Source organism: Sinosporangium album (assembly GCF_900100605.1).
Lineage (GTDB): Bacteria > Actinomycetota > Actinomycetes > Streptosporangiales > Streptosporangiaceae > Sinosporangium > Sinosporangium album.
Genome location: NZ_FNCN01000026.1, coordinates 1 through 56,250, shown reverse-complemented (window position 1 = coordinate 56,250; position 56,250 = coordinate 1). Strand labels below are relative to the sequence as shown.

Below are 56,250 nucleotides of genomic sequence, written 5' to 3'. Positions count from 1 at the left end.
CAATCCCGACGAGGACGCGCGGGGAAAGGCGTTCACCGCCCAGATTCCCGCGATGGTGAACCGGCTCGTGGCGCGTGGTCTGCGCGTGGAGTATGCGGACACGACCGGAATGGGACTGTCCGATCTCGGCCCCGACCCCATCCACCCCAATGACCAGGGCTACGAGAAGATCGGCAACGCGTTCGTGAGGGCGGCCGAGCAGGCCAACGGCAAGTCGTGGATCCGGACGGCGAACCCGCAGGCACCGAACGCGGGTTCCCATCCCTGCGGCATCAAGGACGAGGGCCCGGGCCTACCCGTGCCGACGCCGTTCAACCTGGGCCCGAACTGGCAGGACCGCGGCGTCATCCAGTCCCAGCAGTTCCCCTCCTCGTCCCGCTTCTGGATGGTCGACATCAATAAGGACCGCAAGGCCGAGTTCGTGGCGGTCGACAAGGACCAGAAGTTCCGGTTCTGGTGGAACGGCGGCCCTTCGGGGGCGAACTGGGTCCCCTTCGTCGAGGGGCAGAACTCGTATACGCCTGCGCCCGGGGCGGTCGGCAACATGCTGCGCTTCGGCGACATGGACGGTGACGGCTTCCCCGACTGCATGGTCGTCCATCTGGACGGCCGGGTGAATCTCTTTACCTGGAACGCCGACAACCCGTCCGGTTCACGCATGTGCAAGCAGGAGGTGGGAGTCCCCCCCGCCGACGTCAGATCCAGGGGTGACGAGGGAGACCGCCTGGTCATCAACCCGAGCACGAAGATCCGGTTCGCCGACGTCACCGGAGGAGGGCGGACCGACTACCTGCTGATCCAGCCGGACGGCACGACGACCGCCTGGTACAACCAGGGCCTCCAGTTCCAGGGCCCCACCATGCGCTACTGGAAATGGGACCTGCCCAAGAGGATCAGCGGCCCGCTGGTCCTGCCTCGGGAGATCCGGTACGCCGACATCAACGGCGACAGACGCGCCGACCGGATCCTCATCACCGCCAAGGGCGGCGCCCGGGCCTGGATCAACGAAGGGGCCACGGGAGCGGGCGGAACCTACCGCGACATCGGCAGGATCGCCGACGACAGCGGCCTTCCCCCCAAGGACATCCAGTTCGCCGACCTCGACGGCGACGGCAAGGACGACCTCGTGCGCATCGGCTGGACCGGCGTCACCCGGGCCTTCCTCAACAAGCTGCCGGCGAACTACTTCGACACCTTCCACCCCTAAGGCACGGTTCCGCCCGCGCGGCGGCGACCAGGTTCCTCCAGCGGTACTCGCGCAAACCTGCATAGAGGCCGACAAGAGCGCGGTTTCCCCGGCGGCTGGGAAGCAGCGGACCGGCGGGCACGTGCGTTCATGAAGCATGGACGGTGAGATTCTGCGGTTGGCGGAGCGGGCGCCCTCGGCGCCCGCTCCGCCAACCGCCTACTCCGATACCGAGCTGGTCGATTTTTATCGCGAACAGCGGCTCAACCTGGTGCGGCTGGCGGTGCTGCTGGTGGGCGACGGTGAGACCGCCGAGGACATCGTGCAGGACGTGTTCATCCGGCTGCACAAGGTGTGGCGGCCCCAGGTCACGACGCTGGCCTATGTCCGGACGGCTGTGCTGAACGCGGCCCGGTCGGTGTTGCGGCGGCGGGCGATGATGCTGCGCCGTACGGCGTGGGCCGCCGACTGGGTGGACTCGGCCGAGAGCACGGCACTGGTCGGCGAGGCGCGGCGGGAGGTGCTGGCTGCGCTCGGCCGACTGCCGCGACGGCAGCGGGAGACGCTGGTGCTGCGGTACTACCTTGACCTGCCGGATGCCGAGATCGCGGAGATCATGCGTGTCGGGCAGAGCACTGTCAGATCCACGGCAGCCCGTGCGCTGGGCCGGCTTTCGCGTGAATTGGGGGAAACGATATGAGTGGCGTGGAAGACAGGCTTCGCGATGCGATGTCGGCGCGTGCGGGAGCCGTACGCGACAACGGCCGCCCCTTTCCCGCACCGCCGGCCCGGCGCGGGAGGAGGACGATGGTCAAGGTCGTCGCCGTGGCCTCGGCCGCCGCGGCGACCGCGTGGGGGGTGAACTCCCTCACCGCGCTCTCCCCGGGCTCGCAGGAGAACGACATCATGGCGATGTCCTTCAGCAGCGCGGCGTCATCAGAGGGATATGACGTCTCTGTGTTCCTCTGCAAGGAGAGCGACCCTTGGTGCGACGGGCGCGGTGTCACGGAGGCCGAGCGCGCAGACGTCCTGCGCACGCTTGAGAGCCGACCTGAGGTGGAGAAGGTCGCCTACGAGGATCAGCAGCAGGCCTGGAAGAGGTTCCAGGAGATGTACAAGGACAATTCCATGCTCCGTGACGCGGCACGGCCCAGCGACATGCCCGAGTCCTTCCAGGTCCGCGTCAAACCGGAAGCGGACGCGCGGGCGGTGGCGGTGGCGGCGAGCCGGCTGCCGGGCGTGGCCACCGCCGTCGACCAGAGGTGCGGCAAGAGGCAGACCAGACTCCGCATCCTTATAGGCAGGATCTTCGGCGGGCAGGAGCAGTGCGGCTTCCCCCGAAAGGAGCGGTGAGGGACGGGGTGTGGAGGGCGTGCTTGATGCGCATGCGTGTCAGCCCGGCCGACCCAGCCTGACCGCCTGTTTGAGGAAGATGACGCCGTCGATCATGTCGAGCTGGGCCGGGTCCAGCGGAATATAGGCGAAATCACGGGAGGTGCGCGGGGCGGGCTTCATGATGGCTTCGGCAAGGCGGCGGGCGTCGATGAGCGAGTGGTCCCACGGGAGCGCGGACAGGGCGCCCTCGACAGTGTCCGGGGGCGGAGTGTCGTCGCCGACCGTGCCGAAGGCCGAGGCCAGGAAAGCGTACCGGTCGCTCAGGTGCGCTTCGATGATCGCTCCCGCGCTCCACCACTCCAGCACCTGGTCGCCGAACGGCATGAGGGTCTTGTTCCGCTGCAGATGGAGGTTGTGGGCGAAGACCAGGGCCGGGCCGTGCTCGGCGGCGGCACGCAGGTTGGCCGCCATCATCGCGTCCCTCAGGGCCGACAGGCGCGTCCACCGTTCCGGGGACGCGTCGGCCATCCAGTGGTGGTAGCGGAGCAGCCCGGTGGCGGTGCGCCCGTACAGGGCCGCCCGCTCCCTGTCCTCCGCGCTCAGCTGCGGCGCCTGTGTATCGAGCAGCGCCACCAGGTCGTCGGCGATCAGTCGCAGCCGCTGGGCGTCGGCGGATCGGCCGATCGACTGGGACGGGTCCATGACCGTGGCCTCGTTCGTCCAGCGGTCGTCCTGGCCGAGCAGCGCGTCGAGGGTTTCCCTGGCTACTGCGGTGCGGGAGAGCGGGCCGTCGAGGAGGGCGTAGAGAGAGGTGAGCGCCTGGCGCGGGCTGTCGGCCCAATACTCCAAAGGGGCGTCGAAGCCGAAGAACCTCAGCTTTTCATCATGCTCCTCGTTGTAGGCGCGCATCCAGCGCACGAGTTCGCGGTTGGCCGGAATGGTGCCGAAGTCATGGCTGAAGCCACGTTCCATGACGTCGTCGAGCGTGCCTGTGCCGGTCATGATGTAGTCGTCCACCAGGAGGCCTTTGAGGCAGTCGCTCTCGATGGTGAACGACCGGTAGCCCTCGTGCTCGACGAGGTGCTGGAACATCTCGTTGCGCAGTTCACCCAATTCCCCCACGAAGTGCCTGGGCTCGCCCAGGCCGAGCAGCAGGGGCCTGGCGGGAAGCGACCGGAGGAACGCTGAGACGCCCGCGCCATCGAACGGCCGGGCCGTGGCCTTGATGTCCATGCCTTCAACGGTATCGTTGAACCCCCGGTGTAAACTTTTCCCTGGAATCACCCCTTCTCACCGCGACGGACCTTCAATCGGTGATGCATCCATGAGGCCGGTGGACCTGGCACGCGAGCACGGCCTGTCCACCCAGGCGATCAGGAACTATGAGGACGCCGGCATCCTGCCGGCCGCCGAGCGCACCGTCCACGGCTACCGCACCTACACGCCGCTGCACGCGCGAGCCCTGCGCGCGTTCCTCGCCCTGCTGGCCGGGCACGGTCACCAGACGGCCACGTCGATCATGCAGGCGGTCAACCAGGGGGCCACCGAGGACGCGCTGCGGCTCATCGACGAAAGCCACGGCCAACTCCTCGACGACCGCCGCACCCTCCAGGCCGTCGAAGCCGCGCTCCGCGATCTGACGCCCGTGCCGCAGGAGCGTGGCGGCACGTTCATCGGCCCCCTGGCCAGGAGGCTCGGCCTCCGCCCTGCCACCCTGCGCAAGTGGGAGAAGGCCGGGCTGGTCCGGCCGCGCCGCGATCCGCAGACGGGCTACCGGATCTACAGCGCGGCCGATGTGCGTGACGCCCGGCTGGCCCGCCAACTCAGGCGCGGCGGCTACCCGCTGGAGCAGATCGCCCCGCTGATCGCTCAGGTCCGCTCCGCCGGAGGCGTCGCCCCGCTGGAGTCGACCCTGCGCGACTGGCAGGCCCGCCTGTCCGCCCGGGGCCGCGCCATGCTCAAGGGCGCCGCCGACCTGGACGCGTACCTCCACGCCCGCGAACTCTGAGGGCGAGTCACGTCCGCCACAGGAAACGGCACGGCCACGGAGCAGCCACGGAAGCAGCCACGCAATGAGTGGCGGGGTGCTCATCGAAGCGGTGGGCGTACGGCACGGCCTGTCCGCATACGGCTGAGCTCGGCAGCGTTTTCGGCGACGGCGGCCAGCGCCTCTTCCCCCGAAGGGAACGGTGAGGCCCGCGGGGGTGCCTCCGGGGGCGGGAGGCCGCCGGAGGCACCCCCGCGGATCACGGCCTGCCGACGTAGTCGCGCAGGTGGCGGCCGGTGAGGGTGGTGCCGTCGGCGACGAGCTCGGCCGGGGTGCCAGTGAACACGACCTGGCCGCCGTCGTGGCCGGCGCCGGGACCGAGGTCGATGATCCAGTCGGCGTGGGCCATGACGGCCTGGTGGTGCTCGATGACGATGACGCTGTTGCCGTCGTCGACCAGCCGGTCGAGCAGGGTGAGCAGGTGGTCGACGTCGGCCAGGTGGAGGCCGGTGGTGGGTTCGTCGAGCACGTAGACGGTGCCGTTCTTGGCCATGTTGATGGCGAGTTTGAGCCGCTGCCGTTCGCCGCCGGACAGGGTGGTGAGCGGCTGGCCGAGCCCGATGTAGCCGAGGCCGACGGCGACGAGGCGTTCGAGGATGGCCCTCGGCTGGCCGGTCTTGAAGAAGTCGCCGGCCTCGGCCACGGTCATGTCGAGGACCTCGCCGATGTGTTTGCCGTGCAGCCGGTAGGTCAGCACCTCCGGCTTGAAGCGCTTGCCCTCGCACTCCTCGCACACCGACGCCACCCCCGCCATCATGGCGAGATCGGTGTAGATCAGGCCGACGCCCTTGCAGTTGGGGCAGGCGCCTTCGGAGTTGGCGCTGAACAGGCCGGGCTTGACGCCGTTGGCCTTGGCGAAAGCCGTACGGATCGGGTCGAGCAGGCCGGTGTAGGTCGCGGGGTTGCTGCGGCGGGACCCGCGGATCGCCGACTGGTCGGCGACGACCACGCCGTCCTCCTCCGCGATGTAGCCGTGGATGAGGGAGCTTTTGCCGGATCCGGCGACGCCGGTGACGACCGTGAGGACACCGAGGGGAATGTCGACGTTGACGTCGCGCAGGTTGTGCAGCGACGCGTCCTTGATCGTGAGCTGGCCGGTGGGGCGGCGGACGGCGTCGCGCAGCGTCACCCGGTGGTCCAGGTAGCGGCCGGTCAGGGTGTCGGACTTGCGCAGCCCGCCGAGGTCGCCGGCGTAGCAGATCCGCCCGCCGCCCGTGCCGGCCCCCGGGCCGAGGTCGACGACATGGTCGGCGATCTCGATGGTCTCCGGCTTGTGCTCGACGACGAGCACCGTGTTGCCCTTGTCACGCAGCTGCAGCAGCAGACCGTTCATCCGCTGGATGTCGTGCGGGTGCAGCCCGACGGTCGGCTCGTCGAAGACGTAGGTGATGTCGGTGAGCGGCGAGCTGAGGTGCCGGACCATCCTCACGCGCTGGGACTCCCCGCCCGACAGCGTGGAGGACTCGCGGTCGAGGCTGAGATAGCCGAGTCCGATCTCGACGAGCGAGTCGAGCGTTTCGCGGAGGGAGTCGAGCATCGGGCCGACGGCGGGATTCCGGATGCCGCCGACGAACTCCGCGAGGTCGCTGATCTGCATGGACGAGCATTCCACGATCGTGCGCCCCTCGACCGTGGCCGACCGCGCGGCCTCGTTGAGCCGGGAGCCGCCGCAGGCGGAGCAGGCGGTGAGCTTGACGGCCCGGTCGGCGAACGCCCGCATGCCCGGCTGCATCGACTCGCGGTCTTTGGCGAGGTATTGCCGCCGCACCTTGACGATGAGGCCCTCGTAGGTGAAGTTGTTCGACCCCACCTTGACCTTGGTGGTGGGCTTGTGGAGGAAGTCCTCCCACTGCTCGGGGGTGTAGTCCTTGAGCTTCACATCGGGGTCGAAGAAACCCGAGGCGGCCATGATCTGCCAATACCACGTGCCCACGGCGAACCCGGGGACGGTGATGGCGCCCTCGTTCAGCGACAGCTCGGCGTTCACCAACTCGTTGACGTCGATGTCGGAGACCTTGCCCAGCCCCTCGCACTCCGGGCACATGCCTTCGGCCCTGTTGAAGCTGAAGGCGGTGGCGGGCCCGACGTACGGCGTGCTGATGCGGCTGAACATGATCCGCAGCATCGTGTAGGTGTCGGTCACCGTGCCCACCGTGGAACGGGCGTTGACCCCCATCCGCTCCTGGTCGACGATGATCGCCGGGCTCAGGTTGCGCAGCGAGTCGACGTCCGGGCGGCTCTGGCTCGGCATGAAACCCTGGATGAACGCGGTATACGTCTCATTGATCAGCCGCCGCGACTCCGCCGCGATCGTGTCGAAGACCAGCGACGACTTGCCCGAGCCGGAGACCCCCGTGAAGACGGTGAGACGGCGTTTGGGAATGTCGAGGGAGACGCCCGTCAGGTTGTTCTCCCTGGCCCCCCGGACCTGGATCTGATCGTGACTGTCCGCGGCGGAGTGGTCGGCTCTGCGAACGTCGTCGTGAATTCGGGCACTGTCGGCTGGGTCGCTGAAGACCACGGAGAAACCTTCTCACTTCGATTGACTGTTGATCGGAAGGGGAACGCGCCTACAGCGGCCGGGGTACGGCTACCGCCGACGAGCCGCCGCACATGAGCCGGACTCGCGCCGCGCCGTCCGCCACACAATAAGCGCAGGTAAAGAACCCGGCCAAACCTCTACATCGTGGTGCGGTGCGCGTGTCGCCGCTCATCGCGGGCGACGGGCTCGGCCGTCATGAGGACATGGCTGTCCCCGTGAAAATGGGGTGGTTGTGGTCTGCTGTCGTTCGGGACGACATCCATGCCTTCAAGTTTCTCATTGAAGTTGCTAGTTACGACTTTCCATTAATCTGGACCCCATCGGCTGGGATCAAGCCCTCCCAACCCTCAACCATTACGTAACCCCTGTGCATGAAGGGCGGCATCGTGAGCCGGGAACGGACGACCCTGCGTCCCGTCGACCTCGCCCGCCTGGTGGGCGTCTCCACCCAGCAGATCCGCAACTACGTCGACGAGAGCGTGCTCCCCCCGACCGCGCGCACCGCCGCCGGCTATCGCGTCTTCCACGCCAGGCACCGCCAGGCGCTGCTGACCTACCGCACCCTCGCCAAGGGCTACGGCTGGGACCCCGCCAAGGCGATCATGCAGGCGGTGCACGCCGGCGACCTCGCCGAAGCGCTCACACTCGTCGACACCGCCCACGCCGCGCTCCACGAGCAGCGGCTGTCCCTTCGGGCGGCGGGCACGGCGCTGGAGGCGGTCGCCGAGCAGAACCCCGACGCCTCGGCCCTCCCGAGGTACGACATGCGCATCGGCGACGCCGCCGCCCACCTGGGTGTGCGCACCTCCGCCCTGCGGGTGTGGGAGGCGGTGGGGCTGCTCTCCCCCGCCCGCGACCCGGCCACCCGCTACCGCAGCTACAACGCCACCGACATCCGGGACGCACGGATGATCAGCATGCTCCGCCAGGGGCGCTACGCCTTTCCGCAGATCCAGGTCATCCTCGACGGCCTCCGGCGCACCGGCAGCAGCGACGCGCTGCGCGCGGCCATCGCCCAGCGCCAGGCCGAGCTGACGCAGCGGGCGACCGCCATGCTCGAAGGCGCCAGCCACCTCCACCACTACACCACCGCCGACCACACGCCCTAGAGGCCCCGGTGGCGATGGAGAGCCGGGCGACGCGTAGGCATCCCCCGGCCCGCTGGTCTTCCCCGTCGTCGACATGCCCGCGACCGTACACTCCCCCACCGACAATTCCCCGGTGAGAGCGCGGCCCGTGCCCACAGCTCCACCTCCAGGGCGGCGCCCAGGTAGTCGCCCAGGGAGGCGCCGAGATGTTTCCGGCGCCTCCGCTCACCGGGACGTTCCGCCCTGCGAGGCACAGGTATTGATCAGCGATCGGCCGGGTGACTAGACCAGCGCGAGGCGGCGCACGCCCGTCATGGTCGGAGCAGGCAGGAAGAGCACGGGGTCATCCGGATCGGTGCGCAGACGGCCGAACCGGTCGAGCAGGATGTTCAGCGCGACCCGCCCCTCCAGCCGGGCCAAGGGGGCGCCCAGACAGAAGTGGATGCCGCGGCCGAAACCGAGATGCGGGTTGGGGTCGCGGCCGGGGTCGAAGACCTCGGGCGCGGTGAACTGCCGGGGGTCCCTGTTGGCCGTCCCCAGCCAGCCCATGACGAGCTGATCGGCCGGTATCGTCACGCCGCCGAGTTCGACGTCGCGGGCGGTGGACCGGCCGATGGCGGCGAACGGGGTGAGGTAGCGCAAGGACTCCTCGATCACGGCCGGGATCAACGTGCGATCGGCCCGGACCCTGTCCTGCTGTTCGGGGAAGGCGTCCAGACACAGGACCGTGTTGCCGAGCAGCATCGTTGTGGTGATGTGCCCGGCGAGCAGGAGCAGGATCGCGAAGTTGACCACCTGTTCGCCGGGAAGGCGTTCACCGTCCACCTCGGCCTCGGTCAGCCTGGTGAGCAGATCGGCGCGTGGCTTGCTTCTGCGCTCGTCGGCGTGGGCGGCGAGGTAGGCCGTCATCTCCTTCCACGGCTTCAGCGTCGCCCGCATGTCGACGCCCTGCTCTTCGGCGGACTTGGTGAGTGAGATCTTGGCGTCGCGTTCGAACAGCGCATCGGCCCACCGCTTGAACAGGGCGCGATCGCTGCTCGGCACCCCCAGGAGCTCGGCGATGACGATGACCGGAAGGGGGTAGGCCAGGTCGGTCACCAGCTCCAGCCGTCCGCGTTCTTCCGCGGCGTCGAGCAGTTCATGGGTGAGGGCCGCGATTCTCGGCTCAAGGTCGGCGACGACCTTCCGGGTGAAGGCGCTGCTGACAAGTTTGCGCAATTTTCCGTGATCGGGTGGATCGATCTGGGTGATGAAGCCCTCCATCGAGAACTCCTCCCTCCCCGGCATCAGATCCTTGGGGATGACACGCATGGTGTCGGAGGAGAACGCGGCAGGATCGCTGAAGATCTCCTGCAGCTCCGGATAGCCGTAGACATTCCACAACCCGGTGCCGGCGTCGAACTCGACCGGCGGGCCCGATCGCGGCCCGTGCAGCCAGAAGTGCTGCGTGGGGATGCTGTACCGCTCGACGATGTCGGGCATCGCCTCTCCTTGTCGTAGATCCACTTTCGATAGGGCGGGATCAGTTCCTTGAAAATCGAGATGTGCCTGTGTGTCCGCTGCAGCGAGAACCGCGGCGGAAGACTCCTCGGTGGGCTCGCATGCATGCCGTACGGCGAATGCGAGCGGGTCGGCCCTGGCATCCTCGTCCAGCTCCGGGCCTCCGCTCTCAGGACCGTCGAGAAGGTGGAAGCCCGTCGATACGTCCGCCGCCCCGGGGGGACCGGGAGGCGATGTCCTCGGCGTCGGCCTTGCGATGTCCGAGGCGGAGCATCAGCTCGCCCGCCGCGCCGAGTCTCCGGTCCGCCCGCTCCAGCATTCGCAGCATTCGTCGCCCCATGACCAGCCTCATGACTAGATGTGAAATCCGGTCATTCAGCCACGTTATGCCGCCGCGCAGCGCTGATCAAGACCCTTTCCGTTCGACACCACGGCGGCATACTTCAGCAGAACGCTGCGCCGGTCCTCGTCACGGACTCAGATCGCGTGTCCGCCCGATACCTGGAGCACCTGGCCGGTGATCCAGCGGGCCTGGTGCGAGGCGAGGAACACCGCGGCGTCGGCGATGTCGGCCGGTTCGCCGACCCGGCCCAGCGGCACGATGGCCGTCACCTCGGCCAGCAGGTCCTCGCCGATCCAGCCCGTCTGCACCGGCCCCGGGGCCACGGCGTTCACCCGGATACCGCGCGGCGCCAGGTCCAGGGCGGTGGCCCGGGTCAGGCCTTCCAGGGCCGCCTTGGATGTGCCGTACCCGATCTGGCCGGGGAACGCCCGGGCGGCGTCGGTGGAGACGTTGACCACGCACAGCGGCGCGCCGCCCACGCGGCGGCGCGCCACCTCGGCCACCAGCAGCGCGGGGGCGATCGCGTTCACGCGGTAGTGCCGCTCCAGGGAGCCCGGCGTCAGCGTGTCGACCGTGTCGGGCGTTTCGCAGTGCGCGGCGTTGTTGACCAGGACGTTGACCGATCCGAGGCGCTCGACGGCGGCCTCCACCAGGCGGCGGGGGGCGTCCGGCTCGGCCAGGTCGGCGCTGATCGCCACGGACCCGTTGCCGAGTTCCTCGGCCAGCGCCTCGGCAGCGTGCGGTTCGGGCGTCACGTGCGCCCACGCGGCGCCCTCTGGAGCCTGTCCGTCGCGCGCCAGGTAGTGGACGGCCACCCGGGCCCCTTCGGCGGCGAACGCGTGGGCGATGGCGGCGCCGATGTTCCCGGCGCCTCCGGTCACCAGGACGTTCTGCCCGCTGAGGCCGGTGTCGATCACGATGTCCTCTTCCTCGATCAAGGTCTCACGCATGCGGGTCGAAGCCGCTCCGCTGCGGGGAACGTCCCCGAGTATCGGACTATGTGAGGCATGCAAACATACCGCGAGGGGTGATCGAATGCGGGCGTCGCCACCCGGCCCCGGCGTCCCCGACGCGCTGCGGCGGCGACTCGGGCCGACCGACGCGGTGCTGATCGGACTGGGTTCGATGATCAGTGTGGGGATCTTCGCGGCCCTATTGTGGCGCAGGGCCTCCGCGGCGGTCGGTCCCGCCGCGGAGGCCCCTACGACAACAACGCGGGCCGGTCGGCTTATGGGCCGATGAGCGTGATCGCCCGGCCCGGGCAGATGCGCGCGGCCTCATGGACGTCGTCGTGCAGCCGGGGGTCCGGGTTGTCGTTGAGCAGCACGACGATGCCGTCGGTGTCGCGCTGGTCGAACACCTCGGGGGCGCTGAGCACGCACTGCCCGGAGCCGGCGCAGGCGTCCTGGTCGACGATGACCTCCATACGCGTTCTCCTCTCGTGTTCTACCAGGTGACGGGCAGGTCGCGGACGCCGTAGAAAACCGCGTTGGGTTTGAACGTCAGTTCCTCGAGCGGTACGGCCGGCGCCAGCGTGGGGATGCGCCGGAACAGTGTGTCGAAGACGACCTGGAGCTCCACGCGGGCCAGGGGCTGGCCCAGGCATTGGTGGGCGCCGTAGCCGAAGGCGACATGGTGGCGGGCGCCGCGGTGGATGTCGAGCGTGTCGGGGTCGGAAAAGGCGGCGGGGTCGCGGTTGGCGGTGCTCTTCACCGCGATGATGCCCTCGCCTTGGCGAATCAGCTGCCCGCCGACCACAAGATCCTCGCGGGCGACGCGGCGGGACTCGGTGTGGGTGACGGTCAGGTAGCGCAGCAGTTCCTCCACCGCGCGTGCCACCAGGGCGGGGTCGCCGCTGTCGCGGATCGCGGCCAACTGCTCCGGGTGTGCCAGCAGCAGGGCCGTGCCCAGCGCGATCGTGTTCGCGGTGGTGTCGTGCCCGGCCACCAGCAGAAGCTGACCCAGCGTGGCGATCTCGCGCCGCGTCATCGCGCCGGTGCGGTACTGCTCGACGGCCAGCCTGCTGAAGACGTTGTCGCCCGGCTCGGCGTTCCTCTCCTCCACCAGGTTCTCCAGGTAGACGTGCAGTTCCTCGCTGGCGGCCATGGCCTTGGCGGGATCGCCCTGGTCCATGAGGAGTTCGCCGGCCACGCGCTGGAAGTAGGCGCGGTCGGTGTAGGGCACGCCCAGCAGTTCGCAGATCACCATTGAGGGAACCGGGAGCGCGAACGCCTCCACCAGGTCGACCGGGTTCGGACCGGCGAGCAGGTCATCGATGAGGTCATCGACGATCTGCTGGATCGTGGGCCGCAGCGCCTCCACTCTCTTGACCATGAACTCCGCGGTCAGCCGTCGCCGGTTGGTGATGTGCTCCGGCGCGTCCATCTGCATCAGCGTCTTCATCTGCGTGTCGCGCGCCTTGCTCACCGCGTTGGTGTGCGGGAAGCCGGGCTGGGCGACGTCGACGCTGACGCGCGGGTCCGCGAGCAGCGCGCGCACGTCGGCATAGCGGGTGACCATCCACGCGGTGCTGCCGTCCCAGAGCCGCACTCGTGAAACCGGCGCCTGCTCGCGGTTGCGGCTCAGCTCCGGTGGCGGATCGAAAGGACAACCCGCAGCACGGGCGATCGGGAACATCGGCGTCTCTGACGAAGCATCGGTCATGACATCTCCTGCAAACCAGATACGGTCATGGGCGACTTGCTGGGCAGATGGTGGGATGTATCGGTCATCAACTGGGATGGTCTGCCGGTGTTGAGTGGCTCGTGCGATTTGCCGCGCGAGCGGTGAGGGCGCCGATCGCGCAGACGATGGCAAACCCGAACAGCATGTACCGGGCCGAGTCGAGCATCGACTCTCCGCCCAGGTTGACCAGGGCGCCGGCGACCGCCGTACCGAACGCGATCGACAGGCTCGTCACCGTGGCGATCGCCGCGGCCGCCCGCCCTCCTTCCTCGGGATCCTGGGTGCTGGACATCACCGCCACCGACAGGTGCGGATAGGCCAGCCCGATGCCGGCGCCGGCGATGAACATCACCGGCACCCAGCAGAGGACCAGCCAGACCGGCGCGTCCTGCCGCTGCATCAACCCCTGCACGAGGAGGCCGAACGCCAGCAGCAACGGGCCGGCGATACGCAGCAGGCCGATGGTCCGTTCTTTGACCGCCGACGCGCTGACGAGCTGGGTGGCCGACCACCCCACCGAGATGGCCGCGCCGAAGAGCCCGGCCGCGACCGGGGCCAGCCCGCCCAGCCGCTGCCCGAACAGCGGCAGGAACGACTCCACCGCGACGCCGAAGGACAGCAGTGCCAGCGTCAGGTACAGCCACTTCAGCGGCGAACCCGGCCGGTAGGTGGCGCGCGGGAAGACCCGCAGCTCACTGCGCCGCTCATGAGCCACGAACGCGGCCACCAGCAGCAGCGCCACCGCGATGCCGGCCGCCATCGCCGCGGTGCCGGACAGCACCCCCGCCACGCTGACCGCGGCTGAGGCGGCCGTGACCAACAGCAACGACACGACCGGCACCGGCGCCTGCGGGCCCCCGCGTTCGCCCCCGGGCAGCACCCGCGGCACGAGCAGGCCGCACACCGCCGCGATCACCGCCATCAGCACGAACGCCAGCCGCCACCCGCCGAACTGGGCGAACAGCCCGCCGAGCGCCGGACCGACGAAGTTGCCGACGCCGTACATCGCCGACATCAGCGCGTTGCCGCGCGTCCACAGCCGCTGCGGCAGAGCCGCTCGGACGGCGGCGAACCCCAGCCCGGACAGCAACCCCGCACCCAGCCCCTGGACACCGCGGCCGGCCAGCAGCACCGGCATCACCGGGCTCACGGCGCAGGCCAGCGAACCCACCAGGAACACGCCGAAGCCAAGCAGGTAGGCGCCGACGTTGCCCGCGCGGCCCAGAAGACGGCTGACCAGCATCGTCGCGATCACCATCGCGACGAGATAGATCGTCATATTCCACGCGTAGAAGCCGGCGCCGCCGATGTCGGCCACCGCGGTCGGCAGCAGGCTCGCGGCCAGGTAGATGTTGACCGCGCCGACCAGCACGCCTATGGCGAGCACGATCGCCGCGCCGGCGTGCTCCGGGCCCAGCAGTTCCCGCCACGAGGGTGAGACGGAAGCAGCGGGGGCGTTCACGCCGTCACCCCCGTCTGCTCGCCGCGCACGGCGCGCCGTGCGCGGCCGGGTTCTCCCGCCACGGCGCCAGAGCCATGTGGCGATTCGACGGGTCGGTATCGCAGCCGCGGGCCATAAGAGCCATAGGTCGGGATGGCAGGCTCCGCGTTGAGCTGCTCGTTCTCGCAAACATTCATGACATCAAGGCTGTCGTTGAACCGGTGCCGGAGACTTTCGTCTCCTGCACTACCTCCTGCCATAGGGCGGCATGCGGAAAGTCTCAACCCGCGGCGGAACCCGCCCACTCTGGTGGCCGACCAGCCTGGCCCGGTGACGGCGGGGGCCTCGATCAAGACCAGGTCGTTCCGGACCCCGTGTACGCGGGCCGGCAGAGGTCACCACGCCCCTGCCGGGCCGGTCACGCCTTGCGGGACGCGGGCCGGTGTTGCCGTACGGCCCGGGCGTGGGCGTCGACGATCAGGGATCGTGCCCGTGCGGCGGTCGCCTCGCCGGGGTTCAGGACGCAGACCCAGCCCTGGACCGCATAGAGCGGATGCGGCATCAGCGTGTCCTGGGCGCGGTAGTCGTGTTCGGCGTGGTGGTCCGCGTGCGCCGCGGGCGGGTAACCGACGACGTCCTGGAATCCGGCGCGCCCGACGGAGATGTTCAACCGGAACACGCCGGGCCGGTTCAGGTCTGAGGCCGTGTCGTGTCCCGGATAGTCCTTGGTGACGATGGTCGCGAAGGGCAGGCGAGGATTCTGCTCCAAGTCCCTTTTGGGGTCATAAAAGAAGAAGGTATCTCCCCACGCCGCCTCGGGCGATCCGTCGCCTTCGCTCGCCTTGACCGTGTGGACCCCGGCCATGCCAGTCACGAACGTGGTGATGTCTTCCTTGTTCACAGGGTGAACCTTTCAGGTGGATTCTCGGGACAACCACCCCCGATGGGGGCGTCCTCTCACACCTTCAAGTTTCTCATTGAAATGCTATTTGAGACTTTACGCCTGTATTCCCAAGACACTTGCCAACAACCTTCAATCAGCGGTGTGAGCAGGATTGTCGGCCGACCGTAGCGCCGACACGGACGCCCGCGACCACCCCCGACGAAAGTCAGGGGTGGCACTGGACACCGGTCGGATTCCTTGCATGACGCCGATTTCTAGGTTCGTCCTATGAAACTCGCGTTCCTCACTCTGGCGGCGAGCGTCGGCCTGGCCACAACCCTCACCACGGCTTCGCCGACGCCCGCCGTGCCGACGTCGCCGCCCTCGGCGGCCGACTTCGACGCCTATCTGAAAACGGCCATAGAATCCACGGGACTGCCGGGCTTGTCGGTCGTCGTCACCCGCGGCGACACGGTGGTGCACGCCGCGGGATACGGGCGGGACTCTCTCGGGGCGGCGATCACCGAGCGCACCCCGATGCGGGTCGCCTCGCTCACCAAATCGTTCACGGCCGCGGCGGTGATGACACTGGTCGAGGACGGCAAGATCGCCCTGGACGAGCCGGTGGCCTCGCAGTTACCGGGCTTCCGGATGGCCGACCCCCGGGCCGGCCGTATCACCGTGCGCCACCTGCTCAACCAGACGTCGGGCCTGTCGGACACCACCGTCGACATCGGGGCGGCCCACGCGACCGCGTCACTCGCCGACTACGTCGCGACCCTCAAGGCCGGCACCCTGAGGGCCGAGCCGGGCACGCGCTACGAGTACTGCAACGTCAACTTCGACCTGGCGGCCCGTCTGGTCGAGGTCGCCGGCGGCCAGAGCTTCGGCGATTACATGCGGCAGCACGTGTTCGGCATGCTCGGCATGTCCGGCAGCGCCGTAGGAGACCCCACGGTCAAGCCCGCGGACGGCTTCGTCTCGCTGTACGGCGCCTGGCTGCCGCGCCCCGAAATCCGGGGCTTCCTCAACCTGGGCGGCAGCGGCGGCGTTATCACCACGGCCACCGATATGGGCCGATGGCTGATGGCTCAGAACGGCGCCGGCAGCACGCGGCTTGTCACGCGGGAGAGTCTGCGCACCATGCACGCGCCCTCCGCCGTGCACGATTACGCCATGGGCTGGAGCGAGGAGACCTTGCACGGCACTCCCCTGCTGGTGCACTCCGGCAATCTGTTCACCTACTCCGCCGTCCAGGCGATCGCCCCCGGCACGGGCTACGGCTTCGCCGTCATGACGAACGGCACCGCACTCCAAGACGACACCTATACAGTGCTCGGCGGCCTGGTCGCGCTGAGCCAGGGCGTGACGCCTGAGAAGCCCGGCGGCGGACGACAGCAGATCGAGCTGACCTTGGGCCTCATCACCGCGGTGTCGGCCGGGCTGGGCATCCTGGGCGTCGCACGATCGCGCAGGTGGGCGGCCACGTACGGCACGAGGCGGGCGTGGCGGATCGCCGTGCGCCTCAGCCCGGCTCTTGCGCCGCTGCCGGTCCTGGCCGCCTATCCGGATCTGATCTCCTTTCTCATGAACGGCAGGACGGTGACCTGGGAGCAGCTCACCTACTACCCCGCTCTGACGATCACCTTGGGAGTCATGGCCGCGGCGGGTGCCGCGACTGCGGCGAGTCGGTTGTTCAGGCTGCGATCGGTAAGGTCGAACAGGTGAGAAACGGTGCGATCCTGGCGGCAATCGCGGTAGGTGTACTCGTCAATGGACTGCACCTTGACCACATCCCCCTGTGGCGGCAATTTCTCTTCGGCGCCCTCGCTGTCGCTGGTTACCTGCACGGCCGCCACCTGCCGGTGCGCCGGGACTGGCCGCTCATGGGAGGTTTCCTCGCCGCCGGACTCCTCTCCATGGCCGTCGATGTCGAGAACGGCGTCGGCGCCGTACTGGCCCTGATTATGTTCGTCACACTGCCGTGGCTCGCCGGCCGCTTCCGGCGGCAGCAGGCCGAGCTGGTGGAGACGGCGCGGGAGCGCCTCGTCCGGATGGCACGCGAACAGGAACTGATCGCCGAACGGGTCAGGCTCCAGGAGCGCGCTCGTATCGCCGCCGACATGCACGATTCGCTCGGCCATGAGCTGGCGCTGATCGCGCTCCGCGCGGGAGCACTGGAGCTCGCCGCCGACATGGACGAGCACAACCGGGAGGCGGCGTCCGCTCTGCGGGCCTCCGCGGTGACCGCGACAGACCGGCTCCGCCGTACTCTCGCGGTGCTGCGCCCGACCGACGTGGCCGCGCCGGTCGAGCCGGCGAACGAGACGCTCGACGCGCTCGTCGAACGCGCGCGTGACGCCGGCATGTCGATCGCATACCGGTGCGACGGCGAGGACCACCCCTTGCCGCCGCTGGTGGACCGCGCGGTGCACCGGATGGTCCAGGAGGCGCTGACCAACGCCGCGCGCCACGCGACGGGCGCGGAGGTGGAGGTGCGGGTGGGGCGGACCGGCGAGGCGGTGACTGTCACTGTGAGCAACGCCGTTGCCGAGTGGCCCGAACCTCCGGAGGACGGCATCGGCGGGGCCCGCGCCTCCGTCGGCGGCGGAAACGGTCTGAGCGGTCTGCAGGAAAGAGTCCGGCTTCTCGGGGGCACGTTCCGCGCGGGAGCCGATGACGGCCGGTTCACGGTGACCGCGAGCCTTCCGCGAGGCGAAGTGTGACCAGCTGTGGTTTGTGATGTCCTGCCTACTATGTCGTGGCGTGGAGGGGGAAGCGTGATCCGGGTGGTGCTGGCCGATGACGAGGCCATGATCCGGGCCGGGATCAAGGCGGTTCTCTCCGCCGACCCCGGCATCGAGGTGGTCGCCGAGGCCGCGGACGGGCGGGAAGCCGTCGAGCAGGTGCGTGCCCACCGGCCCGACATCGCCCTGCTGGACGTCCGCATGCCGCGACTCGACGGGCTGTCGGCCGCCGCCGTACTGCGTGCCTCGATGCCCGAGGTCGGGGTCGTCATGCTGACCACCTTCGACGAGGACGACTACGTCGCCGGAGCCCTGGAGGCGGGAGCGGGCGGGTTTCTCCTCAAAGCCGCCGACCCCAGAGAGTTGATCTTCGGCCTTCGGGCGGTCGCCGAGGGCGGGGCCTACATGTCGCCCAGAATCGCCAGGAAGGTCATCACCCGCCTCACCGGCGGCCATCTCTCCCGCACCGCCGCGGCCCGCGCCCAGGTGGACATGCTGACGCCACGCGAGCGCGACGTGCTCACCCTCGTGGGGCGCGGGCTCGCTAACCAGGACATCGCACGTGAGCTGTTCCTCTCGGAAGGCACCGTGAAGGCCCACGTCAGCGCCATCCTGCTCCGGCTCGGGCTCACCAACCGGGTGCAGGCGGCGATCATCGCCTATGAGGCCGGCCTGGTGCATCCGTACGGCTGAGCCGCCGCATTCGAAGAGACCCTGACCTCCCTGTGGGACAAATGGGATGTTTCACCTGGACTTCGAGTGGAACGGACGAATAGAGGGGACTTAGGGGCCCGGAATGTGGCGTGCCGATGAGCCGCACAGGGGCCATCGCCCGGTTACCTCGTTGGGCCGCACGGCCGCTCCGCCACCGCCGTATCGGCAGTGTGCCGACGGCATGTCGGCGGCGTGTCGGCGGGAGAGGAGGCATCATGAAGGCAGCGGTGTACGAGGGGCCGCGGACGGTCGCCGTGAAAGATGTGCCCGATGCGAAGATCGAGCATCCCTGCGACATCCTCGTGAAGATCACCAGCACCAACATCTGCGGGTCCGACCTGCACATGTACGAAGGGCGCACCTCCTTCGAACCCGGCCGGGTCATGGGCCACGAGAACCTGGGCCGCGTCGTCGAGGTCGGCTCCGCCGTACGCAAGGTCCAGGTCGGCGAGTATGTCGTCCTGCCGTTCAACATCGCCTGCGGCTTCTGCAAGGACTGCGAGCGGGGGCTGACGAACTTCTGCCTGACCATGCGCCCCGAGCGGTCCAAGGGCGGAGCGGCGTACGGCTACGCCGACATGGGGCCCTACCAGGGCGGTCAGGCCGAACTGCTGCGCGTGCCGTACGGCGATTTCAACGCGCTGCGCCTCGGCGAGGACGCGGTCGAACGCCAGCTCGACTACGTGATGCTGTCCGACATCTTCCCCACCGGCTACCACGCCACCGAGATGGCCGGCGTCAAACCCGGAGACCAGACCCTCGTCATGGGCGCGGGCCCGATCGGGCTGATGGCGGCCTACTCGGCCATCCTCAGAGGCGCGGGCCGGGTGTGGGTGGCCGATCGCCACCGCGACCGGCTGCGCGTCGCCGAGGAGATCGGGGCCATCCCGATCGACATCAACAAGGAGGACCCCGTCGAGGTCGTCAAGGAGGCCACCTTCGGGCTGGGTGCGGACAACGGTTGTGAATGCGTCGGTTACCAGGCGCATGACGCCGAAGGCCATGAGGACGCCAGCCTGGCACTCAACGTTCTGATCGACGCCATCCGCTTCGGCGGCCAGATCGGCGTGGTGGGCGTGTTCCTGCCACGTGACCCGGGCGGCGCCGAAGCGCAGGGCGAACTCGCGGCGCGCGGGAAGATCCCCATCGACTTCGGCCTGCTGTGGTCGAAGGGGCACAGGCTGGGCACCGGTCAAGCCCCCGTGAAGAGGTACAACCGGGCCCTGCGCGACCTGATCGCCGGAGGCAAGGCCGAGCCCGGCTTCGTCGTCACCCAGGAGCTCAAGCTCGATGAGGCCCCGATGGCCTATGAGCACTTCGACGCTCGCGACGATGGGTGGATCAAGGTCGTGCTCCACCCGAACGGAACCTCGGAGACACGACGCTGACGAGGCGGGCGATCCGGACGTGTCAGGCGACCGGATCGCCCGCACGGGGTCGGTACGGCTTCGATCGCAGGACATCGTGAAGGCCGCAGGGCACCGTGAAGGCCCGCGTCAACCCGGTGCGTCCGTACGGCTGAGCGCCGCGGTCACCACCACCGCGGCGTAGCGCATCGTGAAGGCGCCGCCCATCGTGTCGATCGCGGCGCCGAAGCCCGCCAGCAGCTCCTCCATCGCGGCCGGGGGGATCCGGGCGGCTTCGCCGCTGGTGGGCAGCTGGTCCAGCCACTCGTCGCGGGTGTAGGAGCGCTGCCAGTCGAACCGCCACTGTTCAGGGTCGTCGAACGCGCCCGCCCGCCGTACCCCTTCGGCCGCCTTGGCGGACAGCGCCGAGTATCCGTCGAGGGAGGACGCCGCCCAGGCGTTGTACGGCAAGTCAGGCAGGATGCGGCGGTAGACCCCGGCGAAGGCCTCCGCGACCTCGGGCGAAGGCCGGAAGACGTTCCAGAACACAGCCAGCCGGCCACCGGGCCGGAGCACCTCGGCCGCCTTGGCCGCTCCCGCGACCGGGTCGATCCAGTGCCAGGTCTGCCCGGCGACGACCGCGTCGAACGTCCGACCGGCGGGGTCCCAGGCTTCGAAGGGCGCCACCTCGACCTCCAGCCCGCCGCGGCGCGCGAACTCGGCGATCCGGGTGTCGACGTCGACGCCCAGCACTGTGCAGCCGGCCGCCTGGAACTGCCGGGCGGCTATTCCTGTGCCGATGCCGACGTCGAGGACGTCGGGCCCGGGGGCGGCGGCGACGATCGCCTCCACCATGGCCTCGGGGTATCGGGGCCGGGCCCGGTCGTAGCGTTCGGGGTCGGAGCCGAAGGACTCCGCCATGCGGCGCTCTCGATGTGGTTCACGCTCTGGCCGTATAGTGGGCATGCGCCCACTATGAGTGGGCGCATGCCCACTCGTCAAGCGGAACAGGGACAAGCGCAATGCCAACGGGCACAGCCCTCCATGACGCGCGCCGACAACTCTTCGACGCGGCCGAACGCGTTCTGCTGCGGGACGGGCCGAGCGCCCTGACCAGCCGGGCGGTCACCACGGAGGCGGGCTGCGCCAAAGGCGTGCTCCACCGGCACTTCGTCGACTTCGACGCCTTCCTCGCGGAGCTCGTGCTGGACCGCGTCGCCCGCATCGACACCCTGGCCGCCGACCTACGGGCCTCCGCCGGCGCCGGCACCGTCGCGGGCAACCTCACCGGCGTCCTGACCGACCTGTTCGGATCCGTCGCCGTGGCGATCGTCGGCCTCGTCACCTCGCGGGATGTCCTGCGCACCCGGCTGCGCCAGACCACCCCGGTCGGCGTCCCCCTCCTCACCGAGGCCGCGGCCGTGATCGCCTCCTACCTCGGCGCCGAACGCGACCTCGGCCGCATCGCGGCCGACGCCGACCTCGACGTGCTCGCCGGCACCCTCGTCGGAACCGGGCATCTGCTGTTCGCCGACCGCACGGCCGCCCCTCCGGGGGCTCACGCCGTACACAAGGCCGTGACCACGGTCATCGCCGGCGTCGCGCAAGGACCACCGCCGTGAAAGCCGTACGGCGGCGCCGGGAAGACCCGGCGCCGCCGTACGGACACCATCGTGCCCCGGAGCCTGGCCTGAGCCGACTCCGGGGTGAGCGGTCAGTCGCTGCCGAACTCCATGGCGGCGTTGTCGAGCAGCTCGCCGTCGGGCGCCTCGCCGCTGGAGGCGATCGCCTCGGCCCCGCCTTCGGGCAAGGCGCCGATCAGCTCGGAGGCGGGCGTCTGCGTGGCGGCGATCAGCATCGGATGCGCGCTGCCGACCAGGCCGAGCCTGGCGTACTGCTCAAGCTTGGCGCGGGAGTCGGCGATGTCGAGGTTGCGCATGGTGAGCTGGCCGATGCGGTCGACGGGCCCGAAAGCGGCGTCCTCGACGCGTTCCATGGAGAGCTTGTCCGGGTGGTAGCTGAACGCCGGGCCGGAGGTGTCGAGGATCGAGTAGTCCTCGCCGCGCCGCAGGCGCAGGGTCACCTCGCCGGTGATCGCGGTGCCGACCCAGCGCTGCAGCGACTCGCGCAGCATGAGCGCCTGCGGGTCCAGCCAGCGGCCCTCGTAGAGCAGCCGGCCGAGCCTGCGCCCCTCGCTGTGGTAGACGGCGACGGTGTCCTCGTTGTGGACCGCGTTGACCAGCCGCTCGTAGGCGGTGTGCAGCAGCGCCATGCCCGGCGCCTCGTAGATGCCGCGGCTCTTGGCCTCGATGACGCGGTTCTCGATCTGGTCGGACATGCCCAGGCCGTGCCGGCCGCCGATGGCGTTGGCCTCCAGCACCAGGTCGACCGGGGAGGCGAACTCCTTGCCGTTGATCGTCACGGGCCGGCCCTGCTCGAAGCCGATGGTGACGTCCTCGGCGGCGATCTCGACCGAGGGGTCCCAGAACCGCACCCCCATGATCGGGTCGACGATCTCGATGCCCGTGTCGAGGTGTTCGAGCGACTTGGCCTCGTGGGTCGCGCCCCAGAGGTTCGCGTCGGTGGAGTAGGCCTTCTCGGTGCTGTCGCGGTACGGCAGGCCGTGGGTGAGCAGCCACTCCGACATCTCCTTGCGCCCGCCGAGCTCGGCGACGAAGTCGGCGTCGAGCCACGGCTTGTAGATGCGCAGGGAGGGGTTGGCGAGCAGGCCGTAGCGGTAGAACCGCTCGATGTCGTTGCCCTTGAAGGTGGAGCCGTCGCCCCAGATCTGCACCCTGTCCTCAAGCATCGCGCGCACCAGCAGGGTGCCGGTGACCGCGCGCCCGAGCGGCGTGGTGTTGAAGTAGGTCCGGCCGCCGGACCGGATGTGGAACGCTCCGCAGGCCAGCGCCGCGAACCCCTCTTCCACGAGGGCCGCCCGGCAGTCGACCAGCCGGGCGACTTCGGCGCCGTACGCCGTGGCGCGCCCCGGGACCGAGGCGATGTCGGGTTCGTCGTATTGGCCGACGTCAGCGGTGTAGGCGCAGGGAACTGCGCCCTTGTCGCGCATCCACGCGACGGCTACCGACGTGTCGAGCCCTCCGGAGAAGGCGATCCCGACACGTTCACCGACAGGCAGGGAGGTGAGCACCTTAGACACGAGTAGAAATATATACACACCACCGCATGGTCATGCAACGCCTACGCCAGACCTTTGCCGGGAATGTCAGCCGGAGTTTCCGAAACGGGGCGGCAGCCCGGCCGGTTTCAGCGCATCGGCCGGGGGTGCGCCCCGCGCGTTCCAACCCCGCCGAGGCGACCCATAACACCCGCCGACCTGGGATTTCTCATGCGATTCCGACCGCAGTCGAGGCGCACGATCAGTGCGCGCCGATCTCGTCCGGACGCCCCGGCCTCTCCGGTCCTCCGGCCTCAGGCCCGCCCGTGGACCCGCGCCTCGCCTCGAACCACTCGGCCACCTGGTTGATCCGGTAGTAGAGTCGCGGCGGAACGTGCGGAAGCACCTGAGAGTACCGCCGGCCGAGCAGCGCGACCATCTGCCGCGGCGGAAGGCCGGCATAGCGCGGGAGGTTCTCGTACCACTGGGCGCTGTAGCGGGCCGCGCGCTGGACGGACATGATTGCCGACTGGCGTTTCCGCTCATAGCGGGACAGGGCAGACTCAAGCCGCGGGTCCTCGTGCAACGCGTTGACCAGGAAGGCGGCATCCCCCAGCGCGAGGGCGGTGCCCGCGCCGACGGAGTAGTGCGTGGTGTGCGCGGCGTCCCCCAGCAGGACGAGATTGCCGCGGTGCCACGTCCGGTTGGTCAGGGTCTGAAAGTTGAGCCAGTGCGCGCCGCCGTGCTCGCACGTCCGGCCGATCAGCGGGTGGCCGTCCAGGATGTCCGCGAAGAGCTTCTCCAGGATGACCAGGCCTTCGGCCTCGCTCGCCTGGTCGAGCTCAAGCCCCCTCCAGGTCGCGGGCGAGCATTCCACGACACAGGTGCTGTGGCCCTCGCTGAAGCCGTAGCCGTAACACCAGATCCAGCCGTGCGGGGTCTCCACGAACGAGAAGGTGAAGCAGTCGAAGATCTTGGTGGTGCCGAGCCAGGTGTAGACGTTCCGGCCGACCGCGATCTCCGTGCCGAAGTGGTCGGCGTGGCGCCCGCGCAGCACGCTGCCCGCCCCGTCCGCGGCGGCGATGAGGTCGGTGCCGGCCAGTTCGTCCTCACTTGCGATCTCGCGCTCGAACTCTGTGCGCACCCCGAGGGCGCGGGCCCTGTCGGCGAGGATCCCGAGCAACTGGCGCCGCCCGATGCCGTAGCCCTCGTCCCAATGATTCACCGTGACCGCCGCCTGGTCGTGGACATGGACGGCCCAGTGGTCCCAGTGGAGCGAGCTCTCCTTGACGGCCTGCGCGGACTCGGGGTCGGCGCGCCGGAGGTTGTCGAAGAGCTCCTCCCAGTACGTCACCCCCCAGCCGCAGCTCGCCCCGGCAGAGTTCCGCTCGTAAACGGTGATCTCATGGGATGGGTTCACCCGTTTCATCAATATCGCGAAGTACAGACCAGCGGGTCCGCCACCTACACAGGCAATCTTCACAACAGCCCCCATAACTACACAAAGCAGTCATTTAGCAGCATAAGGTGGCGATTGCGGATCAGATCGGGCGGCCCCGGGGGCGAGTCGCGAGACGGCGGACATCCCCGTGAAACCAGGCGAAGCAAATGACGCCCCCTCGACCGCCTCGGGAGCGAAGCGCTCCCGTTGATGCTCAGTCCGGCGGCGCGGAGGGAAAGACGCAGGACAGCGTGCGCCGCAGGACCGTGGCGAAGGACTCGGTGCTGCCGGGGCCGAGCCAGTAACGTCCCGCCACGCGGACGGCGCCGGCGACCGCGGCGGCCATGACGGCGGAGTGCGGGTCGTGCCGGAGGTCGGTGCCGGTGCGTGCCGCGATCGCCTCGGCGAGGGGGCCCTCCGCCATGGTGAACGCTTTGAGCGCCTCACCCTCCAGCTCGGGCGTCGACATGATCATGCGCAGACCGGTCTTGTCCGGTTCCGGGTTGGTATAGAGCTCGACCATGGCCTCGATGACGGCCTCGCTGAGGGGCTCGTCGGCGGGCCGGGAGCACAGCGCCTGCCCCGCGCGCCTGGACTGGTCGGCCTGGAAGGCGCAGATCGCCTCCTCCCTGCTGGAGAAGTAGTTGTTGTACGTGCGGGGTGATACTCCGGCGGCCGTGGCGATGTCGTTAACGCGGACAAGGGCCAGTCCGTTGGGGCCCTGCTCGATGGCCAGGTGCAGCGCGGCCCGGCTGATCGCCTCACGGGTGGCCTGCTTGTTGCGTGCCCGGAGGTTCATCGCGTCGTCGTTCACGAGGCGAGCCTACCCGGCATTGCGCATTACGCATCAGGTGCGTGGCGCGCAAGTTGCGGGGGTTCCTGCGGGTGTCGCGGCCGCCGAGGTCGCGTCGTCGTACGTCGCGAAACGGGTGACCGCGCTGGTCGGGAATCGAGAAGTGCGGGCCGCCCCGCCGCAACTAGCCTGACCTGCCGGGGGCGGCGCGGACCAGGTAGGAACGCGACCTGGTGCACCGCGCAGGGCACCTTGCCATGTACGGCTGGGCCGCGGCGCTGTCCGACCTGGATCCGCGGGTGAGCTGGCGCTCTGAGGGGACCGACGGTGCGATCGAGGTGCGCACCGGTCCCCGGAACGCGCGGGAGCGGTACCGGCCGGGAGGCAAAGGACTGCTGCTGATGCCGACCGTCTTCGGCACCTTCATCAGCTATGTCGAGCCGCCCTGGCCGTACGCCCTGGTGTATCCGGCGCGCGGTACCGGAGACGACCACGCAGTTGGTCCGCTAGCTGGGTCTCAGCCTGGGCGCAGTCGGCGGCCACCTGGCCGTGCTGCGCGAATCTGGCCTGGTCACGCGGACGCGGACCGGTCGATCCGTGCACTACGAGCGCACCTCTCTGGGCGAGACCCTGGCCGGCGACTGAGCACGGCCACGGGTCCCTCCGGCCGCGGCGGGTCAGCGGTCGAGCAGTGACTCCTGTCGTGAGCGTGGCAGTGTGAGAACTCCCGTGATCACAGACAGAAGGTCATCTTCGTTCCGGTGTCACGTTGCGTAACCGCGTTCCATTCGGACGCTAGGCCACAACCAGCCCAGACGGATCACTTTGAAGTCGTGCTGCCCCAACTCACCGGCCTCAATTCGAAATCGCTCGCGACCGCATACGCGACCCTGGAGATCCAGTCGCTGCCGTCAGTGACGCCGATGACCAGACGCCTCAGCGGGGGCAGCGGGACGCCGCCGCCCGTGACGCCGCCCGTGACGCCGCCCGTCGCACCACCGATCAGACCCGTCACCGAGGACTGCGGGTCGGCGCCGCCGGCACCGCCGAGGAGCCCTCCGGCCAGGCCGGAGACCGGGTCCGGGTCACTCGGGGCGGCCATCGCCGCGGGGGCGGCGAACCCGCTCACCGCGGCGGCGAGGAGGAAGGCCACGGCTGCACGTCGTGTAGAACGCATGGGAAATCTACCTTTCGGAGTGATCACTTTCCCGACCGAGGATAACCCCCCGTGATTAATTGATCACCAAAGCGATTATCGGGAGTGCGTGAAATCCGCTACATGAGATAGCCCGCACCGTGACTCCCCAATCCATACAGAGCCACAACCGACCCGAAATCCGGTCAATTCAAATCAACCCCTGACACCTTTGCCCAAGCCAACACGCACTCCCCGCCAGAGCCCCCGCCCCTGACCGCTCCCATTTTCCGGACGATCCCCGAACCGGCCCCCTAGGTTCCGCAGCGCTGAGGCGCGTCGATCACCTGCAAAAATCAATGGAAATCCCAGGAGGTTCTCAACACCTTTGGGCTATAGCTGATGGACTCAACGACCGGCCCCGTGCTCCACTGGGATTCAAAACGCCAAGGGAATTGTCCATGGAGATCCTTCTTCAAGAAGTAGAGCCACTCTCAAGGTCAATTCCTTCCACCGATTGAGACCGCCACCCGCTGGGCCCGCGACCACTTGGAACACCCCCGCCCCATCCACGGTGCAGTCCACGACGCGGGACACGGTGCACCCCCAGGTCTCAGTGGCCACTACCACACGGGGCGGGACAGGGCGCGGAGCAGAGGCAGAACACGGGGCCGGGGGCACGGAATTCATGCGAAGTCAAATAACAGGATCAGAAATTGACAGGGCGCTTGGCGGTATGCCCTCGGGGGCCCACTACACCGCCGGTCCGCTCACAACTTCAAGAATTGACAGAGCACTTGGCGGCATGCCCTCAGAGGCTCCGGAAAATCGCCGACCGCTGCCGACCGCCCGAGAATTGACATACGCCCGATGGTTGCCTACTGTCCGCTCGTCAGCTTTTCCAAAGCGCATCCAAAGGTGTTCATGACTACATCCACGTTGCCGAAGTCCAGGCAGCAATTGATTCTGGCCGTTCTCATGGTGTGTTCGCTGCTGATCTGGCTGGAAAACACCATCCTGAGTACCACCCTGGAGACCCTTGCGGACCCGGTCCATGGGCTGAACGCCGGCCCGGCCGAGCTGCAGTGGGCCACTGGCTCGTACACGCTGGCCTTCGCCACCTTGATGTTCACCGCGGGTGCGCTGGGCGACCGCTTCGGCCACCGGGTCGTGCTCGCGACAGGTCTGGTGGTCTTCGCCGCGTCCTCGGTGTGGGCGGCGTACGCGGGCGACGCGGGGCAGCTGATCGCCGCCCGGGCGGCGATGGGCGTCGGCAGCGCGCTGATCATGCCGGCCAACATGGCCATCCTCATATGGACGTTCACCGGCCCGGCGCGGTCGACCGCGATCGCCATCTCCTCGACCGCCGCCGGTGTCGGCATGGCCGTGGGCCCGGTGCTCGCCGGTGTGCTGCTCGACCACTTCTGGTGGGGCTCGGTCTTCCTGGTCAATGTCCCGGTCGTGGTCCTCGCGCTGATCGGCATCGCCCTGCTGGTCCCGGACTTCCGCAGCCCCGTCGTGCGACCGCTGGAGCCGGCCGGGATGCTGCTGTCCGTCACCGGCCTCGCGGCGCTCGCCTACGGACTGATCCGCGCGGGTCAGGTGGCGGCCTGGGGCCGTACGGACGTCTGGGCGCCGATCGTCGGCGGACTGATCCTGCTGGCCGTGTTCGTCCGCGTCGAACTGCGCAGCAAGACGCCGAGCTTTGATCCCCGGCTGCTTGCCCAGCGCGTGTTCGGCGGCGGCAACGTGGCGCTCGGCCTGCTCCTGTTCGCCGTGTCCGCGGTCACCTTCTACAACGCGTTCTACCTGCAGGGCGCGCGCGGCTACTCGCCGATGGAGGCGGGCCTGGCCGGCCTCCCGACCGCGCTCGGCGCGATCTTCGGCGCGCCCGTCGGCGCCCGCCTGGTGCACCGCTGGTCGCTGCGGCTCGTCGCCGTGCCGGCGCTGATCGTCGCGGCGCTGACCATGGGCGCGTACGGGCTCTTCGGACTGGACACGCCCCTCGTCTGGATCGAGGTCGTGCTGCTGGTCCAGGGCCTGTCCATCGGTATGGTGCTCGGCCCGGTGACCGCGGCGCTGATCAGCACGCTGCCGCTGGAGCGGGCCGGTGCCGGGTCGGCCATCACCAACACCGTGCGACAGACCGGCAGTGTGATCGGTATCGCCGTCGGCGGCACGATCATGTCGATCGTGTACCGACGCGCGATCGAGCCGTCGCTGGACGGTGTCCCCGGGCCGGTACGGGAGCAGGCGCGGGTCTCCGCCGAACAGGCGCGGCACGTCGCCACCACGTCGAACCTGCCCGCGCTCAAGCAGGCCGCCGACGACGCCTTCGTCCACGCCATGCATGTCGGCGCGGTCTGGATCATGTTCGTCACGTTCGTCGGCGCGGCCGTACTGCTGCTCGCCCTGCGCCCGGTCCGCAAGCCCGCGGCTGCCGGGGGCGAGCCGGAGCCCGCGCGGGTCGGCGGCCCGACCGCGGACGAGACGGCCTCCCGGGCCAGGGCCGAGGACCTGACCGCCCGCGAGGGCGACGACGTGGTCACCCGCTGACGCCGTGGGAACCAGGCAGAAACGTCCTCGACAGCGTCGACTGCTCCTGCCCGGCCGCCACCCCGCGGCGCGTCCATGAGCTGGCCGTCTACTACGACAGGGCGCGGCGCATCGACGACGATCCCCGCATCGCTCTCGACGTGCAGGGCTTCTTCCTCGCTTCGGCGGGCGGCGGCCCAGCGCCCGCCGAAGCGACGGCGCAGCGCTGGATCGCGCTCGACTCCTTTGATCCGGCCGTCTACTTCACGGTGGCCGAGTGACCGGGGGCCGGTTGATTCGGAACGGGATCCGGCGTCGAGGGAGCAGCAGTGGAGTCGCCAGTAGGAGCACGCCGACCAGGCCGATGGCTGTGTGCGGGCCGAGCAGGCCGCCCAGCATGCCCCAAACGGCCGTCAGGAGCGCGGCCGAGGCTCTGGTCGTCACCGTCCAGGCGGACAGCGTGCGGGCGACCCGGTCGGGCCCGGTGCGCTCGAGGCGGTAGGTGGCGTAGACGGGGTTGAAAACCCCGCAGCAGAAGATCAGCCCGAACTCGACACCCATCACCAGCAGCAGCCCACCGGTCCCCGGCCCCAGGAAGACCAGCCCGACGGGCCAGATCGCGCGCAGCGTCCCGGCCACGACCAGAACCCGGTGCTGCCCGAACCGGGTGACGAGCGGCCGGGCCAGCCACGAACCGAACAGCCCGCCGACCGCCGGCACGGCGAAGGCGAGGCCGTACTCCCACGGAGCGAACCCGAGTTGGCCGAGCATCAGAACGGCCAGCAGCGCGTCGGTGGCCATCACCAGGCCGTTGAACAAAGCGGTGTTGAAGAACAGCGGACGCAGCGTCGCGTCGGCAAGGATGTACCGCCAACCGTCGAGCAGGTCCCCAGCCCGCATGCGCGCGGCCTGCTGGCGCTCGGGCCGCGGCTCCTGGCCGCCCGCCGCGCGGATGCCCAGGGCCGAGAGCAGATAGCTGACCGCGTCGGCCGCCACCGTCACCACCGGACCGAGCAGCCCGATCGCGGCACCGCCCAGCGGCGGTCCGATGACCGTGGTCGTCCAGGCCGTGGACTCGAAGCGCGCGTTGGCGACGAGCAGGTCCTCGGCCGGCAGCAACGTCTTCAGGTATGCGCCGGAGGCGGCGCGGAAGGTGATGTCGGCCGTGGCGACGATGACCGAGACCAGCAGGAGCTGGACGAAGAAAAGCACGCCGAGCGCGTACGCGGCGGGGATCGTCATCAGCGCCGCGAACCGCACCAGGTCCATCCCGATCAGCACCGGCCGCTTGCGGCGGAACTCCACCCACGGGCCCAGCGGCACCGCCACGGCCGCACCCACTAAGGCCCCCACCGAGGACAACGCCGCGACCTGCGCCGGCCCGGCGTGCAACGCCTGGATCGCGATCAGCGGGAACGCGCCGAAGGCGAGCCACGTGCCGAGCGCGCTGCTCCCGTACGCTCCCCAGAGCCACGCGAACTCCCGCCCCAACCGGTGCCCGCTCCGCATGCCCGACACTCCTCGCCACTCGCTCGCACAACCGAATTGCGATCGCAAGCATCAAAGCGCGCGCTGTACCAGGGGATCAAACAACTGCGGGGCCGTTGGCCACAACCAACGCTTGTACCCGTAGGGTGTGTCCGCATGGACCTCGACACCGTCCGGACCTTCGTCGCCGCCTCCGACGCAGGGCAATTCCAGGAAGCCGCCGCCGAGCTGGCGGTCACCCAGCAGGCCGTCTCCAAGCGCATCGCCGCGCTGGAGCGCAACCTCGGCGTCCGGCTGTTCACCCGCACGCCGCGCGGCGCCGAGCTCACCATCGACGGGCAGGCGTTCCTGCCCCACGCCCGCGAGCTGCTGCGCGTCGCCGAGCGCGCGGTCGCGTCCGTGCGCACCGGCAGCCGTCCGCTGCGCGTCGACATGATCGCCTCGCGTAGCGCGGCGTCGGGCCTGATGCGCGCCTTCCACCGCGCGCAGCCCGAGATCGACCTCGACGTGGTGCTGCTGTTCAACATCGAGACGGCCCTCGCCGCCCTCCGGTCCGGTGCGATCGACGCGTCCTTCCGCGCCGTCGCCATGCCCGGCCGGCCCCTTCCCGACGACATCGAGTCAGTCCGGGTGCTCGACGAACCACTCCAGCTCCTCATCGGCCCCGCCCACGCGCTGGCGTCCGCCCGGTCGGTGACCCTGACCCAGCTCGCCGGGCACCGGATCTGGATGCCCGGCCTCGTTCCCGGAACCGAATGGGCCGCCTACTATGACGACCTCGTCGCCGAGTTCGGCCTCACCATCGAGGCGACCGGCCCCAACTTCGGCTCCGACGCGCTCCTCGACACCATCGCCGACACCCCGGCCCTGGCCACCTTCATGGGCGGGCAGACCCGCCTGGTCTGGCCCGCCGGCCACGGCCTGCGCCGCATCCCGGTGACCGACCCCACGCCCGTCTACCCGCACTCGCTCCTGTGGCACCGCGACAACCCCCACCCAGGGCTGGCCACCCTCCGCGCCCACCTCGCCGCCGCAGCGGCCGACCCCGACGCCGCCGGGACCTGGACGCCGGACTGGGCAATCCCCCGCTGAACGCCGCCTCGGCGGGCTTCTCGCTGGTGGGCGCCGGGCTGAGCCCACTGGCCCGAGACCTGCTCTCGCGACCGAGCATCGTCGTCGACAACATCAGGACCACCCTCGGCATGCCCGCCGGCGCGTCCGCGGACGAGCTGCTCGGCCCCTACTCCTGGTACATGGTCCTGATCCTCGCGTACGCCGTCGCCCTCTACCCGGTGCTCATGACACTGCGCCTGCGCTCGGAGGAGATATCAAGCCGTGCGGAAGCCGTACAGGCCACTGCGGTGAGCCGGCTCCGCTGGGCGGGCGGGCATCTCATCGTGGCGGGGCTTGGCACGACGGCGCTGATGGCCGTCTCCGGGCTTGTGTTCGGCACGGTGTACTCCGTGCTCGTGGGCGACCTCGCCACCGACCTGCCCCGTTTCCTGGCAGGGGTGCTGGGCGCGGTCCCCGCCGCCTGGTGCGTCGGGGCGGTGTGCGTGCTCGCCTACGGGCTGCTGCCGCGGGCGAGCGCGGCGATCTCGTGGATCGTCTGGATCGCGACCGCCGCGCTCGGGAAGGTCGCCGGCCCCCTCTACGGACTATGGGACGGCATCCCGCTGGAACCGTTCCACCACATCCCCGACGCCTTCACCGCCGCGCCCGCAGACTATCGAGCCTTAGGCGAAGGCCTCGGCGACGGCGAGGCTGTCCTCGTACATGTGATGGCGGGTGATCAGGCCGTTCTCAACGGTCAGGTGCAGAGCGAAGGCCATGGTGAACCGCTTGCCGGTGGATCTGATGAGTTGCCTGCTGGTGCCGGTGACGACGGCGTCCTGACCGTCGACGAAGACACGATCGACGGCGACCTCGCCGGTGCAGTGTTCGGCGAACGTGGTGTAGTGGTCGGCGACCTCGGCCCGGGTGCCACGCGGTCTGATCCACGGGATGAGGGGGTGCTCGGACACCGGCCAGCTCACCCGCCAGTCGACTCGCTCGGCGTACAAGTCGGGGCGGGGCCACCGGAGGAAGTCGTCCACGACGGTTCTCGTGCCGGGTCGGGCCGGGTCGCCGAACTGGTGATCGGACCGGATGAGCCCGTCGGCGCCGAGCCGGGCGAAGACAGTGCCGGTCCAGGTGATGTCCCCGCCGGCCGCCGGCTCCATGAAGGTGGTGAAGCGGACGGCGCCATGGTGCCCGACCGCGTCACCAGCGGCGCGGAAGCGCTGGCCGCCATCGCGGACGAAGCGGTGGTGGGCGTCGGTGACGCGGGCTTCCAGGGCCTGGGGGCCGAGGTATTCGGCGCTGTCGGTGTATTGCACGCCGTCCCGGGCCCACAGGCCGGAGATCATCGTACGGCGGATGGCGGGGTCGGTCTCGTTCCAGACGGCGACATAGCGTTCGGCGAAGTCTTCGTAGTTCACGGACGAGGACGGTAGGCGCTGTCTCCTGTCATCTTGTGTCAGTAGATTACGGGGTATGCGGGCGAGCCGACTCATGGCGATCTTGTTGATGCTCCAGGCGCGTGACCACTTGACCGCGCGGGAGCTGGCCGAGCGGCTGGAGGTGTCCGAGCGGACGATCTACCGCGACATCGAGTCGCTGAGCACGGCGGGCGTCCCGGTGTACGGACAGGCCGGGCATCGGGGCGGCTTCCGCCTGCTCGACGGCTACCGGACCCGGCTGACCGGACTGACCGGCCAGGAGGCCGAAGCGCTGTTCCTCACCGGGCTGCCCGCCGCGGCCGCTGATCTGGGTCTGGGCACGGCCGTGGCGGCAGCGGAGGTCAAGCTGGCGGCCACGCTGCCGGAGCAAGTGCGTGACCGCGGCGAGCAGCTTCGTCGGCGGTTCCACGTGGACACCTCATCCTGGTACCAGGACGGGGATCCGGTGCCGCACCTGCCGGAGATGGCGAGGGCGGTGCGACTCCAACGCCGGGTCCGCGTCCGGTACCTGCGCTGGGAGCAACCGCACGAGGTCGAGCGCACCGTGGAGCCGTACGGGCTCGTCCTGAAGGGCGGCCGATGGTATGCGGTGGTGCGCAAGCACGGGGTGTTCCGGACCTATCGAGTCTCGCGCGTCGTGGATCTGACGGTGCTGGAAGAGGAGTTCGAACGGCACGAGGATTTCGATCTCCCCTCGTACTGGCGAACCTATATCGCCGACTTCGACGTCAGGAGGCACCGGGGCCGGGTCGTCGTACGGCTGTCGCCGACAGGCGTGGAGCGGCTGTCGCACCTGGAGGACGCGGTCACAGTCCAGGCCCTGCTCGGCTCCTCGACGGCAGAGCCGGACGGGTGGACACGTGTAGAGCTTCCTGTCGAGTCCGATGAGCAGGCGATCTCCGACCTGCTCCGGCTGGGGCCGGACGCCGTGATCGTCGCCCCGGAACGGCTCCGTGCGCGGATGGCGACGGTGTTGACGGCCGCTGCCGCCCGCTATGCCGGTTGACGGCGCCGGATTCGCCCTGCAGCCGTACGGGCCCGTTTGGAGTCGTGATTCACGTGGCTGGGAAATGATTGGACGGGGTGATGCCCGGGCTTGTAGCTTGCAGTTGACCGTGACACCGCCTGAGGAGGTGAGACCCATGAACGCTGTATCGATGTGGGTGCTCCCCCTTCCCGTCACGGCCGGGCGATTGACGTAGGTGTCGCCGGGAGCGCCTCGCTGACAAGGCACTCCCGAAAGGCAACACCTATGCATTCTCTGCAGGTCACCGCCGAGCCGCCGTCGAACGACAGGGGCGAGCGTGACTCCACGGTGGGCGACGCCCCCGGAGCTCTCCAGTCGCCGGCCTCCGGCGCCGATCACACGCCCCTCATCTTCGATGTGATCATCGCCGGGTGCGGGCCGACCGGCGCGATGCTGGCCGCCGAACTGCGGCTGCATGATGTGCGGGTACTCGTTCTGGAGAAGGAGACCGAGCCCGTGTCGTTCGTCCGCATCGTCGGTCTGCATATCCGCAGTCTCGAGCTGATGGCGATGCGCGGACTGCTGGATCGCGTTCTCCAGCATGGAAGGCGGCGTCCGGCCGGCGGTTTCTTCGCCGCCATCCCCAAACCCGTGCCCAAGGGCCTGGATTCCGCGTACTCCTATCTGCTGGGCATCCCGCAGCCGGTCATCGAACATCTGCTTGAAGAGCGTGCGACCGCGCTGGGGGCGCAGGTCCGGCGCGGTTGCGCGGTCGCCGGTTTCGAGCAGGACGACGAGGGCGTGACCGTCGAGCTGGCCGACGGGGAGCAGTTGCGTTCGCGTTACCTCGTCGGCTGTGACGGCGGGCGCAGTACGGTGCGCAAACTGCTCGGCGTCGGCTTCCCCGGCGAGCCCTCGCGGGCCGAGACGCTGATGGGCGAGATGGAAGTGGGCGTGCCGCAGGAGGAGATCGCGGCCAAGGTGACCGAAATCCGCGAGCCCCATCACCGATTCTGGCTCCGGCCCTTCGACCAAGGGGTCTATAGCGTCCTGGTCCCCGCCGCGGGAGTCAGCGACCGCGCGGAACCGCCCACCCTTGAGGATTTCAAACAACAGTTGCGCACCATCGCCGGAACCGATTTCGGCGTGCACTCCCCGCGCTGGCTGTCCCGCTTCGGGGATGCCACCCGGCTGGCCGAACGTTATCGGCTCGGGCGGGTGCTGCTGGCCGGCGATGCGGCGCACATCCACCCACCCATCGGCGGGCAGGGCCTCAACCTAGGTGTTCAGGACGCATTCAACCTCGGCTGGAAACTGGCCGCACAGATCCGCGGCTGGGCCCCGGAAACACTGCTGGACACCTACCCGGCCGAACGTCGTCCGGTCGCCGCGGATGTGCTGGACAACACCCGAGCCCAGATAGAACTGCTGTCCACCGAACCGGGCCCGCAGGCCGTGCGCAGGCTGCTCACCGAACTGATGGACTTCAACGAGGTGAACCGCCATCTGATGGAGAAAATCACCGCGATCGGCATCCGCTACGACTTCGGCGCAGGCCCCGACCTGCTCGGCCGCCGCCTGCGCGACATCGACGTGAAACAGGGCCGCCTCTACGGTCTGCTGCACCGCGGTCGCGGCCTGCTGCTGGACCGCACGGAACGCCTGACCGTCGGCGGCTGGTCAGACCGGGTCGACTACCTCGCGGATCCCGCTGCGGAGCTGGATGTCCCGTGCGTCCTGCTACGCCCTGACGGCCATGTCGCCTGGATCGGTGACGATCAGCGGGACCTGGACGACCACCTCTCCCGCTGGTTCGGCAAGCCCGCCGACTGATTACGATCGCGTCGTCGTAGTCCGATGCGGCGGCGTCCCGTCGCGGGCTGGCGGACGGTCAGCCCGTATTCGGGAGCCTCACACTGAGTTTCGTGGCGCGGGTCGAACAGGGCCTCGTAGGCGCTGAAGGGGCGATTGGGCGACAGCACGTGAAATCCGGGGGCAATCCCTGCGGTCTGATCACGGTGGGAGGTCCGGGGTTGAGGAACGAGGGGACAGCCGTTGGCGCTGAGAGCGATCATGGACTGCAGAAGAGCGAAATATTCTCGACTGTAACGTGTTAATCACTCTGAGCTGATAGTGATTGTTCTGTCCATACCGTGCGAGCTATGCCTGCGGAATTTCTGTCTGACGAGCAGAGGGTGGCCTACGGGACATTTGCCGAGATGCCATCACTGTCGGACTTGGAGAAGTTCTTCTTCCTGGACAGCTTCGACCGGAATGTGATCGCCCAGTCGAGGGCCGATTCTCACCGGCTGGGCGTTGCCGTTCAGATCGGGACAGTTCGATACAAGGGGCTATTCCTCGAGGATCCGCTGGCGGTGCCGTGGCCGGCAGCCCGTGGTCAACCGGTCATGGGACCGGGGATATTGGGCACCCCGGCGAACACCGGCCACCGGATCCGGCGCGGTGGCAGGATGGTCAACATGTCTGACGAAAGTCCAGTCGTGACGCTCTCCGACGGCCTGGTCACCCTGCGGCCTTGGTCCAGAGATGACGTCCGGTTCATGGCCGAAGCAAGCGCCGACCCAGCGATCCGGCGCTATAACGGTGGACACGACCGGCTGGGGCACCCGACGCCGCCGCTGTCGACCACGGACGCTGAGGGCGTGATCGACCAGATCGGGTTGAACTGGCGCGCGTTTGCTGCGACTGGGACGCCCTCTGGTGTTGCGTTCGCAATCCTCGACACCAGATCCGGCGAACTGGTCGGCTGCTGTGGCGTCGACGACTGGTCCAACGAGGACGTAGCACAGTTCGGTTACTGGATCGCACCAGATGCGAGAGGTCGCGGCTGTGCGACTCGAGCGGCGATCCTGCTCACCCGCTGGCTGTTCGACATGGGAGCAGCTCGCGTCTTCCTGACTATTGTCGCGGGCAACGAGGCTTCAGTCGCTGTGGCTCGCCGAGCCGGGTTCGTGTATGAGGGGACGATGCGCGCACACAGCGTTTGGCAGGGCAAGCGCTACGACGTGATGTGGTTCGCTGCGCTGCCGCTCGAGTGGGCAATGCGCCAGTCGGACGAAGAAACCACAACGCGCGACAAGGCGTCGCCTCTGCCGGCGACAGGGGGCGCTTTCTGACGCGGCGATCAACTGAACATTCGGGCCGGTCTTCCTCGAGGATCTCGAAGCGGAACTCTGCACGATGCCCGGTGAAGTAGGAACCCGGATGGATGGTGTTCAGCGCTGACGAGAAGGGTTGCTTGATAACCTCTGTTATCGGGCAGGATAGCGATCACCGGCGTAGCGTGAGCTGGGCGGCCGTCGCCCGACACTCGGGCTTCGTTTCCCGGTTATCTGGCAACTTCGCGAGTGGTGGAGGTCGGTGCGGTGGATCCGGTCCTCGCCGAGCAGCTCGGCCGCTCCCACCCGCTCGCCCGCCATCTCAACGACTTCCTCACCGACCTGGCCAACGCCGGCGTCTCCATCGAGGCCGTGCGCCGCCGCCTCGGGCACGCCTCCACCGAAACCACCCAGCTGTATGCGTTGTTGGACGACAAGGTCGCCGACGCCGAGATCCGCGCCGCACGCCGCCGCCGGGACCGGGCAACGAGCTGAGGAAGCTTCGCAACCAGGAGCAGCCTCAGCTCACCGCGATCAAGATCCTTCTCAGCGCCAACCGCTGTCCGCCGGTTCCTCGACCCCGAGGTCGCGCCAGCGTTCGGCCGACGCCAGAGCGTCCAGGCTGATCCGTTCCAGGAACGCACCGTCCCTGGCCAGGCGGCGTCCGCGGGCGTGTCGAGCCCGAGCCTCTGCCCCGCCGCCTTCGCTATCTCATGAGCGCCCTGGGTGTCAGACGGCCTTTCGGGGGCGGGTGCTTCGGAGGCGTTCCCAGAGGCCGACCAGATGCGCGTGCAGGACTTCCTCGGCTTCCTCTGCGGTCAAGCGGCCTATGAGTACGTGGGTGGTGAGACCGTCGGCGAGGGCGAGCAGAGTGCAAGCCTCGTGCTCCGGGTTGAGCGGCGTAGCGCCTTCGTCTGCCGACCCGCTCTCGGTGGCCTCCGTGATGAGGCGGACGAGGAGGTTCTGGAGGGCCGCGTAGCTGGTCCTCAGCGGGCCGGCGAGTGGCTCGCTGACAGCGGCCTGAGCGACGAACGCGAGCCAGATCCGTGCTTCGGCGCGGCGTTCTTCGCGGAGCAGGGCGATCTCGTCGGCCGCATGGCCCAGGGCGGCGGCGGCTGACTGGGCCGGGCTTGCGGCCAGGCGAGTCCTCACGCGTTCGGTGATGCGGTCGCCGACGTGGTCGACGGCGAAGAGGAGCATCTCCCCCTTGCTGCGGAAGCAGCGCTGAACCGCGCCCAGGGAGACCTGCGCGCGGGCGGCGACGTCGCGCATGCTCACTCCCTCCGGTCCGTGTTCATCGGCGAGGAGGCAGACGGCCTCGGCGATCCGGCGGCGTCGGCTTTCGTAGTCCACCTGCTTGGGCATGCTCGGTCGGCCTCCTTATTCCAATACGATCGTATCGTTTCTGGGCTATGGTTCGGACACAAGCACTTCGGCATGTGGACGGAAAGCACAATGATCAGACAGAACGCTCTCTGGGCAATGACGGCCGCCGCACAGGCGGAGGCGATCCGAGGCGGAGACATATCGGCGGTCGAACTGGTCGACAGCCACCTGGAACGCATCGCCGAGGTCAACCCACAGGTCAACGCGGTCACGCAGCTGTTGGCTGAGCGAGCCCGCGAGGCCGCGGCACGCACGGACCAGCGGCGAGCAGCGGGCGAAGAACTCGGGCCGCTGGCCGGCGTGCCGTTCACGGTGAAGGAGACCACCGCCGTCGAAGGCGTGCCGACCACACTCGGAACGGCACGCTTCCGCGACCTGGTGGCTCCGGCCGACGCACCACCTGTGGCCCGGCTCCGTGCGGCGGGAGCCATACCGATCGGCCACAGCAACATACCCACCCTGGTCCTGGCCGGGATGCACACCCGCAGCGAGTTGTTCGGCGACACCGTCAACCCGTGGAACCGGAGCCGAACCCCGGGCGGCAGCAGCGGCGGTGACGGAGTGGCCGTCGCCACCGGCATGGCCGCACTCGGACTCGGCAACGATTCCGGCGGATCAGTACGGATCCCGGCCTCGTTCTGCGGCGTGACGGGGCTGAAACCGACCACCGGGCGGTTCCCCGCCGACCACCGCGTCCTCGGCCCGGATGACCCGGGACCAGCCTCACAGATGCTGATCACCGACGGGCCCCTGGCCCGGACGGTCGCCGACCTGCGGTTGGCATACGAGGTGCTGGCCGGGACCGACCCGCGGGACCCGCGGGCCGTGCCAGTGCCCCTCTACGGCAAGCCGCTGCCGGGACCGATCAGGGTCGCGGCCGTAGCCGACCCCGGCGGCCACGGCGTCGATCCCTCGGTCCGCGCGGCTGTCACGGCTGCGGCCGACGCGTTGCGCGACGCCGGGTACGACGTGCGGGAGATGGCGGATGTTCCGCGGTTGGACGAGGCACTCGAGGCGTACGGCCGGATCACCGTGACCGAATTCGCGCCGACGTGGCCAGTGGTGCGGAAACTGCTCGGCGAAGGCGGAGACCGCTACATCCAGATGGCGATGGAGAAAACTCCTCCTGCGAACGCCGCAGAACTCACCAAGCTGATGGGGACCTGGCTCAGCATCCGCCGCTCCTGGGCGGAGTTCCTCGACGAGTTCCCGCTGCTGCTCGGACCGGTGTTCACAGAGCCGCCCGTCGAGCCGGGCCTGGAGTCACGCGACGAAGCGGGACGGGAACGGGTAGCCAAGAGCATGCGCCTGTGCACGGTGACCAGCTTTGTGGGCCTTCCTGCGGTCGCCGTACCGACCGGAGTCAGCGACGGACTGCCGTCCGGCGTACAGATCGTCGGGCGCGCGTTCCGGGAAGACCTGTGCCTGGCTGCCGCCCAGGCGATCGAGGACCGCCACGGCGTGCTCTCGCCGATCGACCCTCGCCCGGAAGTCCCGGCTGCCGCGCGGTAGACGGTGCTACGACAGGGGCAGAGAGACGGCCAGGGGGCGACGGGCGGCGCGTAGGGAGGCGGCATCCGCACTGTGCCGATCGCGGGTTTCTTCCCGGTCGAAGTGTCGGTAAAAGGTCACACCTGCTCTGCCCCCGCTCAAGGCGCGCGCAGCTCCGCCGCGACCGCCCGCTCTCGCAGCTCGGATGCCTCTGCGCGCAGCGACTCGACCTGCGCGCGCAGGTCGGCGGCCCGGGCCTGCTCCAAGGCCAGCTCCATGGTGAGCCGGTCGCGTTCGGTGGCGGCAGCCGTACGGCTGCGCTCGGCCTCGGCCACGCGCTCACGTTCGGCCTCGACACGGCGGTCAGCGTCCTGTACGGCTGCCGCCACCCGCTCGGCCGCCTCCCGCTCTACGCGCTCGGCCCGCCGTACGGCTTCCGCCTCGCGAGCGCGCGCCTCCGCGCGGTCGGCGACGGCGGTCTCGCGGGCCTGCTCGGCGGCCTGGGTGCGGTCGAGAGCGCGGTCGCGTTCGGCCTCGGCGGCCTGGGCGCGGGCGATCGACGCGGCGGTCGCCTGCTCGGCCTCGGCCCGCATGCGCGCCGCAAGCTGAGAGCCCTTGACCGCCTTGTCCCGGTCATCCTCCGCCTTGCGCGCCGTGTCCTCCGCCGCGGAGGCGCGCTCTGTGGCCTGGGCGCTTTCGGCGAGCGCGGCGTCCAGCCGCGTGGTCATCTCCTCCACCACCTCGACTCGGGCCCGCTCCGCGGCCTCGGCCCGTCGCAGCGCCTCCTCCGCCGACTGCTTGGCCTGCCGCTGCGTCAGGGCCGCCTCGTGCAGCGCCGCCAGCGCCTGCTCGCGTGCCCTCTCCGCGTCCGCCATCGCCGTGTCCCGCTCCGCGCCGGCCTCCTCGACCCGGACGGCCATCTCCTCGACCTGCGTCCGCGCCTGCTCGGCCTCCTCGCGCGCCAGCCGTACCTGCTCGAACGCCTGCTCCCGCTCCGCGCGGGCGATCGCGACCCGGGTGTGCGCCTCGGCCTGCACCGCGCTGAGTTTGGCCTCCACTCCCGACGGGCTCAACTCGTCGGCCAGCACCACCGCCAACGGCTCGATGGCTGCGGCGAATCCTTTCTCCATCCGCTCATAGAGCTCCTCCGCGCGCGCCAGCGCGCCCTCCAGCCCCGGCGTCGCCCGCCGCATCTCCCGGTCGCGTTTGGCCGCCGCCTGGCAATCCCCCTGGGGGCAGTACGTCTTCGGCCGCCCCCGGCCACCCCGCTGCTCGATCGGTGCACCGCAGTGCGCGCACGGCCGCACCGTCTTCGTCTCCTCAGCCACGGCAGCCACTCTAGCATTTTTTGATTTTCTGGAAATCATAAATCAAAAAAGCTGATCCGTTGCGTCTGATCCGCTGCAAGCAACTCACGAGATTGTTGATTCCCGCAAGTTACACCATGTGATGATCTTGCTACGAGGCGAGCGCTCACGTCCTATCGAGATCTGGCTCCCGCACGCGGAGATCACCGAGGTCATCGCCATGCGCACCGACACCCCCGTCGAGCCGGCCCCGAAGACCGGGCGCCGGGTGTGGCTGCACCACGGCAGCTCCATCGGCCACGGATCCAAGGCCGTCTTGGGGTGCCGGTAAGAACGCTGCCATGAGCCCCAAACGGCGTTGATCTTGTTGTGACCTGCGTAGGTGATGCTGAGCGGGCATGACACGCCCTCCGCTTCACATCGACGAACTCGTCGAGCACTGGACGATCTTGGACGAGGAGCGCGACCTCGTCGCCGGAAAGCGCGGCGCAACGCGACTCGCCTTTGGGATCTTGCTGAAGTTCTACACGCAGTACGGCCGGTTTCCGCGAGGACGCTCTGAGCTGCCTGACGAGGCGGTTGAGCACGTGCGCCGCCCTCGGGCATCCGGAAGACCCTCGTGGCCAAGCGCCTGCCTCTCGGCGAAACCACCGGTCCAGTCCAGACAGGCGCTCGGGCGTAGATCACGGCTTGGGCTGGGTCGCCCGATGGGCGTGGACCCGGCAGGCGGTCGAGCAGTACCGGCGTTGCCGTCCCGTGGAGGGCTAGCCCGCGCGGAGTTCCGCCTTGGCCGTGACCGCCAGGGCGACGATGGTCAGCAGGGAAAGCAGTGCCCAGGCCGGGGTGAAGCTGCTGGTGAGGTCGACCAGCAGGCCCAGCACGGGCGGCACCGTGACGATGGCGATCTGGTTGACGGACATGGCCAGACCCAGGGCGAAGCCGGTCTTGCCCGGTGGAGCCGCTTCGGTGACGTAGGCGACCCACGGGCCGTACCAGCCGAATCCGAAGAAGCCGAGCCAGACAAAGACGCCGGAAGCGACGACCGGTGCCCGCCCGGCCGGTGTCATCAGCACGACCATCCCGGCGATCACAGCGACCATGCAGACCAGCACGATGGCATAGCGCCCGGAACCGCTCCGGTCGCTCCAAGCCGCCAGGCATATCCGGCCCGCAACGCCCGCGCCCTGGGAGGCCACCAGGACCAGAGCGGCCTGTCCGGCGCCGACCGATGACGCCTGATGGAGGTGGAGCACCGTCAGGATACCCACGCCGTACTGCACCGAGATCAGGCTGGTCCCCGACAGCATGATCTTCACCGTGGACGGTTCACGGAGCATTCGCAGCCGGGCGCGGAGTTGCACCGCGAGCGGGTCCGACGGCTTCTTGTCCTGCGGGGCAAGCGCGGCGGGCGGGCGGCGGTAGCAGCCCATGAAGAGGCCGGCTCCCAGCAGCGCGACGAAGCCGCCGGTCAGCAGCGTCGCCCGCCAGCCGAACTCCTCAGCGACGAACGGCAGTACGGCTGAGGCGAGCGCCGCTCCCAGCGGCAGCCCGGCCTGCCGGATGCCCATCGCGACGCCGCGCTGTGACGCATCGAACCAGGAGGCCACCGACTTGCTCCCACCCGGCTGGACGGTGCTGTATCCCGTACCGACCACCAGGAGCGCGACCAGCAGGGCCGCGTACCCCGGAGCCAGGCTCCCCGCGCCCAGGGCCAGCGCGACCACGCCGGCCCCGATCCCGACCACCCAGCGCTCGCTGTAGCGGTCAAGGAGCTCGCCGGCCACCAACAGGCCTGCCAGTGGCACCAGTTGGGCTGCCGAAACGAGCAGACCCAGCTGCGCCGTGCTCAGGCTCAGGGCACTCTGCAAATGGACGCCGAGCGCTCCGAGGCCGCCCACGAAGAAGCCGGATGCGGCCTGGGTGAAGGTGGCGATGCCCAGCACGATCCAGCGATAGCGCCACGGGTTGCGGGCCTGGGATCCGGCGAGTCCGGCGGCTTGTTGTGTCATGCCGACAACGTTGATGTAATGGTCTCATGCAGCTCAACCCTTACGGCGAGGACGCGGTGAACCTGGCCGCGGACCTGGCCAACCGCCGGCCTGAGAGCGCAGTTGAGCTGGCAGACCGCTGCCGCGCCGCCGGGCTCACGCTGGAACGCCGGGTGACAGCGGACGATCTCAGCCGCTGCCAGGCCGCACTGAACGCCTGGGAGCGGATCGTCGACGCGGCCGGAGAGCAGGAGCGCGCCGATCTGCTGAACCGGATGCTGGCCGAGGCAGCCGCCTACCCGCGACTGATCTCCCACCCCGGTACCGGTTGGCATCTGCACTACCGGGACGCGGAACAGCCGCTCGGCTCCGTGCTGTTCACACTGTTCGCGGTCGGTACCGCACTGCATCTGGCGGGCCGGGGCATGCACCGGCTGCGGCGCTGCGAGGTGATCGAGTGCGGCAGGGCCTTCGCCGACACCTCGCGGACCGGACGACAGCGCTACTGCTCACATCGCTGCGCCAATCGCGACGCCGTACGCAGACACCGGGCACGAGCCGCGGTCACCTGACCAGCCGCCGAGGTCGTTTCATAGGTGGTCGCTCGTGAAACAGTCGGACGGCCGACCCTCCACCTGCGCCGATCATGTTTCATGAGTTGTTGCAAAACTACTGGGATCCTGAAACACCCTCATGAAACAGTCTGGGCTCGTGAGCGACGACTTCAGGCGCGTGGAATCGCACGACTGCCCGATGTCCACCTGCGCCGTCCCGGCCGGCTCCCCGTGCCGCACCGGCAAGGGCAGGGTGGCCATCCAGTACCACACCGCCCGCTTCCGCCTCGTCCCCTCGCTGGCGAAGGCGCCGAACGTCCCGACCCCGGCCGTACGCAAGCCGGGGTCCGCCTGGACCGAACTGCCCCGCCCGGCGAACGCCAACGCCGAGCCGACCGGGCACGTAGCAGCACCCGATGCCGCCGCAGCCACGCCACCGACTGCTCGAACAACGCCACCGGCCCCTCGGCGTGGGTCCACGCCCGGCCGTGTAAGAAGATCCGGAACTGGCGCGTCAGCTGCCGCTCGCTCTAGCTGTTGGTGTCATCGAAGGTGTGGTAGCCGTAGGCGTCCCGGATCATCCACGCGTGCTCGTACGTCGTCTTGGGCCGCTCGGCGTACTTCTTGACCTGCGATCGCGTTCAACGACTCGGCGGCGCTGTTGTCGGCACTCGAACCCACCGCGCCACGCGAGCGGACGACCCCGAGCCGTCGGCAGGCCCGCTCGAACTCCTCTGAGCAGTACTGCGCCCCGTGATTCTCAACACCCTGCACCTCTTCACGGCTTCTCGCTAGTGGGCATTTTGTGGGTAGATCAGTGGGCATTTCGTGGGGGTGATGTGTGACACTGGGACCATGCCCCCTTCATCGACACCTGTGAACGATCAGGCCGACACGCTCGCCGAGGAGATGCGAGCGATCGTCCGGGCCGGGCTGCCAATTCGGCCGCAGCGGCTCGGAACCCGATTGCTTGCCCTGCCGGGTGTGCGGGCGCGGGCGGCCGACCCCGATGATCCGGCGAGCCGGGCCCGGGCCCTGGACGCCGCGGTGCGCGAGGAACTCGACCGGCTGGAGAGCACCGGGCTCACTGCCGCCGCGCGGCTGCTGTTCGGCGCCGACCCGGTCACGTCCGGGGCGAAGTTGACCGCGCGCCGCGCCGCCGCCGCCGAGGCCTCCCGCTACGAGGTCCACCACTTCCGCAAGCGGATCGAACCGAAGATCTGCGCCTTGGTCGCCTGGCAGTTGCGGAGCTCCAGCGAGGCCGCCCTTCAGGCGCTCCCGGCCGCGCCGCCGCTCCACCCGTCGGGACGTCCGCTCATCCTGCCGGCGGACGTGTTCGCGTGGGAGGCTGCCGAGCACCAGCACACGATCGCCGCCCTGTGGGGGGCGGTATACCTGCTGCGCGCCGAACTACTGACCGTCGCCCGGCTTGCCAGCATGCACGCCCCGGCCCGTGAGAGTGATCGGGCGGCTGACCTGGCGCTGTGGCGGCACGCTCAGGTCCTCGCGGCGACCGCCACCTACCGGGCCGCCTACGGCGCGGTCCTCCTGCACACCGCGTCCGACCTCGCTCCCGAGCAGATCGGCGCGTCCGCCGGATGGACCCCGGCCCTCACCCCCGCCCAGGTGCTTCTGCTCACCGAACTCGGCGGCCCTGAGGACGGATTCGCCGCCTTCACCGCACGGCTCACGCAGGCCTCCGGCGGTGCCGACCTCGCCGCCACCTGGCGACGATCCCTCACCGGCCGTACCGGCCCCGACCAGGAAGAACTCAACGAATGAGTCTCGATCAGCTCCTCAACCCGAACACCCCGCCGCGCCGGTATGTCATCACCGGCGGCCCGTCCTCGGGGAAGGAGGCCGTGTTCGGCCTGCTCCACAACAGGGAGGTCCCTTCCACCGAGAGCGAGCCGGCGCGGGAGATCTACCGCAAACACCGCGACCGGCTCGGCCGCCATCTCCAGGTCGCCGACCGGCAGGAATACTCCCGCGACGTCCTGGCGGCGTTCGTCGCGGAGTTCTGCGACCACAAGAGCGGCCTGCGGTTCTACAACCGTGGCATCCCCGACGGGTATGGGTGGGACGCCTTCTTCGGACTACGTCCCTACCCCGAACTGGAGGAGGCGACCCGGATCTACCGGTACGACGCGGTGTTCGTGCTCGACGCCCTGGACGACTTCGACTCCGAGGACGACCTGGTGTGGGCCAAAGAACGCGAGATACGCCGCGTCCACGAACTGATCATCCAGGGCTACTACGACGCCGGCTACAAGCCGATCTTCGTCCCCGCCGACGAGCCGGGCCGCCGCATCGACTTCATCCTCGCCCAGCTTCCCGTCCTCCTCGTCTGACCCGAGAGGCCCCCGCCGATGAACGGTCATAGCGACAGCGTGGAGATCGTCAGCCCGAATAACGTCCTGGCCAACGCGATGCTGCGGGCGGTGGACATGGTCCGCCCCCGCCTGCAGGCCACCAACCCCGACCGGGTCGCCTTCTCGGTGGGAACCCAGATCAACGGCGCCCCGCACTTGGGGACGTCGCTGGTGCAGACAGCGGCGTTCCTGCTCGCCAAGCAGACAAAACGCGCGTTCGGTGTCGACACGATCGTCCGGTTCGGGGCACTCGACAACGCGCCCTACGACATCCGGCTCGACCCCGAGACCCACCACGCGTACCAGCAGACCTACGTTCACGCTCTCGGCCCGGACGGGGTGGACGACCTGCTCGGCAAGTACTACCGGGCGATGTTCGACTCCCTCGCCGACGCCACCGGCGTCGACTACGAGATCGAGACCTACTCCGCTCAGCAGGCCGACCCCGCCTTCCGGCACGAGTTCCTCGCCACCCTCGGGCGTCTCGACCAGATCCGCTGGCCGCTCGCGCCCTCCCACGGCCAAGTCCACCTTCGGCTGCCGTGCCCGCAGTGCGGGTGGGCGGAGAAGCGCGCCGAACGCACCCGGCTGCTGCGGACCGGGTCCGGCGGGGCGGGCTTCGCGGCGGTCTGCACCGACCACGGCGACTATGAGGTCGCGGTCACCGCCGACACCGACGCCTACCTCGATCTCGCGACCCTCTACCGGAACCTGGTGAAGGAGCGGATGGCGGTCCGTGACCACGTCACCTTGTCGGTGATGGTCAAGGCGGCGACTGGGCCTACGGCTGCCAGCCCGTCGATGAAGCGTTCGCCCAACTGCCCGGCCTCGCCCCGCCACCGCGCGTGTTCACCCCGATGGTCCTCACCGACACCGGCGCGAAACTCTCGAAATCCCTGATCAGGGACGGCAGGGTCGCTCCGCCACCCGGCGCCCGCCCCTGGATGCTGGACGTCACCGACTGGGACGGCGACACCGACTGGGACGGCGACACCGACTCCTTCGTCGACGCCATGGTCTGGCTCGTCGGCAAGATGCTCGCCGACCCCAAGCACTTCTACCGCTCCTACACCACCGCTGAACTGGACAGGATCATGACCGGCCGACCCGCCACCACCACGACCCCGCGCGCCCGCGAGATGAACCTCTACCGCCGCTACTTTGACCTCGTCGCCGCCGGAACCAAGACCATTGAGGTCCGCGTCCAGTACCCCAACCTCCGCACCCTCGCCGCCGGCGACCACATCCGCTTCGTCTGTGGCCGCGACGACGCCCTCACCCGCGTCAAGCGAGTCGCCCGCTACGCCAGCTTCGAGGAGATGCTCGACACCGAAGGTCCCGAGCGCGTCAACCCCACCAGCACCCGCGACCAGCAGCTCGCCAACATCCGCCGCATCTACGGCCCCGAGAAAGAAGCCCTCGGCGTCCTGGCGATCGAGATCGAGCTGGTCAACGACCCCTCCTAACCTCACCTGAAGCAGGCGGCCAGCGATCATGTAAATCGCTGGCCGCCGCTTTTCGTCCCCCGACGTTAGCCTCGGCGTCCCGTTCAGGCCCAGTCGCGGTCGGCTTCGTCGGGAAGGTCAGGGATCTGCCCGAGGTCGCGGAGTCCCTGGGTGGGCGCGGAGGCGGTGATGGCATAGCGGCCCAGGAAGTTGATGTGGGCGTGGCCGAGGGGGCTGAGCCGGGCGACGTCCTCGTCCTTGACGGGCACGCCCTGAGCGCGGAGCTGGTCGACGGCGGCCGACAATTGCGCCGCGCCGGGCTGATCAGCCTGGTGGCCACCAGCAGCGCGAACAGATCGAGCGCGTCATCGATCGCCTCGGCCTCCAACGACCGGGTCACCGCCACCAGAGTCGCCGTCCGCCGCGGCTCCAACAGCTTGGCGAAGATCGTAGCGGAGCGACAACAACCGCCCAAGAACCGTGCACAGCACCGAGCTGCGGGTTAACCACCATATCCGCGTCAATCCGGGTACAAGATCAATCTCAGCGATAACTACTGCCTCAACCCCCAGCGCCTCACGCATCCGGTCGGCTCGGCGCTCCCGTTCGCACACCTGGGTGGCCAGCCAGCGCCACGGATTCAGGTCTCTCTTCTACGCTCAAGAACGTCGCCCACGCCGAAAGCGGGCGCGACGCTATGGGCTTGACACGGAGCTGCGCCTGTTCCGCGTCTGTCGAGCCAGCCGACCATGGGCCGGTGGACAGCGGCGCTGGGACCCGCACCACGGGCCAGCCGCCCTCCCTGCATCAACCGATCGGTTGATGCAGGAATCCACCATCCCGCTCTCCGGCCGGACGATCCGCCCCCCCACTCCCCGCGCGATTCTCAAGGCATGCCAACACACCGGGAGCCCGCCCTGCGCACCGTCGGACTCCGCAAAGCCTTCGGCGACCACGAGGCCGTCGACGACATCCACCTCACTGTCCCCGCCGGATCCTTCTACGGCCTGGTCGGTCCCAACGGTGCCGGAAAGACCACCACCCTCGCGATGGCCGTCGGCCTGCTGCGCCCCGACGCCGGCACCGCCGAGATCTTCGGCGTCGACGTCTGGCGCGACACCGTCCAGGCCAAGGGACTGATCGGCGTCCTGCCCGACGGCAACGCCATGCCGGAGCGCCTCACCGGCCGCGAGGTCCTCACCTACCTCGGCCTGCTGCGCGGCATCCCTCACGACACCGTCGCGGAACGCACCGACGAACTCCTCCAGGTCCTCGAACTCGACACCGCCGAGCGGACCCTGGTCATCGAATACTCCACCGGCATGCGCAAGAAGATCGGCCTGGCCGTCGCCCTCCTGCACGCCCCCCGCCTGCTCGTCCTGGACGAGCCCTTCGAGGCCGTCGACCCCGTCTCCGCCGCCACCATCCGCACCATCCTGCGCAGGTTCGTCGGCAGTGGCGGCTCGGTGATCATCTCCAGCCACGTCATGGCCCTCGTCGAGCAGCTCTGCGACCACGTGGGCGTCATCTCCGACGGCCGCGTCATGGCCGCCGGCCCCCTCGCCGATGTCCGCGGCGCAGGAACCCTCGAAGACGCCTTCGTCGACCTCGTCGGCGCCCGCACCGGAGGAACGGAGGGACTGGCGTGGCTCACCTCCTGACCCCCGGCCCGGCCGCCCTGGCAAAGCTCATGATCCGCATGCGGCTGACGCTCATGCGCAACTCCCTGGGCGGCGACGACGCCGCCAACCTCTACACCGGCGTCTCCGTCGGACTGATCCTGGCCGCCGGAACCATCGCCGTGGCCGTCCTATGGCCCGCCTATCTCCCCCTCGCCCTTGCCGCCTGGCTGTCCGGCTGGATCTTCGGCCCCATCCTCATCGGCGGCGGCAACGAGACCCTGCGCCCCGAATACTTCGCCATGCTCCCGGCCACCCCGCGCCGGACCGCCGCGGCCCTGCTCGCCGGAGCCTTCGCGGGCCCCGCACCCGCCGTCAACCTCATCGCCCTGCTCTCCCTGCCCGTGTACGGCTGGCGCCACGGCCCGGCCGGTGTCCTCATCGGACTGGTCGCGGCCGTCATCACGCTCATCACCATGGTGATGATCTCCCGAGTCGTCGTCGCGCTCATCGGCCTGTTCGTCAGGTCCCGCGCCACCGCGGCCTCCGTCGGTGTCGTCGCCGGCACCGCCATCGCCCTGTGCAGCAATGGCTGGGCACCCGTCGCGGCCCTCGGCGGCGACACCGCCGCCTGGTCCCACCATCTGGTGCGCGCCCTGCCCTCTGGATGGGGCGTCGCCGCGATCGAGGCCCCCTGGCCCCTGGCCCTGGCGATCCTCGCCGCCAACGCCGGCCTCATCGCCCTCCTGCTGGCCTCCTGGGCCACCCTGCTGTCACGACGCGTCGTCTCGGCCGCCCGCGGCGGCGTGCCACCGCGCCGCGGCGCGCCCCGCCCCTTCCCCACCACCGGAGGCGCCCGCGTCTCCGCCGCCAAGGAACTGCGCGCCTGGTGGCGCGACCTCGTCCGCATCCAACTGCTCGGCACCGCCTTCTCATTCGCCCTCGTCTTCCCCTTCCTGCTCGTCCCCCTCGATGCCTGGGTCGTGGTCCCTTTCACCGGCCTCATCGCGATCGTGATGGCCGCCGCCTCCTCGGCCAACCTCTACGGCGCCGACGGCACCGCCCTCTGGCTCACCCTCATGACCCCCGGCGCGGAACGCGCCGACGTCCGCGGCCGGCAACTGGCCTGGTTCCTCATCGTCGGCCCCGCCGCCATCGCCCTCTCCCTGGCCGGAACCCTCATCAGCGGCGAGCCCTGGGCCTGGCCCTGGGTCCTCGGCCTGCTCCCCGCCCTCCTCGGCGGCGGCGCCGGGATCATCGTCCTGCTCGCCGTCACCTCGCTCGTCCCCGGCACCGACCCGCACAAGCGGGGCGGCAACCCGCTCAGCACCGGCGCCGACGAGACCGCCGAGACCAGCCTCGCCTGGCTCGTACTCATCGCCCTCCCGTCCATTGCCCTCCCCACAGCAGGCGCCATCCTCCTCAACCCCTGGGCGGGCGTCGCCAGCGGCGTTCTCACAGGCGCCCTCAGCGCCTGGGGCCTGGGCAGGATCGCCTACCGCAGGCTCGAGAACCACGGGACCGAGCTGCTCAACCTCATGAAGCACGGCCCCGCGCCCCAGGCTGGCAAGCCCACTACCGCCGACCTCCCCGTCGTGCACCGCATCGGCGTCACCGTCTGCTACCTCACCGCCTGGCTGCCCCTCTTCCCCCAGGGGGTCGTCCCCATGGTCATGAAGATCTTCGGCATCGCGGATCCCGGGTGGTTCCTCGCCCTTCATCTCCCGCCCATCTGGCAATGGCCCACCATCATCTTCATGATCGCCCTAGGGCTGCTCATGTACGGCTACGCCATCCTGATCCCTATGCGCCTAAACTCGCCCTCATAGGCCGCCACCAGGTGAAAGCTGTCCATACCCGCGAGGGAGAGCACGCTCCGGATGAACGACCCCTTTCCGCCTTCGGCCTGGGAGCAACGCTTCGAGCGCGTCATCGAGATCGTCCCCTACATCACCCTCGCCGCTTCCCTGGTCTTCAGCCTGGCCTCACCTGACCAGCCGGAAGGCGGGATCCCCCGAACTCTCGCGCTCACCGCCCTGGCCCTCGCCTGGATTCTCGGCGCCCACACCCTCCTGCCCGCGGCCCTGCGCGGACGTCGGGTCGTCGTCACCGTTCACTTCGTCGGCGTCCTGGCCACCGCCGCACTGCTCGCCTTCCACGACCCCATCTTCCTCATCTACTGCATCTCCGGCTTCTTCCTCGCCGCCAACTTCGCTCCCTCCACGTGGACCTTCGCCGCCGTCGCCGCCACCTCCTTCGTCCTGTACGGCTCGACGCTCGACTGGGCCCAGGCCACCATCCAGCTGATCGCCTTCTACTTGGCGATCATCGCCCTGCAGACCGTCGCCATCGGCGGCGGCTCCATCGCAGGCATCAAGATCGAGGACCGGCAACGCAAATACCGCAAAGCAGTCAACGACCTCCAGACCGCCATGGAGGAGAACGCCGACCTCCACGCCCAGCTCCTCACCCAAGCCCACCAGGCCGGCATCCTCGACGAACGCCAGCGCATGGCACGCGAGATCCACGACACCCTCGCCCAAGGCCTCACCGGCATCATCACCCAGCTCCGCGCCGCCCAACGTGTCGAGGACTCCGACACCCACGTCGAACTCGCGCTCAACCTCGCCCAGGACAGCCTCACCGAAGCCCGTCGCTCCGCCTCCGCCCTCCAGCCCCACCAGCTCGAGGACGCCCACCTTCCCGAAGCCATGACTACCCTGGCCCGCAACTGGAGCCAGAGCACCGGCGTCGACCTCCACGTCGAAGTGACCGGCGACCGCGTCCCCCTCAGCCCAGCCATCGAGGTCACCCTCTTCCGTGTCGCCCAGGAAGCCCTCGCCAACGTCGCCAAACACGCGGGCGCCACCCGCGCCGGCCTCACCCTGTCCTACACCGGCACTGTCGTCCTGCTCGACATCCGCGACAACGGCACCGGCATCCACAACCCCAACGGCAAAGGATTCGGCCTCAGCAGCATGAGACAACGCCTACGCGGCGTCGGCGGCTCCCTCGAAATCGAGAGCACGCCCGGCGAGGGCACCGCCGTCAGCGCCACCGTCCCCGCGCTCCAAGGAAACCCCCAGTGATCCGCCTCCTCCTCGTCGACGATCACCCCATCGTCCGCGACGGCCTGCGCGCCGCCTTCGAAACCGAACCCGACATCGATGTCGCCGGAGAAGCCGCCAACGGCCGCGAAGGCATCGACCGCGCCGCCGCACTCGAGGTCGACATCGTCCTCATGGACCTGCGCATGCCCGAAATGGACGGCGTCACCGCCATCACCGCCCTGCGCCACTCCCACCCTCACATCAAGGTCCTCGTCCTGACCACCTTCGACGGCGACTCCGACGTCCTGCCCGCCATCGAAGCCGGCGCCACCGGCTACCTCCTCAAAGACGCCCCCACCGACGAACTCCTGCGCGCCGTCCGCGCCGCCGCCGCGGGCGAGCCGGTCCTGTCCCCCTCGGTCGCCGGCCGCCTGATGGACCAGGTACGCCGACCGGTCAAGGCTGCCCTCACCGACCGCGAACTGCAGGTCCTCGCCCTCGTCGCTGACGGCGCCTCCAATCGCCAGGCGGCCGCCAAACTCTTCATCAGCGAGGCCAGCATCAAGACCCACCTGCTGCACATCTACGACAAACTCGGCGTCCGCGACCGTGCCGCCGCTGTCGGCGAGGGGTATCGACGCGGTTTGCTCAGTTAGTCGACCAACCACCCGCCGTACAGAGCCCATCCCCGCCTGCCTGCAGGAACGGCGCAGGTGGCGGCTGGTGGGGGCCAGCCTTACCAACAGGCCGAGTCGCACACCGGGGACATCGCGGTGGCCGGGAACGCATCGCGACGATCTTGAAGGTGCACTGGGTGATCGAAAATAGGCTCCACTTCGTCCGGGACACCGCTTTCCGCGAGGACGCCTCCAAGATCCGCACTTCGACACTACGGGACGGTCTCAGCCGTATCGCTCGACGAGCGCGTTGCCGATCGAGGTCAGGTGGTCTCGCACACCCGGAGGGCCGGTCACCTCGAGCCATTCGACCAGCCCGGCAAGCTCGCTGGCGAGCGCGTACTCGTTGTGGCCGCGGATCACGACCTCGATGCGGCCGTCGGTCGTGGAACCTCCCACCTCGAGCCGACCGCCGAGCACCATCCGGAGCAGGCCTATCCCGTGGGGCGCGCATACCGCCTGGATCTCGAGGGGCGTTCGCTTGCGGTCGACCTCGGCGGGGGTGCACAGCGCGAAATCCGGGTTGTGGGCGTCGGCGAAGACCGCGAACTCCTCGGGCCCGGCCGCGCCCGACAGCCAGCGCTCGATCACCCGGTGATGCCGCACCACCTCGGTCTCCATCGCACCCAGCCCAGAGCCCGGTTCCGTGCCCATCCCCGTGCCCATCCCCGGTCCCATATCCGGTCCCGTACCCGTCACGGCGTCGTCGTCCTGGAGCGGGCCGCGATCCAGGTGCGCAGCGGGGTGAGGCGGACGCCCAGCCGTTCGGCCGCCGACGGGTCGGTGGCATAGAAGCGGTCGTCGGCGGCCGGGCCGTGGGCCCAGCGATAGGTGGCCGCGACGCCCTCGGCGGTGTCCGGGCCGAGCAGGCGGGCCAGGCCGGCTGCGACGTCCACGTCCTGTTCGACGTAGCGGATCCCGGGCCCGAACGCGGCCGCCAACTCCGGCCCGGTCACCGCGTCGGGGCCGCCGAGGTCGAGGGTGATGCCGGCCAGGCCGTCCGCGGTGAGGGCGGCGGTGGTCGCGGCGGCCAGGTCGGCGTGGCTCAGCCAGGCCACGGGCAACGCAGCGGGCAGCGGGTAGCGGTTAGCTATCTGCGCGACCGTTGCCAGAGGTCCTGATGGACGGTCGCCACTCAAGATTCCTCACCGCAGGTCAGCCCCAGGGTCGTAAGGACGAAGCTCTGGCACAGGACAGCGGATCCGCTCCGATCGGTTCAGTCGTTTCTGCCTGGCCTGAAATTCTGCCGTCGGCCGCGGACACGTAGGAAGTGAAAGCCCGCAGCGTTCGAAAGGCCTGATGAGGATGACGCGTGAGTGAACAAGACGACCGGTTCCGGTTTGAGGCGGTGTACCGGCGAACCTATGAGCAGATCCTCGGATATGCCGTGCGGAGGTGTTCCTCTCCCGAGGACGCCGCCGACGTTGTGGCCGAGACCTATGTGATCGCCTGGCGGCGGATAACCGAGCTCCCCGACGGCGAGGCCGGCAAGCTCTGGCTGTACGGCGTGGCCCGGCGGGTCCTGGCCAACCACCGCCGAAGCGAGCAGCGCAGGCTCACCACCACCTTTGACCAGTGTGTCTGCCGTAAATTTGGGGCCCACATGTCGGATCAGGCGCCGATGACGCTGGTCACCGCGTCCAGCAGGACTCGGTGACGCGCGTCGCTCAGGGCATCGGCAGGCATGGTCCGCGGGAGGAAGGCCAGCGCCAGCTCACGACGGGGATCGCCGAGGCCGAGCGCGCCGCCGATTCCCGGATGCCCGAACGCCGTGGGCGAACCCAGCCGCCAGGCGGGGCTGGGCAGGGCAAAGCCGCACCCGTAAGCCGCGGGCAGGCCCAGGACCCGATCCCGGCCAGCGGTTCGCAGGCGTACGGCGGTGCGCCAGGTTCCCTCGCTCACCAGCGCACCCGCAAGGAGCAGCGCGTACAACCTGGCCAGCGCCGAGGCGGTGGCCAGGCCGTTGGCGGCGGGAAGATGCGCGGCAAGGGTCTCTGGCCGGCTCATCCACACGTCGGGAGGTTCAGTGAGCGCTCCTCCCACCGTCATCGCCTCCCACAGCGGCGTTCCGGCCCGCGCGAACACGGCGGTGGCCATCCTGACCGTGAACGGGATCCGGGCCGCGGCGTGCACAGGCACGGGCGGTCGGCCCGCCTGCCCACCACCAATGCTGATCGCCAGGTCCTGCGGCCGGCACACCAGCTCGTCGAGCACGTCGCCGAGCCGCCCGCCGGTGATGCGGCGGACCAGCTCGTCGGCGAGCGTGCCCCAGGTGACCGCGTGATACCCGGGCCGGCCCGCAGGCCGCAAGGGCCATCGTGGGGACTCGGCCGCCAGGACATCGGCGAGCGGTCGTCCTTCGAGCACCTCGGCGAGGGTGGCACCCTGCTTGGGCGCAATGAGCCCGGCCTGATGGCTCAGCAGCTGCGCGACCGTGATCCCGGACTTGCCGCAGCGGCCGAACTCGGGCCAGTACCTGGCCACGGGGGCCTCGACGTCGAGCTCACCGCGGTCGGTGAGCACCGCCAGGCAGACGGAGGCGATGCCTTTGGAGGCGGAGAAGAGCACCTGCCGGGTGTCCGGACCGTGGCTGCCGCCGTAGAGGTCGACGACGGTCGAGCCCCGGTGGATGATGTGCAGCCCTGCGCCGATCTCCCCCGGCCCGCTCATAACCTTGGCGAAGGCGTCGCAAACCGGTTGCCAGCCGGGGGCGACCTCGCCGCGGATCACGGGGTCACCCCCGTGTCGATGGGAGCGTGATCCGCCCTGACGACCTCGGCGATACCGATCCGGGGCGGGCCGCAGTAGACGGCCAGGTCGAGGTCGATGATCACCGGCTGGGCCAGTCCGCGCACCCGGTGAGCGTCGCGACCACCGGTCGGCCCATCGCGGCGGCGCCGTTCAAGGAGATCACGCGGTTGCCGCTACCCACCGAAGACCATCTCCTTGCCGATGTCGAGGAACGCGAAGCGCATCCGGTCGATCACATAGTTGTCGGTGATCGCCCACGGGTCGCGTTCGCCCTGCCGGGGGAACAGATGTCCGTCGCGCTGGACATAGGTGGAGGTCAAGCCGAGCAGTGGGCTGCGGGCGCTCTCGCGCGGGAAAGCCGGCATCGCGGTCTTCAGGCCGTGGCGCCTCAGGTGCCGAAGCAGCCGGACGACGTAGCGGGAGGACAGGTCGGCCCGCAGCGTCCACGAGGCGTTGGTGTAGCCGACACAGAAGGCCAGGTTGGGCACGCCGCTGAGCATCAGCCCGCGGTAGGCGGTGGTATCGGCCAGGTCGATCGCCTCCCCGCCCATCGACAGCCTGATCGCGCCGAGGGGGACCAGCGACAGTCCTGTCGCGGAGACGACCACGTCGGCGTGTATCTCGTCGCCGGACTCCAGCGCGATCCCGTGCTCCAC

General features: G+C 69.3%; 52 protein-coding genes and 6 pseudogenes (1 of these 58 only partly in view). 31 read left to right on the top strand and 27 right to left on the bottom strand.

The window, feature by feature from the left end; translation table 11 throughout:
* The 3 genes from BLQ73_RS23160 to BLQ73_RS23150 form a co-directional block, all read left to right on the top strand.
* Positions 1-1,207, top strand: the 3' end of a protein-coding gene (locus tag BLQ73_RS23160; RefSeq protein WP_093173295.1) for a GDSL-type esterase/lipase family protein. It extends 2,126 nt beyond the left edge of the window; 1,207 of the gene's 3,333 nt are visible here — the last part of the coding sequence; its start codon lies off the left edge, out of view; it ends in the stop codon at positions 1,205-1,207.
* Positions 1,208-1,343: 136 nt separating this feature from the next.
* Positions 1,344-1,886: a sigma-70 family RNA polymerase sigma factor gene (locus tag BLQ73_RS23155; RefSeq protein ID WP_093173293.1), complete on the top strand. Its 543-nt coding sequence runs from the start codon at positions 1,344-1,346 to the stop codon at positions 1,884-1,886.
* Positions 1,883-2,539, top strand: a complete 657-nt coding sequence (locus BLQ73_RS23150; protein WP_143020392.1) for a permease-like cell division protein FtsX — start codon at positions 1,883-1,885, stop codon at positions 2,537-2,539. Before BLQ73_RS23155 ends, BLQ73_RS23150 begins: the two co-directional genes overlap by 4 nt.
* 39 nt (positions 2,540-2,578) lie before the next feature.
* On the opposite strand, the gene BLQ73_RS23145 is transcribed toward BLQ73_RS23150, so the two are convergent.
* Positions 2,579-3,754, bottom strand: coding sequence for an erythromycin esterase family protein (locus BLQ73_RS23145; protein ID WP_093173289.1), 1,176 nt, complete (start codon positions 3,752-3,754; stop codon positions 2,579-2,581).
* Positions 3,755-3,845: 91 nt separating this feature from the next.
* On the opposite strand from BLQ73_RS23145, the gene BLQ73_RS23140 reads away from it, so the two are divergent.
* Entirely contained in the window at positions 3,846-4,529 is a 684-nt protein-coding gene (locus BLQ73_RS23140; protein WP_093173287.1) for a TioE family transcriptional regulator, read from the top strand.
* A gap of 238 nt (positions 4,530-4,767) precedes the next feature.
* Here BLQ73_RS23140 and BLQ73_RS23135 read toward each other — a convergent pair whose 3' ends face one another.
* Positions 4,768-7,056, bottom strand: a complete 2,289-nt coding sequence (locus BLQ73_RS23135) for an ATP-binding cassette domain-containing protein (RefSeq protein WP_093173332.1) — start codon at positions 7,054-7,056, stop codon at positions 4,768-4,770.
* A 425-nt stretch (positions 7,057-7,481) separates the two neighbouring features.
* Here BLQ73_RS23135 and BLQ73_RS23125 point away from each other — a divergent pair, with 425 nt between their 5' ends.
* A complete protein-coding gene (locus tag BLQ73_RS23125) occupies positions 7,482-8,219 on the top strand; it encodes a MerR family transcriptional regulator (RefSeq protein WP_093173285.1) in 738 nt (245 codons plus the stop codon).
* Positions 8,220-8,480: 261 nt separating this feature from the next.
* Here BLQ73_RS23125 and BLQ73_RS23120 read toward each other — a convergent pair whose 3' ends face one another.
* The 3 genes from BLQ73_RS23120 to BLQ73_RS23115 all read right to left on the bottom strand — a co-directional run bounded on the left by BLQ73_RS23120 (position 8,481) and on the right by BLQ73_RS23115 (position 10,958).
* Complete coding sequence (locus tag BLQ73_RS23120; RefSeq protein ID WP_093173283.1) at positions 8,481-9,680, bottom strand: cytochrome P450; 1,200 nt, start codon at positions 9,678-9,680, stop codon at positions 8,481-8,483.
* Between the two features lie 187 nt (positions 9,681-9,867).
* Complete coding sequence (locus tag BLQ73_RS32675; RefSeq protein ID WP_176955612.1) at positions 9,868-10,026, bottom strand: hypothetical protein; 159 nt, start codon at positions 10,024-10,026, stop codon at positions 9,868-9,870.
* Between the two features lie 149 nt (positions 10,027-10,175).
* The gene (locus BLQ73_RS23115; protein ID WP_093173330.1) at positions 10,176-10,958 is read right to left on the bottom strand and encodes an SDR family NAD(P)-dependent oxidoreductase; all 783 of its coding nucleotides are present in this window, start codon (positions 10,956-10,958) and stop codon (positions 10,176-10,178) included.
* A 118-nt stretch (positions 10,959-11,076) separates the two neighbouring features.
* Here BLQ73_RS23115 and BLQ73_RS23110 point away from each other — a divergent pair, with 118 nt between their 5' ends.
* Positions 11,077-11,283 carry a hypothetical protein gene (locus BLQ73_RS23110; protein ID WP_093173281.1) on the top strand — a complete coding sequence of 69 codons (207 nt, stop codon included), beginning with the start codon at positions 11,077-11,079 and terminating at the stop codon, positions 11,281-11,283.
* On the opposite strand, the gene BLQ73_RS23105 is transcribed toward BLQ73_RS23110, so the two are convergent.
* From BLQ73_RS23105 to BLQ73_RS23090, 4 genes are all read right to left on the bottom strand, one after another.
* Positions 11,270-11,467, bottom strand: coding sequence for a ferredoxin (locus tag BLQ73_RS23105; protein WP_093173279.1), 198 nt, complete (start codon positions 11,465-11,467; stop codon positions 11,270-11,272). The two genes, BLQ73_RS23110 and BLQ73_RS23105, sit on opposite strands and share 14 nt — an antisense overlap.
* Before the next feature lie 20 nt (positions 11,468-11,487).
* The gene (locus tag BLQ73_RS23100; protein ID WP_093173277.1) at positions 11,488-12,705 is read right to left on the bottom strand and encodes a cytochrome P450; all 1,218 of its coding nucleotides are present in this window, start codon (positions 12,703-12,705) and stop codon (positions 11,488-11,490) included.
* A 67-nt stretch (positions 12,706-12,772) separates the two neighbouring features.
* A complete protein-coding gene (locus BLQ73_RS23095; protein WP_093173275.1) occupies positions 12,773-14,188 on the bottom strand; it encodes an MFS transporter in 1,416 nt (471 codons plus the stop codon).
* A gap of 397 nt (positions 14,189-14,585) precedes the next feature.
* Positions 14,586-15,068, bottom strand: a complete 483-nt coding sequence (locus BLQ73_RS23090) for a DUF6194 family protein (RefSeq protein ID WP_093173273.1) — start codon at positions 15,066-15,068, stop codon at positions 14,586-14,588.
* 270 nt (positions 15,069-15,338) lie between these two features.
* Here BLQ73_RS23090 and BLQ73_RS23085 point away from each other — a divergent pair, with 270 nt between their 5' ends.
* From BLQ73_RS23085 to BLQ73_RS23070, 4 genes are all read left to right on the top strand, one after another.
* A complete protein-coding gene (locus BLQ73_RS23085) occupies positions 15,339-16,778 on the top strand; it encodes a serine hydrolase domain-containing protein (protein WP_093173271.1) in 1,440 nt (479 codons plus the stop codon).
* The gene (locus tag BLQ73_RS23080; protein WP_093173269.1) at positions 16,775-17,776 is read left to right on the top strand and encodes a sensor histidine kinase; all 1,002 of its coding nucleotides are present in this window, start codon (positions 16,775-16,777) and stop codon (positions 17,774-17,776) included. Before BLQ73_RS23085 ends, BLQ73_RS23080 begins: the two co-directional genes overlap by 4 nt.
* Positions 17,777-17,830: 54 nt before the next feature.
* The gene (locus tag BLQ73_RS23075; protein WP_093173267.1) at positions 17,831-18,490 is read left to right on the top strand and encodes a response regulator; all 660 of its coding nucleotides are present in this window, start codon (positions 17,831-17,833) and stop codon (positions 18,488-18,490) included.
* Positions 18,491-18,726: 236 nt separating this feature from the next.
* Positions 18,727-19,899, top strand: a complete 1,173-nt coding sequence (locus tag BLQ73_RS23070) for a glutathione-independent formaldehyde dehydrogenase (RefSeq protein ID WP_093173265.1) — start codon at positions 18,727-18,729, stop codon at positions 19,897-19,899.
* Between the two features lie 108 nt (positions 19,900-20,007).
* On the opposite strand, the gene BLQ73_RS23065 is transcribed toward BLQ73_RS23070, so the two are convergent.
* Positions 20,008-20,823, bottom strand: a complete 816-nt coding sequence (locus BLQ73_RS23065; protein ID WP_093173263.1) for a class I SAM-dependent methyltransferase — start codon at positions 20,821-20,823, stop codon at positions 20,008-20,010.
* Positions 20,824-20,879: 56 nt separating this feature from the next.
* On the opposite strand from BLQ73_RS23065, the gene BLQ73_RS23060 reads away from it, so the two are divergent.
* Positions 20,880-21,479, top strand: coding sequence for a TetR/AcrR family transcriptional regulator (locus BLQ73_RS23060; RefSeq protein WP_093173261.1), 600 nt, complete (start codon positions 20,880-20,882; stop codon positions 21,477-21,479).
* A 92-nt stretch (positions 21,480-21,571) separates the two neighbouring features.
* Here BLQ73_RS23060 and argG read toward each other — a convergent pair whose 3' ends face one another.
* The 4 genes from argG to BLQ73_RS23035 all read right to left on the bottom strand — a co-directional run bounded on the left by argG (position 21,572) and on the right by BLQ73_RS23035 (position 26,386).
* Complete coding sequence (argG, locus tag BLQ73_RS23055; protein ID WP_093173259.1) at positions 21,572-23,017, bottom strand: argininosuccinate synthase; 1,446 nt, start codon at positions 23,015-23,017, stop codon at positions 21,572-21,574.
* A gap of 220 nt (positions 23,018-23,237) precedes the next feature.
* Complete coding sequence (locus tag BLQ73_RS23050; protein WP_338056644.1) at positions 23,238-24,470, bottom strand: FAD-dependent monooxygenase; 1,233 nt, start codon at positions 24,468-24,470, stop codon at positions 23,238-23,240.
* A gap of 160 nt (positions 24,471-24,630) precedes the next feature.
* Complete coding sequence (locus tag BLQ73_RS23045) at positions 24,631-25,230, bottom strand: TetR/AcrR family transcriptional regulator (RefSeq protein WP_093173255.1); 600 nt, start codon at positions 25,228-25,230, stop codon at positions 24,631-24,633.
* A gap of 799 nt (positions 25,231-26,029) precedes the next feature.
* Positions 26,030-26,386 (bottom strand): hypothetical protein, encoded by a 357-nt coding sequence (locus BLQ73_RS23035; protein ID WP_143020391.1) that lies wholly within the window; start codon positions 26,384-26,386, stop codon positions 26,030-26,032.
* Positions 26,387-27,268: 882 nt separating this feature from the next.
* On the opposite strand from BLQ73_RS23035, the gene BLQ73_RS23030 reads away from it, so the two are divergent.
* Positions 27,269-28,900 (top strand): MFS transporter, encoded by a 1,632-nt coding sequence (locus tag BLQ73_RS23030; RefSeq protein ID WP_093173251.1) that lies wholly within the window; start codon positions 27,269-27,271, stop codon positions 28,898-28,900.
* Positions 28,901-29,143: 243 nt separating this feature from the next.
* On the opposite strand, the gene BLQ73_RS23020 is transcribed toward BLQ73_RS23030, so the two are convergent.
* On the bottom strand, positions 29,144-30,388 hold the full coding sequence (locus tag BLQ73_RS23020; RefSeq protein ID WP_093173249.1) for an MFS transporter: 1,245 nt from the start codon (positions 30,386-30,388) through the stop codon (positions 29,144-29,146).
* Between the two features lie 135 nt (positions 30,389-30,523).
* Between BLQ73_RS23020 and BLQ73_RS23015 the strand changes: the two genes are divergently transcribed.
* The gene (locus BLQ73_RS23015; RefSeq protein WP_093173247.1) at positions 30,524-31,459 is read left to right on the top strand and encodes a LysR family transcriptional regulator; all 936 of its coding nucleotides are present in this window, start codon (positions 30,524-30,526) and stop codon (positions 31,457-31,459) included.
* A 644-nt stretch (positions 31,460-32,103) separates the two neighbouring features.
* Here the strand turns inward: BLQ73_RS23015 and BLQ73_RS31605 are convergent.
* Positions 32,104-32,847, bottom strand: a complete 744-nt coding sequence (locus BLQ73_RS31605) for a nuclear transport factor 2 family protein (protein WP_218125969.1) — start codon at positions 32,845-32,847, stop codon at positions 32,104-32,106.
* Between the two features lie 55 nt (positions 32,848-32,902).
* On the opposite strand from BLQ73_RS31605, the gene BLQ73_RS23005 reads away from it, so the two are divergent.
* The 5 genes and pseudogenes from BLQ73_RS23005 to BLQ73_RS22990 all read left to right on the top strand — a co-directional run bounded on the left by BLQ73_RS23005 (position 32,903) and on the right by BLQ73_RS22990 (position 37,449).
* Complete coding sequence (locus tag BLQ73_RS23005; RefSeq protein ID WP_093173245.1) at positions 32,903-33,874, top strand: helix-turn-helix transcriptional regulator; 972 nt, start codon at positions 32,903-32,905, stop codon at positions 33,872-33,874.
* Between the two features lie 369 nt (positions 33,875-34,243).
* Complete coding sequence (rox, locus tag BLQ73_RS23000) at positions 34,244-35,668, top strand: rifampin monooxygenase (protein WP_218125972.1); 1,425 nt, start codon at positions 34,244-34,246, stop codon at positions 35,666-35,668.
* Positions 35,669-35,997: 329 nt separating this feature from the next.
* Positions 35,998-36,222: pseudogene (locus BLQ73_RS35095) on the top strand (DUF4158 domain-containing protein); the annotation flags it as partial.
* Between the two features lie 21 nt (positions 36,223-36,243).
* Positions 36,244-36,972: a GNAT family N-acetyltransferase gene (locus BLQ73_RS22995; RefSeq protein WP_420820035.1), complete on the top strand. Its 729-nt coding sequence runs from the start codon at positions 36,244-36,246 to the stop codon at positions 36,970-36,972.
* A gap of 249 nt (positions 36,973-37,221) precedes the next feature.
* Complete coding sequence (locus tag BLQ73_RS22990; RefSeq protein WP_093173239.1) at positions 37,222-37,449, top strand: site-specific integrase; 228 nt, start codon at positions 37,222-37,224, stop codon at positions 37,447-37,449.
* 234 nt (positions 37,450-37,683) lie between these two features.
* Here the strand turns inward: BLQ73_RS22990 and BLQ73_RS22985 are convergent, their stop codons facing one another.
* Positions 37,684-38,319 (bottom strand): TetR/AcrR family transcriptional regulator, encoded by a 636-nt coding sequence (locus BLQ73_RS22985; protein ID WP_093173237.1) that lies wholly within the window; start codon positions 38,317-38,319, stop codon positions 37,684-37,686.
* A 90-nt stretch (positions 38,320-38,409) separates the two neighbouring features.
* Between BLQ73_RS22985 and BLQ73_RS22980 the strand changes: the two genes are divergently transcribed.
* Positions 38,410-39,852 (top strand): amidase, encoded by a 1,443-nt coding sequence (locus BLQ73_RS22980; protein WP_093173235.1) that lies wholly within the window; start codon positions 38,410-38,412, stop codon positions 39,850-39,852.
* Between the two features lie 137 nt (positions 39,853-39,989).
* Here BLQ73_RS22980 and BLQ73_RS22975 read toward each other — a convergent pair whose 3' ends face one another.
* Positions 39,990-41,159 (bottom strand): coiled-coil domain-containing protein, encoded by a 1,170-nt coding sequence (locus BLQ73_RS22975; RefSeq protein ID WP_093173233.1) that lies wholly within the window; start codon positions 41,157-41,159, stop codon positions 39,990-39,992.
* A gap of 151 nt (positions 41,160-41,310) precedes the next feature.
* On the opposite strand from BLQ73_RS22975, the pseudogene BLQ73_RS22970 reads away from it, so the two are divergent.
* Positions 41,311-41,451 (top strand): annotated as a pseudogene (locus BLQ73_RS22970) (lipase); the annotation flags it as partial.
* 451 nt (positions 41,452-41,902) lie between these two features.
* Here the strand turns inward: BLQ73_RS22970 and BLQ73_RS22965 are convergent.
* The gene (locus BLQ73_RS22965) at positions 41,903-43,147 is read right to left on the bottom strand and encodes an MFS transporter (RefSeq protein ID WP_093173229.1); all 1,245 of its coding nucleotides are present in this window, start codon (positions 43,145-43,147) and stop codon (positions 41,903-41,905) included.
* 26 nt (positions 43,148-43,173) lie between these two features.
* On the opposite strand from BLQ73_RS22965, the gene BLQ73_RS22960 reads away from it, so the two are divergent.
* Both BLQ73_RS22960 and BLQ73_RS35090 read left to right on the top strand, forming a co-directional pair.
* Positions 43,174-43,698 (top strand): CGNR zinc finger domain-containing protein, encoded by a 525-nt coding sequence (locus tag BLQ73_RS22960; protein ID WP_093173227.1) that lies wholly within the window; start codon positions 43,174-43,176, stop codon positions 43,696-43,698.
* Between the two features lie 121 nt (positions 43,699-43,819).
* A pseudogene (locus tag BLQ73_RS35090) lies at positions 43,820-43,993 on the top strand (zinc finger domain-containing protein); the annotation flags it as partial.
* 91 nt (positions 43,994-44,084) lie between these two features.
* Here BLQ73_RS35090 and BLQ73_RS35085 read toward each other — a convergent pair.
* Positions 44,085-44,315 (bottom strand): annotated as a pseudogene (locus BLQ73_RS35085) (DUF4158 domain-containing protein); the annotation flags it as partial.
* Positions 44,302-44,436 (bottom strand): annotated as a pseudogene (locus tag BLQ73_RS22945) (IS3-like element ISRhosp5 family transposase); the annotation flags it as partial. The pseudogenes BLQ73_RS35085 and BLQ73_RS22945, both read right to left, overlap by 14 nt.
* Positions 44,437-44,556: 120 nt before the next feature.
* Here BLQ73_RS22945 and BLQ73_RS22940 point away from each other — a divergent pair.
* The 4 genes from BLQ73_RS22940 to BLQ73_RS34230 are packed head-to-tail and all read left to right on the top strand — an operon-like array spanning position 44,557 to position 47,518.
* Positions 44,557-45,462 (top strand): hypothetical protein, encoded by a 906-nt coding sequence (locus BLQ73_RS22940; RefSeq protein ID WP_093173225.1) that lies wholly within the window; start codon positions 44,557-44,559, stop codon positions 45,460-45,462.
* Entirely contained in the window at positions 45,459-46,031 is a 573-nt protein-coding gene (locus BLQ73_RS22935; protein ID WP_093173223.1) for an AAA family ATPase, read from the top strand. Before BLQ73_RS22940 ends, BLQ73_RS22935 begins: the two co-directional genes overlap by 4 nt.
* Positions 46,032-46,049: 18 nt before the next feature.
* Complete coding sequence (locus BLQ73_RS22930) at positions 46,050-46,952, top strand: hypothetical protein (protein WP_143020389.1); 903 nt, start codon at positions 46,050-46,052, stop codon at positions 46,950-46,952.
* Positions 46,910-47,518 carry an ASCH domain-containing protein gene (locus tag BLQ73_RS34230; RefSeq protein WP_245691307.1) on the top strand — a complete coding sequence of 203 codons (609 nt, stop codon included), beginning with the start codon at positions 46,910-46,912 and terminating at the stop codon, positions 47,516-47,518. The genes BLQ73_RS22930 and BLQ73_RS34230 overlap by 43 nt, the downstream gene beginning before the upstream one ends.
* An 83-nt stretch (positions 47,519-47,601) precedes the next feature.
* Here the strand turns inward: BLQ73_RS34230 and BLQ73_RS22920 are convergent, their stop codons facing one another.
* On the bottom strand, positions 47,602-47,802 hold the full coding sequence (locus BLQ73_RS22920) for a Tn3 family transposase (RefSeq protein ID WP_420820033.1): 201 nt from the start codon (positions 47,800-47,802) through the stop codon (positions 47,602-47,604).
* 588 nt (positions 47,803-48,390) lie between these two features.
* Between BLQ73_RS22920 and BLQ73_RS22915 the strand changes: the two genes are divergently transcribed.
* The 4 genes from BLQ73_RS22915 to BLQ73_RS22900 all read left to right on the top strand — a co-directional run bounded on the left by BLQ73_RS22915 (position 48,391) and on the right by BLQ73_RS22900 (position 52,822).
* Complete coding sequence (locus tag BLQ73_RS22915; protein ID WP_176955611.1) at positions 48,391-49,158, top strand: ABC transporter ATP-binding protein; 768 nt, start codon at positions 48,391-48,393, stop codon at positions 49,156-49,158.
* Entirely contained in the window at positions 49,143-50,945 is a 1,803-nt protein-coding gene (locus BLQ73_RS22910) for a hypothetical protein (RefSeq protein WP_093173219.1), read from the top strand. The genes BLQ73_RS22915 and BLQ73_RS22910 overlap by 16 nt, the downstream gene beginning before the upstream one ends.
* Positions 50,946-51,548: 603 nt before the next feature.
* Positions 51,549-52,205, top strand: a complete 657-nt coding sequence (locus BLQ73_RS35080) for a sensor histidine kinase (RefSeq protein WP_420820034.1) — start codon at positions 51,549-51,551, stop codon at positions 52,203-52,205.
* Positions 52,202-52,822, top strand: a complete 621-nt coding sequence (locus BLQ73_RS22900) for a response regulator (RefSeq protein WP_093173215.1) — start codon at positions 52,202-52,204, stop codon at positions 52,820-52,822. Before BLQ73_RS35080 ends, BLQ73_RS22900 begins: the two co-directional genes overlap by 4 nt.
* A gap of 246 nt (positions 52,823-53,068) precedes the next feature.
* On the opposite strand, the gene BLQ73_RS22895 is transcribed toward BLQ73_RS22900, so the two are convergent.
* Both BLQ73_RS22895 and BLQ73_RS22890 read right to left on the bottom strand, forming a co-directional pair.
* Complete coding sequence (locus BLQ73_RS22895) at positions 53,069-53,464, bottom strand: hypothetical protein (RefSeq protein ID WP_218125968.1); 396 nt, start codon at positions 53,462-53,464, stop codon at positions 53,069-53,071.
* 74 nt (positions 53,465-53,538) lie between these two features.
* On the bottom strand, positions 53,539-53,982 hold the full coding sequence (locus BLQ73_RS22890; protein WP_143020388.1) for a hypothetical protein: 444 nt from the start codon (positions 53,980-53,982) through the stop codon (positions 53,539-53,541).
* A gap of 173 nt (positions 53,983-54,155) precedes the next feature.
* On the opposite strand from BLQ73_RS22890, the gene BLQ73_RS22885 reads away from it, so the two are divergent.
* Positions 54,156-54,500 (top strand): RNA polymerase sigma factor, encoded by a 345-nt coding sequence (locus BLQ73_RS22885; protein ID WP_245691305.1) that lies wholly within the window; start codon positions 54,156-54,158, stop codon positions 54,498-54,500.
* Here BLQ73_RS22885 and BLQ73_RS22880 read toward each other — a convergent pair.
* The 3 genes and pseudogenes from BLQ73_RS22880 to BLQ73_RS32670 form a co-directional block, all read right to left on the bottom strand.
* Entirely contained in the window at positions 54,455-55,573 is a 1,119-nt protein-coding gene (locus BLQ73_RS22880; protein ID WP_093173210.1) for a serine hydrolase domain-containing protein, read from the bottom strand. The two genes, BLQ73_RS22885 and BLQ73_RS22880, sit on opposite strands and share 46 nt — an antisense overlap.
* On the bottom strand, positions 55,570-55,698 hold the full coding sequence (locus BLQ73_RS34690) for a hypothetical protein (RefSeq protein ID WP_275936313.1): 129 nt from the start codon (positions 55,696-55,698) through the stop codon (positions 55,570-55,572). Before BLQ73_RS34690 ends, BLQ73_RS22880 begins: the two co-directional genes overlap by 4 nt.
* 69 nt (positions 55,699-55,767) lie before the next feature.
* Positions 55,768-56,250: pseudogene (locus BLQ73_RS32670) on the bottom strand (FAD-containing monooxygenase EthA); the annotation flags it as partial.

Excerpts from the sequence above, each read along its gene's own strand:
- BLQ73_RS23120 (WP_093173283.1), bottom strand. The coding sequence starts at position 9,680 with ATGCCCGACATCGTCGAGCGGTACAGCATCCCCACGCAGCACTTCTGG.
- BLQ73_RS32675 (WP_176955612.1), bottom strand. The coding sequence starts at position 10,026 with ATGCTGCGAATGCTGGAGCGGGCGGACCGGAGACTCGGCGCGGCGGGC.
- BLQ73_RS23035 (WP_143020391.1), bottom strand. The coding sequence starts at position 26,386 with ATGCGTTCTACACGACGTGCAGCCGTGGCCTTCCTCCTCGCCGCCGCG.
- BLQ73_RS23020 (WP_093173249.1), bottom strand. The coding sequence starts at position 30,388 with ATGCGGAGCGGGCACCGGTTGGGGCGGGAGTTCGCGTGGCTCTGGGGA.
- BLQ73_RS22930 (WP_143020389.1), top strand. The coding sequence starts at position 46,050 with ATGAACGGTCATAGCGACAGCGTGGAGATCGTCAGCCCGAATAACGTC.
- BLQ73_RS23070 (WP_093173265.1), top strand. The coding sequence starts at position 18,727 with ATGAAGGCAGCGGTGTACGAGGGGCCGCGGACGGTCGCCGTGAAAGAT.
- BLQ73_RS23050 (WP_338056644.1), bottom strand. The coding sequence starts at position 24,470 with ATGGGGGCTGTTGTGAAGATTGCCTGTGTAGGTGGCGGACCCGCTGGT.
- BLQ73_RS23015 (WP_093173247.1), top strand. The coding sequence starts at position 30,524 with ATGGACCTCGACACCGTCCGGACCTTCGTCGCCGCCTCCGACGCAGGG.
- BLQ73_RS22935 (WP_093173223.1), top strand. The coding sequence starts at position 45,459 with ATGAGTCTCGATCAGCTCCTCAACCCGAACACCCCGCCGCGCCGGTAT.
- BLQ73_RS23125 (WP_093173285.1), top strand. The coding sequence starts at position 7,482 with ATGAAGGGCGGCATCGTGAGCCGGGAACGGACGACCCTGCGTCCCGTC.
- BLQ73_RS23085 (WP_093173271.1), top strand. The coding sequence starts at position 15,339 with ATGAAACTCGCGTTCCTCACTCTGGCGGCGAGCGTCGGCCTGGCCACA.
- BLQ73_RS23105 (WP_093173279.1), bottom strand. The coding sequence starts at position 11,467 with ATGGAGGTCATCGTCGACCAGGACGCCTGCGCCGGCTCCGGGCAGTGC.
- BLQ73_RS23140 (WP_093173287.1), top strand. The coding sequence starts at position 3,846 with ATGAGGCCGGTGGACCTGGCACGCGAGCACGGCCTGTCCACCCAGGCG.
- BLQ73_RS34230 (WP_245691307.1), top strand. The coding sequence starts at position 46,910 with ATGGTCCTCACCGACACCGGCGCGAAACTCTCGAAATCCCTGATCAGG.
- BLQ73_RS23155 (WP_093173293.1), top strand. The coding sequence starts at position 1,344 with ATGGACGGTGAGATTCTGCGGTTGGCGGAGCGGGCGCCCTCGGCGCCC.
- BLQ73_RS22960 (WP_093173227.1), top strand. The coding sequence starts at position 43,174 with ATGCAGCTCAACCCTTACGGCGAGGACGCGGTGAACCTGGCCGCGGAC.
- BLQ73_RS22895 (WP_218125968.1), bottom strand. The coding sequence starts at position 53,464 with ATGGAGACCGAGGTGGTGCGGCATCACCGGGTGATCGAGCGCTGGCTG.
- BLQ73_RS23065 (WP_093173263.1), bottom strand. The coding sequence starts at position 20,823 with ATGCCCACTATACGGCCAGAGCGTGAACCACATCGAGAGCGCCGCATG.
- BLQ73_RS23150 (WP_143020392.1), top strand. The coding sequence starts at position 1,883 with ATGAGTGGCGTGGAAGACAGGCTTCGCGATGCGATGTCGGCGCGTGCG.
- BLQ73_RS23145 (WP_093173289.1), bottom strand. The coding sequence starts at position 3,754 with ATGGACATCAAGGCCACGGCCCGGCCGTTCGATGGCGCGGGCGTCTCA.
- BLQ73_RS23060 (WP_093173261.1), top strand. The coding sequence starts at position 20,880 with ATGCCAACGGGCACAGCCCTCCATGACGCGCGCCGACAACTCTTCGAC.
- BLQ73_RS23100 (WP_093173277.1), bottom strand. The coding sequence starts at position 12,705 with ATGACCGATGCTTCGTCAGAGACGCCGATGTTCCCGATCGCCCGTGCT.
- BLQ73_RS22965 (WP_093173229.1), bottom strand. The coding sequence starts at position 43,147 with ATGACACAACAAGCCGCCGGACTCGCCGGATCCCAGGCCCGCAACCCG.
- BLQ73_RS22995 (WP_420820035.1), top strand. The coding sequence starts at position 36,244 with ATGGGACCGGGGATATTGGGCACCCCGGCGAACACCGGCCACCGGATC.
- BLQ73_RS22980 (WP_093173235.1), top strand. The coding sequence starts at position 38,410 with ATGATCAGACAGAACGCTCTCTGGGCAATGACGGCCGCCGCACAGGCG.
- BLQ73_RS23030 (WP_093173251.1), top strand. The coding sequence starts at position 27,269 with ATGACTACATCCACGTTGCCGAAGTCCAGGCAGCAATTGATTCTGGCC.
- BLQ73_RS23110 (WP_093173281.1), top strand. The coding sequence starts at position 11,077 with ATGCGGGCGTCGCCACCCGGCCCCGGCGTCCCCGACGCGCTGCGGCGG.
- BLQ73_RS22985 (WP_093173237.1), bottom strand. The coding sequence starts at position 38,319 with ATGCCCAAGCAGGTGGACTACGAAAGCCGACGCCGCCGGATCGCCGAG.
- BLQ73_RS23005 (WP_093173245.1), top strand. The coding sequence starts at position 32,903 with ATGCGGGCGAGCCGACTCATGGCGATCTTGTTGATGCTCCAGGCGCGT.
- BLQ73_RS35080 (WP_420820034.1), top strand. The coding sequence starts at position 51,549 with ATGGAGGAGAACGCCGACCTCCACGCCCAGCTCCTCACCCAAGCCCAC.
- BLQ73_RS22915 (WP_176955611.1), top strand. The coding sequence starts at position 48,391 with ATGCCAACACACCGGGAGCCCGCCCTGCGCACCGTCGGACTCCGCAAA.